Annotated in this window: 39 protein-coding genes and 1 pseudogene (1 of these 40 only partly in view); 12 read left to right on the top strand and 28 right to left on the bottom strand. The window is 65.8% G+C overall.

The genetic code is table 11. The annotated features are described in order from the left end of the window. Positions 1 to 20: 20 nt before the first annotated feature. Positions 21 to 1,340: an MFS transporter gene (locus N5C91_RS19860; RefSeq protein ID WP_279831437.1), complete on the bottom strand. Its 1,320-nt coding sequence runs from the start codon at positions 1,338 to 1,340 to the stop codon at positions 21 to 23. Positions 1,341 to 1,599: 259 nt separating this feature from the next. Here N5C91_RS19860 and N5C91_RS19855 point away from each other — a divergent pair, with 259 nt between their 5' ends. Next, positions 1,600 to 2,004, top strand: a complete 405-nt coding sequence (locus N5C91_RS19855; RefSeq protein WP_017521585.1) for an acyl-CoA thioesterase — start codon at positions 1,600 to 1,602, stop codon at positions 2,002 to 2,004. Positions 2,005 to 2,068: 64 nt separating this feature from the next. Here N5C91_RS19855 and betA read toward each other — a convergent pair whose 3' ends face one another. The 3 genes from betA to betI all read right to left on the bottom strand — a co-directional run bounded on the left by betA (position 2,069) and on the right by betI (position 5,992). Then, positions 2,069 to 3,751: a choline dehydrogenase gene (gene betA, locus N5C91_RS19850; RefSeq protein WP_279831435.1), complete on the bottom strand. Its 1,683-nt coding sequence runs from the start codon at positions 3,749 to 3,751 to the stop codon at positions 2,069 to 2,071. 128 nt (positions 3,752 to 3,879) lie between these two features. Next, a complete protein-coding gene (gene betB / locus N5C91_RS19845) occupies positions 3,880 to 5,352 on the bottom strand; it encodes a betaine-aldehyde dehydrogenase (protein WP_279831434.1) in 1,473 nt (490 codons plus the stop codon). A 46-nt stretch (positions 5,353 to 5,398) separates the two neighbouring features. Then, entirely contained in the window at positions 5,399 to 5,992 is a 594-nt protein-coding gene (gene betI / locus N5C91_RS19840; RefSeq protein ID WP_045214133.1) for a transcriptional regulator BetI, read from the bottom strand. Positions 5,993 to 6,475: 483 nt separating this feature from the next. Here betI and N5C91_RS19835 point away from each other — a divergent pair, with 483 nt between their 5' ends. Both N5C91_RS19835 and N5C91_RS19830 read left to right on the top strand, forming a co-directional pair. Then, positions 6,476 to 7,036: an HdeD family acid-resistance protein gene (locus N5C91_RS19835; RefSeq protein ID WP_279831429.1), complete on the top strand. Its 561-nt coding sequence runs from the start codon at positions 6,476 to 6,478 to the stop codon at positions 7,034 to 7,036. Next, the gene (locus tag N5C91_RS19830) at positions 7,029 to 7,199 is read left to right on the top strand and encodes a hypothetical protein (protein ID WP_236173775.1); all 171 of its coding nucleotides are present in this window, start codon (positions 7,029 to 7,031) and stop codon (positions 7,197 to 7,199) included. Before N5C91_RS19835 ends, N5C91_RS19830 begins: the two co-directional genes overlap by 8 nt. A gap of 1 nt (position 7,200) precedes the next feature. On the opposite strand, the pseudogene N5C91_RS19825 reads toward N5C91_RS19830, so the two are convergent. Both N5C91_RS19825 and N5C91_RS19820 read right to left on the bottom strand, forming a co-directional pair. Then, positions 7,201 to 8,411, bottom strand: a pseudogene (locus N5C91_RS19825) (YeeE/YedE family protein). Positions 8,412 to 8,605: 194 nt separating this feature from the next. Further along, a complete protein-coding gene (locus tag N5C91_RS19820; protein WP_236201992.1) occupies positions 8,606 to 10,060 on the bottom strand; it encodes a PLP-dependent aminotransferase family protein in 1,455 nt (484 codons plus the stop codon). A gap of 116 nt (positions 10,061 to 10,176) precedes the next feature. Between N5C91_RS19820 and N5C91_RS19815 the strand changes: the two genes are divergently transcribed. The 3 genes from N5C91_RS19815 (at position 10,177) to N5C91_RS19805 (ending at position 12,312) form a co-directional block, all read left to right on the top strand. Continuing rightward, entirely contained in the window at positions 10,177 to 10,626 is a 450-nt protein-coding gene (locus tag N5C91_RS19815; protein WP_279831426.1) for a GNAT family N-acetyltransferase, read from the top strand. A gap of 12 nt (positions 10,627 to 10,638) precedes the next feature. After that, positions 10,639 to 11,319 (top strand): GNAT family protein, encoded by a 681-nt coding sequence (locus tag N5C91_RS19810; protein WP_279831423.1) that lies wholly within the window; start codon positions 10,639 to 10,641, stop codon positions 11,317 to 11,319. Between the two features lie 81 nt (positions 11,320 to 11,400). Next, positions 11,401 to 12,312: a D-hexose-6-phosphate mutarotase gene (locus tag N5C91_RS19805; protein WP_279831422.1), complete on the top strand. Its 912-nt coding sequence runs from the start codon at positions 11,401 to 11,403 to the stop codon at positions 12,310 to 12,312. Between the two features lie 106 nt (positions 12,313 to 12,418). On the opposite strand, the gene N5C91_RS19800 is transcribed toward N5C91_RS19805, so the two are convergent. The 4 genes from N5C91_RS19800 to purE all read right to left on the bottom strand — a co-directional run bounded on the left by N5C91_RS19800 (position 12,419) and on the right by purE (position 15,073). Next, on the bottom strand, positions 12,419 to 12,961 hold the full coding sequence (locus tag N5C91_RS19800; RefSeq protein WP_236173767.1) for a DUF3299 domain-containing protein: 543 nt from the start codon (positions 12,959 to 12,961) through the stop codon (positions 12,419 to 12,421). Positions 12,962 to 13,045: 84 nt separating this feature from the next. After that, on the bottom strand, positions 13,046 to 13,291 hold the full coding sequence (locus N5C91_RS19795) for a GlsB/YeaQ/YmgE family stress response membrane protein (RefSeq protein ID WP_081519143.1): 246 nt from the start codon (positions 13,289 to 13,291) through the stop codon (positions 13,046 to 13,048). Between the two features lie 196 nt (positions 13,292 to 13,487). Then, on the bottom strand, positions 13,488 to 14,573 hold the full coding sequence (locus tag N5C91_RS19790; protein WP_279831421.1) for a 5-(carboxyamino)imidazole ribonucleotide synthase: 1,086 nt from the start codon (positions 14,571 to 14,573) through the stop codon (positions 13,488 to 13,490). A gap of 8 nt (positions 14,574 to 14,581) precedes the next feature. Further along, positions 14,582 to 15,073 carry a 5-(carboxyamino)imidazole ribonucleotide mutase gene (gene purE, locus N5C91_RS19785; RefSeq protein WP_024766741.1) on the bottom strand — a complete coding sequence of 164 codons (492 nt, stop codon included), beginning with the start codon at positions 15,071 to 15,073 and terminating at the stop codon, positions 14,582 to 14,584. A gap of 317 nt (positions 15,074 to 15,390) precedes the next feature. On the opposite strand from purE, the gene adhP reads away from it, so the two are divergent. After that, a complete protein-coding gene (gene adhP, locus N5C91_RS19780; RefSeq protein WP_279831420.1) occupies positions 15,391 to 16,425 on the top strand; it encodes an alcohol dehydrogenase AdhP in 1,035 nt (344 codons plus the stop codon). Positions 16,426 to 16,551: 126 nt separating this feature from the next. On the opposite strand, the gene N5C91_RS19775 is transcribed toward adhP, so the two are convergent. The 4 genes from N5C91_RS19775 to N5C91_RS19760 form a co-directional block, all read right to left on the bottom strand. Next, positions 16,552 to 18,978: a TonB-dependent receptor gene (locus N5C91_RS19775; protein ID WP_279831418.1), complete on the bottom strand. Its 2,427-nt coding sequence runs from the start codon at positions 18,976 to 18,978 to the stop codon at positions 16,552 to 16,554. 113 nt (positions 18,979 to 19,091) lie between these two features. Then, positions 19,092 to 20,096 carry a FecR family protein gene (locus N5C91_RS19770; RefSeq protein WP_279831417.1) on the bottom strand — a complete coding sequence of 335 codons (1,005 nt, stop codon included), beginning with the start codon at positions 20,094 to 20,096 and terminating at the stop codon, positions 19,092 to 19,094. Beyond that, a complete protein-coding gene (locus N5C91_RS19765; protein WP_279831416.1) occupies positions 20,093 to 20,680 on the bottom strand; it encodes a sigma-70 family RNA polymerase sigma factor in 588 nt (195 codons plus the stop codon). Before N5C91_RS19765 ends, N5C91_RS19770 begins: the two co-directional genes overlap by 4 nt. A gap of 113 nt (positions 20,681 to 20,793) precedes the next feature. Beyond that, positions 20,794 to 21,708 (bottom strand): LysR substrate-binding domain-containing protein, encoded by a 915-nt coding sequence (locus tag N5C91_RS19760; protein WP_024766745.1) that lies wholly within the window; start codon positions 21,706 to 21,708, stop codon positions 20,794 to 20,796. Between the two features lie 211 nt (positions 21,709 to 21,919). On the opposite strand from N5C91_RS19760, the gene N5C91_RS19755 reads away from it, so the two are divergent. Beyond that, on the top strand, positions 21,920 to 23,344 hold the full coding sequence (locus N5C91_RS19755) for an aspartate ammonia-lyase (RefSeq protein ID WP_045214106.1): 1,425 nt from the start codon (positions 21,920 to 21,922) through the stop codon (positions 23,342 to 23,344). A 734-nt stretch (positions 23,345 to 24,078) separates the two neighbouring features. On the opposite strand, the gene N5C91_RS19750 is transcribed toward N5C91_RS19755, so the two are convergent. From N5C91_RS19750 to gbcA, 9 genes are all read right to left on the bottom strand, one after another. Next, the gene (locus tag N5C91_RS19750) at positions 24,079 to 24,375 is read right to left on the bottom strand and encodes a cell division protein ZapA (protein ID WP_236173758.1); all 297 of its coding nucleotides are present in this window, start codon (positions 24,373 to 24,375) and stop codon (positions 24,079 to 24,081) included. Then, positions 24,372 to 24,602, bottom strand: a complete 231-nt coding sequence (locus N5C91_RS19745) for a hypothetical protein (protein WP_236173757.1) — start codon at positions 24,600 to 24,602, stop codon at positions 24,372 to 24,374. Before N5C91_RS19745 ends, N5C91_RS19750 begins: the two co-directional genes overlap by 4 nt. Before the next feature lie 256 nt (positions 24,603 to 24,858). Next, the gene (locus N5C91_RS19740) at positions 24,859 to 25,635 is read right to left on the bottom strand and encodes an electron transfer flavoprotein subunit beta (RefSeq protein ID WP_279831413.1); all 777 of its coding nucleotides are present in this window, start codon (positions 25,633 to 25,635) and stop codon (positions 24,859 to 24,861) included. 162 nt (positions 25,636 to 25,797) lie between these two features. Further along, the gene (locus N5C91_RS19735) at positions 25,798 to 27,033 is read right to left on the bottom strand and encodes an electron transfer flavoprotein subunit alpha/FixB family protein (RefSeq protein WP_279831411.1); all 1,236 of its coding nucleotides are present in this window, start codon (positions 27,031 to 27,033) and stop codon (positions 25,798 to 25,800) included. 115 nt (positions 27,034 to 27,148) lie between these two features. Then, on the bottom strand, positions 27,149 to 29,119 hold the full coding sequence (gene dgcB / locus N5C91_RS19730; RefSeq protein ID WP_279831442.1) for a dimethylglycine demethylation protein DgcB: 1,971 nt from the start codon (positions 29,117 to 29,119) through the stop codon (positions 27,149 to 27,151). Positions 29,120 to 29,246: 127 nt separating this feature from the next. After that, a complete protein-coding gene (dgcA, locus tag N5C91_RS19725) occupies positions 29,247 to 31,322 on the bottom strand; it encodes a dimethylglycine demethylation protein DgcA (RefSeq protein ID WP_236173751.1) in 2,076 nt (691 codons plus the stop codon). A 94-nt stretch (positions 31,323 to 31,416) separates the two neighbouring features. After that, a complete protein-coding gene (locus N5C91_RS19720; RefSeq protein ID WP_236173749.1) occupies positions 31,417 to 31,947 on the bottom strand; it encodes a DUF5943 domain-containing protein in 531 nt (176 codons plus the stop codon). 125 nt (positions 31,948 to 32,072) lie between these two features. Beyond that, the gene (locus N5C91_RS19715; protein ID WP_236173748.1) at positions 32,073 to 33,050 is read right to left on the bottom strand and encodes a dipeptidase; all 978 of its coding nucleotides are present in this window, start codon (positions 33,048 to 33,050) and stop codon (positions 32,073 to 32,075) included. 492 nt (positions 33,051 to 33,542) lie between these two features. Beyond that, positions 33,543 to 34,832 (bottom strand): glycine-betaine demethylase subunit GbcA, encoded by a 1,290-nt coding sequence (gene gbcA, locus N5C91_RS19710; protein WP_045214087.1) that lies wholly within the window; start codon positions 34,830 to 34,832, stop codon positions 33,543 to 33,545. A gap of 425 nt (positions 34,833 to 35,257) precedes the next feature. Between gbcA and gbcB the strand changes: the two genes are divergently transcribed. Continuing rightward, entirely contained in the window at positions 35,258 to 36,361 is a 1,104-nt protein-coding gene (gene gbcB / locus N5C91_RS19705) for a glycine-betaine demethylase subunit GbcB (RefSeq protein ID WP_236173744.1), read from the top strand. A 235-nt stretch (positions 36,362 to 36,596) separates the two neighbouring features. Here the strand turns inward: gbcB and fusA are convergent, their stop codons facing one another. After that, entirely contained in the window at positions 36,597 to 38,645 is a 2,049-nt protein-coding gene (fusA, locus tag N5C91_RS19700) for an elongation factor G (RefSeq protein ID WP_279831409.1), read from the bottom strand. A gap of 926 nt (positions 38,646 to 39,571) precedes the next feature. On the opposite strand from fusA, the gene N5C91_RS19695 reads away from it, so the two are divergent. After that, the gene (locus tag N5C91_RS19695; protein WP_226045662.1) at positions 39,572 to 39,889 is read left to right on the top strand and encodes a heavy metal-binding domain-containing protein; all 318 of its coding nucleotides are present in this window, start codon (positions 39,572 to 39,574) and stop codon (positions 39,887 to 39,889) included. A 362-nt stretch (positions 39,890 to 40,251) separates the two neighbouring features. On the opposite strand, the gene N5C91_RS19690 is transcribed toward N5C91_RS19695, so the two are convergent. From N5C91_RS19690 to N5C91_RS19675, 4 genes are all read right to left on the bottom strand, one after another. Next, positions 40,252 to 41,298, bottom strand: coding sequence for a low specificity L-threonine aldolase (locus N5C91_RS19690; protein WP_236173740.1), 1,047 nt, complete (start codon positions 41,296 to 41,298; stop codon positions 40,252 to 40,254). A gap of 77 nt (positions 41,299 to 41,375) precedes the next feature. Continuing rightward, the gene (locus N5C91_RS19685) at positions 41,376 to 41,804 is read right to left on the bottom strand and encodes a hypothetical protein (protein WP_279831406.1); all 429 of its coding nucleotides are present in this window, start codon (positions 41,802 to 41,804) and stop codon (positions 41,376 to 41,378) included. Between the two features lie 117 nt (positions 41,805 to 41,921). Continuing rightward, the gene (locus tag N5C91_RS19680; RefSeq protein WP_236173737.1) at positions 41,922 to 42,599 is read right to left on the bottom strand and encodes a hypothetical protein; all 678 of its coding nucleotides are present in this window, start codon (positions 42,597 to 42,599) and stop codon (positions 41,922 to 41,924) included. A 68-nt stretch (positions 42,600 to 42,667) separates the two neighbouring features. Continuing rightward, complete coding sequence (locus N5C91_RS19675; protein ID WP_236173736.1) at positions 42,668 to 43,192, bottom strand: hypothetical protein; 525 nt, start codon at positions 43,190 to 43,192, stop codon at positions 42,668 to 42,670. Between the two features lie 238 nt (positions 43,193 to 43,430). Between N5C91_RS19675 and glyA the strand changes: the two genes are divergently transcribed. Both glyA and N5C91_RS19665 read left to right on the top strand, forming a co-directional pair. Beyond that, positions 43,431 to 44,684 carry a serine hydroxymethyltransferase gene (gene glyA, locus N5C91_RS19670; protein WP_236173735.1) on the top strand — a complete coding sequence of 418 codons (1,254 nt, stop codon included), beginning with the start codon at positions 43,431 to 43,433 and terminating at the stop codon, positions 44,682 to 44,684. A gap of 173 nt (positions 44,685 to 44,857) precedes the next feature. Next, a protein-coding gene (locus tag N5C91_RS19665; RefSeq protein WP_045214067.1) for a sarcosine oxidase subunit beta crosses the window boundary here: on the top strand, positions 44,858 to 45,419 show its 5' portion. Its footprint extends 689 nt past the window's final position; only the first 562 of its 1,251 coding nucleotides appear in the window; it begins with the start codon at positions 44,858 to 44,860; the stop codon falls past the right edge of the window.

The following is a 45,419-nucleotide window of genomic DNA, read 5'->3' as shown; positions in this document are numbered from 1 at the left end:
GCAAAAAACTGTCCGCTCGATCAGCTTACCGTTATCCCCGGCCCTACCAGCCGGCGCTCCTGGCGCAGCAGATAGGCCCCCACCAGCAGCCCCACTACGCACAGGGCCACCACATAGTAGGCCGGGCCCAGCGGGTCTTCCTTCATAAGGAGCGCAACGACCATGGGTGTCAGCCCGCCGAAGATGGCGTAGGCCAGGTTGTAGGAGAAGGACAGCCCGGTGAAGCGCACCACCGCCGGGAAGGCGTTGACCATCACGTAAGGCACTGCGCCAATGACACCGACACACAGGCCGGTAATCGCATACAGCGGGAACAGCCAATCGGGGTGTGCCTTCAGGCTGGTATAGAAGGTCCAGGAGACGACACCCAGCAGGATGCTTCCCACTATAAAGGTGCGACCCGCGCCAAAGCGGTCGGCAAGGCGACCGGCCATGATGCAGCCGACACTCAGGCAGACGATGGCCAGGCTATTGGCCTTCAGCGAGGTCGCCGCGTCGAAGCCATAAACGGTCTGCAGTACCGAGGGGGTCATCAGGATCACCACCACGATGCCGGCGGACAGCACCCAGGTCAGCAGCATGGACAGCACCACCGCCGGACGATGCTCACGCACCACCACGCCCAGCGGCACTTCCTCGGCCAGTTGCTTGCGCAATTGCAGTTCGGCGAACACCGGCGTCTCGTGCAGCCAGCGGCGCAGGTAGACGGAGAACAGGCCGAAGATGCCGCCCAGCAGGAACGGGATACGCCAGGCGTAGCCCTGCACTTCCTCGGCGCTGTAGACACTGTTGATCAGGGTCGCCACCAGCGAACCGATGAGAATGCCCGCGGTCAGACCCGACGTCAGCGTGCCGCAGGCGTAGCCCACATGGCGATGCGGGACGTGCTCGGCGACGAACACCCAGGCCCCCGGCACTTCACCACCGATGGCCGCGCCCTGGATAACGCGCAGCAGCAGGAGCGCCAGCGGCGCCCAGATGCCGATCTGCGCGTAGGTCGGCAGCAGGCCCATGATCAGTGTCGGTACGGCCATCAGAAAGATGCTCAGGGTGAACATCTTCTTGCGCCCGAGCAGGTCACCGAAGTGCGCCATGACCACACCGCCCAGCGGGCGCGCCAGGTAACCGGCAGCGAACAGGCCGAAGGTCTGCAACTGGCGCAGCCAATCGGGCATGTCGGCGGGGAAGAACAGCTTGCCGACCACGGTGGCGAAGAACACGAAGATGATGAAGTCGTAGAACTCCAGGGCGCCGCCCAGGGCGGACAGCGAAAGAGTCTTGTAGTCGCTGCGGGTCAACGGACGTGACGCGGGCGCGGCAGGAGCGTTCACAGAAGGCATGGTGCTTGTTATCTCTGCAGGCAAGGAATCTGCGGCCGGCAGCCGCAGGTGCCGCACCATAGCAAATTGCGCGGAGGCGACACAGCGGCCGCGCCCGCTGGAATTTCTCGAATTCCGGCGGTCGTCGCGCCGGCCCTCCCTCTATATAATGCGGGCAGGCCGATCAAAAGCTGTCCCAAGGCCTTGCGCCGGCAGGTGTCTTGGGAGAGTTTTTCCATACCCTCACCATGAGTACGCCGGGGGCAAGAGGCCCTTACCTATGATCGAGCTCGAACAAGAAGATCCTATCCCGCAGGGCGACCTGGCCTTGCAGATCACCGCCCTGCCGCGCGAGACCAACGGCTTCGGCGATATCTTCGGTGGCTGGCTGGTGGCGCAGATGGATCTTGCCGGAACCGCCATGTCCAGCCGCATTGCCGGAGGCCGGGTGGCCACGGTAGCCATCGACCGCATGGCCTTCCTGGTCCCGGTCGCTGTCGGCGCGCAGCTCTCCTTCTATACGCAGACCCTGGAAGTAGGCCGCAGCTCGATCCGTATGCTGGTCGAAGTGTGGAGCGACGACCCGCTGTCCAGCGAATGGCGCAAGGTCACCGAGGCTGTATTCGTCTTCGTCGCCATCGACGGCAGCGGCCGTACCCGTCCGGTTCCTCCGCGTCGTGGCTGATAACTGAAAACGCCGGCTCTCTCGCCGGCGTTTTCGTCTCTGCCTTACGTCTGGTCTTTCAGCATCAGCGCTGCGGTTTTCCGCGCACCGGCGCGCCGTCAGCCTTGAAGTAGTCGGCGGTGCTGCGGGGCAGCGCCGGACGACCGCGGACCTTATCGGCGAGCTTCTCGGCCATCATGATGGTGGTGGCGTTGAGATTGCCGGTGATGATCAGCGGCATGATCGACGCATCGATGACTCGCAGCCCCTGCATGCCGTGCACGCGGCCCTCACCATCGACTACCGCCATGTCGTCGTCGCCCATCTTGCACGAGCACGACGGGTGGAACGCTGTTTCGGCGTGCTCGCGAACGAATGCGTCCAGGTCGGCATCACTCTGCTTGTCCAGCCCCGGGCTGATCTCGCGGCCACGGTAGGGGTCGAGCGCCGGCTGGTTCATGATCTCGCGGGTAATCCGGATGGCATCGCGGAACTCCTGCCAGTCCTGCTCGCAGGACATGTAGTTGAACAGGATGCTCGGGTGCTTGCGCGGGTCGCGGGAGGTCAGGTTGATCCGTCCCCGGCTGGGAGAGCGCATGGAGCCGACGTGGGCCTGGAAGCCATGCTCACTCACCGCGTTGCTGCCGTTGTAGTTAATCGCCACCGGCAGGAAGTGGTACTGGATGTTCGGCCACTCGAACTCCGGGCGACTGCGGATGAAACCACCGGCCTCGAACTGGTTGCTCGCGCCCAGGCCGGTGCCGAGGAACATCCACTCCGCGCCGATCTGCGGCTGGTTCCACCATTGCAACGCCGGGTACAGCGAGACGGGTTGCTTGCAGGCGTACTGCAGGTACATCTCCAGGTGATCCTGGAGGTTCTGCCCGACACCGGGCAGATCGTGCACCACCTCGATACCCAGGTCGCGCAGCAAAGCGGACGGACCGACGCCGGAGCGCTGCAACAGCTGCGGAGAAGCAATGGCACCGGAGCACACCAATACTTCGCGGCGTGCACGCACCTCGGTCAGCGCACTGTCATCGCCGTGCAGGTAGGTCGCACCGATGGCGCGCTTGCCGCTGAACAGGATGCGGTCGGTCAGCGCGTGGGTGACGATGGTCAGGTTCGGCCGCTCACGGGCCTGGTCGAGATAGCCACGGGCGGTACTGGCACGGCGACCTTGCGGCGTGACGGTGCGGTCCATCGGACCGAAGCCTTCCTGCTGGTAACCGTTGAGGTCCTCGGTACGCGGGTAACCGGCCTGCACGCCAGCCTCGACCATGGCGTGAAACAGCGGGTTGTTGCCGGCCTTGGGTGTGGTGACACTCACCGGGCCGCTGCCGCCGTGGTAGTCGTTGGGGCCGATGTCGCGAGTTTCAGCCTTGCGGAAGTACGGCAGGCAGTCGAGGTAAGTCCAGTCTTCCAGCCCCTTCTCCTGCGCCCAGCCGTCAAAGTCCATGGCGTTGCCGCGGATATAGCACATGCCGTTGATCAGCGACGAACCGCCCAGACCCTTGCCACGCCCGCACTCCATACGGCGGTTGTTCATGTGCGGTTCCGGGTCGGTCAGGTAGGCCCAGTTGTAGCGGCGGCCCTGCAGCGGGTAGGCCAGCGCGGCGGGCATCTGCGTGCGGAAGTCGGCGCGGTAGTCCGGGCCGCCGGCTTCGAGCAGCAGGACGCTGGCGTCGGCGTCCTCGGTCAGGCGCGTGGCCAGCACATTACCGGCCGATCCGGCGCCAATGATGATGTAGTCGTATTCCTGGGACATGCAGGCCTTCCTCTTTTTCAGGCACGACACCACCCGCGACGCGTGCGCGCCGGTGTCTGCGTGTTGGGAATGGCCGGTGGTCAGGGAGTCATGCCTGCGACCGGCCTTTCATGGCTCGATCGCGGCGATCAGAACACCGAGGTGTAGTCGCCCAGCTCTACCTGTACGGATTTGATGCGAGTGTAGTGAGCCAGGGTGGTCAGGCCGTTCTCACGACCGACACCCGATTGCTTGTATCCGCCAACCGGCATCTCGGCCGGCGACTCGCCCCAGGTGTTGATCCAGCAGATACCCGCTTCCAGGCGGTGGATCGCCCGGTGCGCGCGGGCCAGGTCCTGGGTGACGACGCCAGCGGCGAGGCCGTACTCGGTGTCGTTGGCGCGGCGGATGGCCTCGTCTTCGCTGTCGTAGACGAGGATGCTCATGACCGGCCCGAAGATTTCCTCGCGGACGATGGTCATGTCGTCACGGCAGTCAGTGAACACAGTCGGCGCGACGTACGCGCCCTGGCCGAACTCGCCATGGGTGACGCGCTCGCCACCGCACAGCAGGCGGGCCTTCTGCTCTTTGCCGGACTCTATATAGGAGAGCACGCTCTCCATGTGCGGGAAGCTCACCAGCGGGCCGAAGTTGGTGTTTTCGTCCTGCGGGTTGCCCAGGCGGATGCGCTTCACGCGCTCCAGCACCTTGGCTTCGAAGCGCGCCTGCAGGTTGCGCGGGATGAACACGCGGGTGCCGTTGGTGCAGACCTGGCCGGAGCTGAAGAAGTTGGCCATGACAGCGATATCAGCAGCACGGTCGAGGTTCGCGTCCTCGAAGATGATCAGCGGCGACTTGCCGCCCAGTTCCATGGTGACTTCCTTGAGCGAGGAACTGGAAGCGCTGGCCATGACCTTCTTGCCGGTGGCGGTGCCGCCGGTGAAGGAAATCTTCTCGATCAGCGGGTGCTCGGTCAGCCACTGGCCGACTTCGCGGCCGCTGCCGGTGAGGACGTTGAACACGCCATCGGGCAGGCCGGCCTCGGTGTAGATCTCGGCGAGCTTGAGCACGGACAGCGGAGTGACTTCGCTGGGCTTGAAGATCATCGCGTTGCCGGCAGCCAGGGCCGGCGCGGATTTCCACAGGGCGATCTGGATCGGGTAGTTCCAGGCGCCGATGCCGGCGACCACGCCCAGTGGCTCGCGGCGGGTGTAGACGAAACTGGTGTCGCGCAGCGGGATCTGCTCGCCTTCGATGGCGGGCACCAGGCCGGCGTAATACTCGAGCACGTCGGCGCCGGTGACGATGTCGACGAAGCGGGTTTCGGCCAGCGGCTTGCCGGTGTCGAGGGTTTCCAGCTCGGCGAGCTCGTCGTTGCGTTCGCGGAGGATGTCGACGGCGCGACGCAGGATGCGCGAGCGTTGCATGGCGGTCATCGCCGCCCAGACTTTCTGCCCTTGCACCGCGCTCTGCACGGCACGCTCGACGTCTTCCTTCGAGGCGCGTTGTACCTGGGCGAGGACTTCACCGTTGGCCGGATTGATGGTCTCGAAGGTGGCGCCGCTGGTGGCTTCCACGTAGCGACCGCCAATGTAGAGCTTCTGTACTTCGAATCGAGCCATGGTGCGGTGGTCCTCTCTTGTCGGTGTCAGCGCAAGGCTGCGCCCGCTATCCGGGGCGCTTGGCCAGTTGTTGGTCGAGGTAGTCGTAGGCAATCGCCAACGCCTGCTCGGTGTCGAAGGCGTCGCCCGAGAGCGCGCCCCGCAGCCAGAGGCCGTCGATCAGCGCGGCCAGCCCGCGGGCGGCGCTGCGTGCCTGGGCCAGCGGCAGTTCGCGGCGGAACTGGCTGCACAGGTTCGAATACAGCCGGTGGTCGTTGATCCGCTGCAGCCGGCGCAGCGCCGGCTGGTGCATGCTGGTTGCCCAGAAGGCCAGCCAGGTTTTCATCGCCGGACCGTTGACCTGACTGCTGTCGAAGTTGCCGGCGATGATGGCCCGCAGGTGCGAGCGCGGTTCATCGTTGCGCAAGGTAGCGCGGCGCTCGGCGACGGCCTTGCTCAATGCCGACATCAAATGTCGCATCGTCGCTTCCAGCAGTCCGTTCTTGTCCTGGAAGTAGTGGCTGATGATGCCGTTGGAGACCCCCGCCAGGCGGGCGATCAGGGCGATGCTGGCGTCGCTCATGCCCACCTGGTCCACCGCCTCGAGGGTCGCGTGGATCAGTTGGGAACGGCGAATCGGCTGCATACCGACCTTGGGCATTTTTCAATCTCCTCTTCGCCGGACATGCCTGTGCCGTACCGGCGATACTGTGGGCCAGTCTATTTGTTTTTTATTGAACGCTCAATCAATCAAGAATATGCTGCGTTGCATCAAGACCTCCAAAGCTCCCGCATGGCGGGGCCTATACCGTTCATCGCTGCGCCATATTCCCGCCGGCAAGGATCGCAGAATCCGCGCCGGATGTGTCGTAGCCGCTCTCCCCGGTGACGTCGCCTGACGGCACCCGCCCGTTGCGACGGGCCTTCCACAGCCCGGCCATGCGCCGGGCTTTCTTTTTTGGGTTCTCGTTGTAGGAGCGAGCTTGCTCGCGAATGGATTCATCGGCAGCACCAGCGTCGGGCGGTTCGCGAACAAGGACTGGGCGTCCTCCTCGCCCCTACAGATCACGGCGTGCCTTGGCGCAAGCGATCGAGAACGCGAGGGACTATGGTTTCAGCCACACCCCTCGCGAGGATCGCCGCCATGTCGCAACACCCGCTCTGGCAAGCCCTGGGCCGCCACTGGAAATGGATCGCCCTGCGGGGCGTCGCCGCGCTGCTGTTCGGCATCCTGGCGATGGTCTGGCCAGGCATTGTGCTGACCGTCATGGTGCTGTTCTTCGGCGCCTACGCCTTTATCGATGGCCTGTTCACCCTGATCGCCGCCGCGCAGATGCGCGAATCCGGCCGGCCACTGTGGCCGCTGGTGCTGGTGGGTTTGCTGGGAATCATCGCCGGACTGGTCGCCTTCTTCTGGCCACAACTCACGGCGCTGGGCCTGCTGATGCTGATCGCCGGCTGGGCACTGGTGATGGGCGTGCTGCAGATCATCGCCGCCATCCGCCTGCGCAAGGCACTGCAGAACGAATGGTGGCTGGGGCTTTCCGGCGCGGTATCGGTACTGTTCGGCGTACTGATGATTGGCAACCCCGGGGCCGGGGCGATCGCCGTGGCCTGGGTGATCGGCGCTTACTCGGTGTTCTTCGGCGTGCTGCTGATCCTGCTCGCCCTGCGCCTGCGCAAGACTTCCACCTTCAATGCCTGAGGAGCGGGACTGGTGCCTGCTGCGCCTGGATGACAATGGCAACCGCTTCGTCATGCGTCGCCAGCTGACCCGCGCCGAGGCCGAAGCCCTGGCGCGGGACTACCAGGCGCGCGGCCACAAGCAGAGCTACTGGGCGGAGCGCGAGACGCCCCGCCCGGCCTGACTCAGCAGCCGGTCAGGCGCTCTTCCACGCGCTCGGCGGGGAAGAAGATCGGCCGCAGGCGCACCCCACGGTATTGCCGAAGAACGCCGCCACCAGCCACAACCAGCCATGCAAGCTGCCGGAAGCGATACCGCTGAAGTACGCACCGATATTGCAGCCATAAGCCAGGCGCGCGCCGTAGCCCAGCAGCAGGCCACCGATCACCGCCGCGACCAGCGAGCGTGCCGGAATTTTCAGGCTCGGGGCGAAACGCCCGGCAAGGCCGGCAGCCAGCAGCGCGCCGATCATGATGCCGAAGTCCATCACGCTGGTGACGTCCTGCCACACTGGCGCTGCCAGTGCCTTGGCGTTGGCTTCGGCCTGCCAGAAGGCCCACTGGTCCACAGCGATGCCAAGACTCTCGAACGCCTTCGCGCCCCACAGGGCGAAAGCCGAGGTGACGCCCCAAGGACGCCCGGCCAGTGCCAGGGTGGCGAAGTTCAGCAGCGCCAGCGCGATGGCACCCCAAACCAGCGGCCAGGGGCCGCGCAGGAAACGACCTGCGCCGTGCTCGCCGTTGCTCGCGATCAGTTCCAGCACACCGTGACGGCGGCGCTCCAGTACCACGCTGATGGCGGCGATGGCGGCGAACAGCGCCAGGCTCAGCGCCAGCGCCGGGAACAGGCCGAGAGACTGGACGATGGAAGTCGGTGGCAGCGACGGCAGGGCGAACCACCAGCCGATGTGGTGAGTGGCGACCACCGAACCGATGATGAAGAACAGCAGCGTCACCAGCATTCGAGCGTTGCCGCCGCCCACGGTGAACAGCGTGCCGGAGGCGCAGCCACCGCCCAGTTGCATGCCGATGCCGAAGATGAAGGCGCCAACGATGACCGAAGTGCCAGCCGGAGAGACCAGACCTTTCACTGGCTCGCCAAACAAGGTGCCAGCCGCGAGCGCCGGGAAGAACAGCAGCACCGCGATCGCCAGCATCACCATCTGCGCACGCAGGCCGGCGCCCCGGCGCTCACGGATGAACACACGCCAGGCGGAGGTGAAGCCGAAGGCCGCGTGGTAGAGCGTCAGCCCCAGCGCGCCGCCGACCAGGAACAGCAGCGCCTGTCGCCCGCTGACCGCCTGGGCGAGGAACAACGCGCCGGCCAGTAGCAGGAGGAAGGCGATCCAGAGCGCGCTGGACTTGCGCTCGGGAACGGTGGACAGGGCTAGGCTCATGGCGACTCCAGGGATGCTTTTTCAAGAGGGGCAGCATTCTAGGGAGCGTAGTGCCTCGCGCCAACTTCGTAAGTCAGCTAAGGAAATAACCAGGCGTTAGGACACGACGCAGGGCGCATAACGCCTCAAGCGTTATCCGCCAATAACTCCGAGCCAGGGGCCGGATGGCAGATAACCGCTCACGCCTATCCGACCTACGCCCAGGCCTTGCGCAATGCCTTCAGCGCCTCGGCGATCCGCGCCTCCGGCACGGCCGCGAAGCCCAGCACCAGTCCGGCACGCTGATCCGCCGGCTCGGTCGACTCCGGCAGCCAGTAATCGCTCAGTGCATTCACCTCCACGCCCACGGCAGCGGCGCGACGCACCAACGCCTGTTCGCGCTCGCGGCTGTCGACCCTCACGCACAGATGCAGCCCCGCCTCCACCGCTGGCATCGGCGCACAACCGTCCACTTGCGGCCAGCCCCGCAGCAGCGCATCGCGACGACTACGGGCGGCACGGCGCATACGGCGGACGTGGCGCTGGAAATGCCCTTCGGCGATGAAGTCGGCCATCACCCGCTGGGTGCCGACTTCCGAATGGCGCACGTCCAGGGCACGGCGGCGCGCGAAAGCCTGCGCCAATGCCGGCGGGACAACGAGATAACCCAGGCGCAATGCCGGAAAGGCGATCTTGCAGAAGGTCCCGACGTAGAGCACACGGTCATGGCGGTCCAGCGCCGCCAACGGCATCAGCGGGGTGCCGCTGTAGCGGTACTCGCCGTCATAGTCGTCCTCGACGATCCAGCCATTGCTGCGCTCGGCCCACTCCAGCAATTCCAGGCGACGTGCCAGCGACAGGGTCACGCCGGTGGGGTACTGGTGCGAGGGCGTGACGTAGACCAGGCGGCAATCCGGCAACTGCCCCAGTTGCTCGGTGCGCAGGCCATCGGCATCCACCGCGATTCCATGCAACCGTGCGCCCGCCGTGGCGAAGGCATGGCCGGCGGCGCGATAACCGGGGTTCTCGATGGCAGCAACGTCACCGCTGGCCAGCAGCACCTGGGCGCACAGCGCAATGCCCTGCTGGGCGCCGCTGGTGATGATGATCTGCCCGGCGTCACAGTGCAGACCGCGCGTGCTGCGCAGGTAGGCGGCGACCAGCTCGCGCAGGCGCTGCTCGCCGGCCGGGTCGCCGTAGCCCAGGCAATCCAGCGGCGGATCGCGCCAGAAGCGTGCCTGCAGCCGCGCCCAGGTGTCGAAGGGAAACAGGTCGAAGGCCGGCACGCCCACACGGAAAGCGCGCGGCGCGCCGGTCGGCGGCATGGGCAAGTGATGCCGCGCCAGCCGCTCGAGGGACGGTGCGTCCGGATTGCGCGCCTCGCTGCGGATTGTCTCGACCGCAGGTTGCACGCGCTCGGCCACATAGGTGCCGTCGCCCGTACGGCCCTCGATGTAACCCTCGGCATAGAGTTGCTCGTAGGCGCGCACCACGGTGTTGCGCGAGACGCTCAGCGACGCCGCCAGGTCGCGGCTGGCCGGCAGCCGCGAGCGGGCTGCAAGGCGGCCATCGAGGATGCGCTCGCGCAGCGCCTGGAACAGTTGCAGGCCCAGCGGTTGCGCAGGATCGAGGCGAATGCCGGAAGGGTTGAACGGCAGCGGAACACTCATGGGACAGCTTCCAGGACAGCGAAAATGGTTCCTTTGATTTGACCATGAATGGCTCTTTAGCAGAACCAATTCCGCGCCTAGGCTGGAAGCACTCCAACGCACACAAGGTCGTCACCATGTCTTCCGCTGTCGAGATCCGCCCGATCACCGCCGATGATCACGCCGCCTGGCTGCCGCTCTGGCAGGGCTACCAGCGCTTCTACAAGACCACCATCGACGAGGCCACCACGGCCGTCATCTGGCAGCGATTCCTCGATGCCGCCGAGCCGATGCACGCCGCCCTCGCCTGGCGCGATGGCGTGGCGATCGGCATGGTGCATTTCATCTACCATCGCTCCTGCTGGACCCAGGGCGACTACGTCTACCTGCAGGACCTGTACGTCGCCGAAGGCCAGCGCAGTGGCGGCATCGGTGCGGCGCTGATCGAGCACGTCTACGCCGAAGCCCGCGCCAAGGGTGCCTCGCGGGTGCACTGGCTGACCCACGAGAGCAACACCGACGCCATGTTCCTCTATGACCGGATCGCCGACCGCTCCGGGTTCGTCCAGTACCGCAAGATCCTCTGAGCCGGAGCCCCCATGAACGACCAACCCCTGCTGAACTGGCGCCCCGCCGCCAGCCCCGAGCGCCGTACGCTGACCGGCCGCACCATCAACCTGGCGCCGCTGGACGTCGCCACCCACGGCGATGACCTGTGGCAAGCGCTGCAAGGCCCGGACTGCGACCCCGTGCTCTGGGACTACCTGCCCTATGGCCCCTTCGCCAAGCGCGCAGCGTTCGACGCGTGGCTGGCAGGCAATGCGGCAAGCAATGACCCGCTGTTCTTCGCCGTGGTCGATCGCACCAGCGGCCGCGCTGTCGGGCTGCTCAGCTACCTGCGGATATTCCCCAGGGACGGCAGCATCGAGATCGGTCATATCGCCTATGGGCGCGTCATGCAGCGCTCGCCGGCCTCCACCGAGGCGGTCTACCTGCTCGCCCGCTGGGCCTTCGAGATGGGCTACCGGCGCCTGGAGTGGAAGTGCAACGCGCTGAATGCCCGTTCCATGCGGGCCGCCGCGCGCCTGGGCTTCGTCTTCGAAGGCACCTTCCGCCAGGCCACCGTGGTGAAGGATCGCAACCGCGACACCGCCTGGTTCTCCATCATCGACAGCGAATGGCCGCGCTGCCAGCGCGCCTTCGAACGCTGGCTGGACGCTGCCAACCTCGACGCTGACGGGCAGCAGCGCGCTCGCCTGGAAGACCTGCGCCAGGGCTGATCTTTTCATTCTCCGGGAACTGCCCGCTGCGTAAAGGATCGGTGATACTGACTCTTTCGCAGCGCAGTCCCGGAGACCACCATGAGCAGCGACATCCAGACACCCCGCGTTGAACAGGTGCAGATCGACCAACTGCCCTGCTGGCGCATCCATACCGCCCATGGTGAAGCCCTGATCGCCCAGCAGGGCGCGCAACTGCTGAGTTATCAGCCCCACGAGCAGCCGCCGCTGGTGTGGCTGAGCGACACCGCCGAATACCACCACGGCCAGTCCCTGCGCGGCGGCGTACCGGTGTGCTGGCCGTGGTTCGGCAATCTGGAACGCAACCCGGTGGAAATCCGCACCGCCTACCAGGGCGACACGGCACCCGCCCATGGCCTGGTACGCGCGGTGGACTGGCAGCTGGACGATATCGCCGACGAACTGGGCCAGCTCTCCGTGCATTTCAGCTTCGACGCGCGTGACGGCCTGCCCGGCTGGCCGCACTCGGCGCGGCTGGAGCTGGTGATGCGCTTCGGCGAGCGCCTGACCCTGGAAATGACCACCCACAACCTGGGCAACGCACCGCTGCCGGTCAGCCAGGCGCTGCACACCTATTTCGCCGTGGCTGACGTGCGCCAGGCCAGCATCGACGGCCTGCAGGGCTGCCGCTACGTGGAGACGCTGGAGAACTGGGAGCTGCGTGAACAGCACGGGGTGGTGCGCATCGCCGGGGAAACCGACCGCATCTACCTGGACGTGGAGAAACCGCTGGTGATTCGTGATCCGGTGTGGGAGCGCGGCATCCACATCCAGGCCGGCGGCTCGCGTTCGGCGGTGGTGTGGAACCCGTGGATCGACAAGGCCGCGCGCCTGTCGCAATTCGCGGACGACGCCTGGCAGGACATGCTCTGTATCGAGACCGCGCGGGTCTGGGACGACGTGATGAGCGTGGCGCCCGGGCGCAGCGAAACAATGCGCGTGGAAATCTGGAGCGAACCGCTGCAGGGCTGATCACTCAGCGGTATGACAATACGTAGGAGCGGACTCTGTCCGCGATCGGTCCGCATCGCGCCGGACGCCAATCGCGGACGGAGTCCGCTCCTACGAGAGCAATACCTTACAGATCGCTCTCTTCCACCGGCCGTACCTTGGCGTCGTCGATGGCGTAGGCCGCATCGGCCAGGTCGTTGCTGACCTTTTCGACCTTCAGCGTGCCGCTGACCCAGATCGGGTTGTAGATATCGTCGATCCGAATGCCCTTGGGGTAGCGCACCAGCACGATCTGGTTCGGCGGCGGCGGCGGCACGTGGATGCAGGCCCCCGGGTAGGGCACCAGGAAGAATTCGGTAACGCGGCCCTTGGCGTCATTCTCCAGCGGCACCGGATAGCCGCCCAGGCGCAACGCCTTGCCGTTGAGCGCCGCCACCGTCTTGGTCGAATACATCACCTGCGGCAGCTTCTTGTCGGACTGCTTGAGCCCGCCCTTGTTGGTGAAGGTGCCGTTGGCCTCGGGGCCGCTGTGGGTGATTTCCGGCATGTTTTCCAGCGCCTTGCGGTCGCTCGGCGGCATCAGGGACAGCCAGTCGGTTTCGGGGAGCTCGGCGGCGGACGCCAGGGAGGTCAGCAGCATCAGGCTGCAGGCAAGCAATGTTCGACGCATCGTGGACTCGAAAGGCCCGGTCGGGCACAGGCGGGATATTCCTCCAGCACCCTCCCCCTGGCGGGAGAGGGCCGGAAATCACCGTCAATTCTTCTTGATCAGGCCGTAAATGACCAGCAGCACGATGGCGCCGATCACCGCGCCGATGAAGCCCGCCGCCTGGCCGGCCGCATAGATGCCCAGTGCCTGGCCGCCGTAGGTGGCCAGCAGCGAGCCGCCAATGCCGATCAGGATGGTCATGATCCAGCCCATGCTGTCATCGCCGGGCTTCAGAAAGCGTGCGATGAGTCCGACGATCAGGCCGATGACGATGGTTCCGATAAATCCCATGACAGTCCCTCCTTGTGGGTTGAGCGCGGTGGGTGCGCGCCTGTCATGGGACAGTGTAGGAAATGCCAGCGTTCCGTGTTTCGCCGCGATCCAGAGCGACCGCCGGTGTTTCGCCAGCCTTACAGCGTTGTGGAAAACCGACATGAAAAAAGCCGCGCCAGTGATTGACGCGGCTTCTTTCAGAGCATCGTAACGGTCAGCCCTTGGCGATCAACGCCTCGACCTCGGCAATGCGCGCCGTCAGGGTCGGCAGGTCGGCGCTGCGCAGGGTGGCATGGCCAACCTTGCGCCCGGCCTTGAAGGCCTTGCCGTAGTGGTGCAGATGGCAGTCGGCGATGTTCAGCACATCCGCCACCGGCGGGACTTCGCCGATGAAGTTGAGCATGGCGCTCTCGCCCACTTTCGCCGTCGAGCCCAGCGGCAAGCCGGCGATGGCGCGCACGTGGTTCTCGAACTGGCTGCACTCGGAGCCTTCGATGGTCCAGTGGCCGGAGTTGTGCACGCGCGGGGCGATCTCGTTGGCCTTCAGGCCGCCGTCGACCTCGAAGAACTCGAAAGCCATCACGCCCACATACTGCAGCTTGTCCAGCACGCGGCCGACGTAGTCTTCGGCCAACGCCTGCAGCGGGTGCTCGGTGCTCGCCACGGACAGGCGCAGGATGCCGTTCTCGTGGGTGTTGTGCACCAGCGGGTAGAAGCGCGTTTCGCCGTCGCGGGCACGCACCGACACCAGCGACACTTCGCCGGTGAAGGGCACGAAGCCTTCGAGGATGCAGGGCACGCTGCCCAGTTCGGCGAAGGCACCGGTGACGTCCTCGGGCTTGCGCAGGACCTTCTGGCCCTTGCCGTCATAGCCCAGGGTGCGGGTCTTCATCACCGCCGGCAGGCCGATGCTGGCCACCGCGGCATCGAGGTCGGCCTGGGACTGCACGTCGGCGAAGGCCGGGGTCGGAATCCCCAGGTCCTTGAACATGGACTTCTCGAACCAGCGGTCGCGGGCGATGCGCAGCGACTCGGCGTTCGGATAGACCGGCACGAACTGCGAGAGGAAGGCCACGGTCTCGGCCGGCACGCTCTCGAACTCGAAGGTCACCAGGTCGACCTGGTCGGCCAGTTGGCGCAGATGGTCCTGGTCGCTGTAGTCAGCGCGGATGTGCTCGCCCAGGGCTTGCGCGCAGGCGTCCGGCGCCGGGTCGAGGAAAGCGAAGTTCATGCCCAGCGGGGTGCCCGCCAGGGACAGCATGCGGCCCAGCTGGCCGCCACCGATGACACCGATCTTCATGGTCGTACTCAGGCCTCGCGCGGATCGGGATTGTCCAGCACCGTCTCGGTCTGGGTGGCGCGGAACTGCTTCAGCGCCTCGTGGTATTTGGGGTACTTGGCGCCCAGGATGCTGGCGGACAGCAGTGCGGCGTTGGTCGCGCCGGCCTTGCCGATGGCCAGGGTGGCGACCGGGACGCCCGCAGGCATCTGCACGATGGACAGCAGCGAATCGACGCCCGAGAGCATGGAGGATTGCACCGGCACGCCGAGGACCGGCAGGTGGGTCTTGGCGGCGCACATGCCCGGCAGGTGGGCGGCACCGCCGGCGCCGGCGATGATCACTTCGATGCCGCGGCCGTCGGCCTCTTCGGCGTACTGGAACAGCAGGTCCGGAGTACGGTGGGCGGAAACCACCTTCACTTCATACGGAATGCCGAGCTTGTCCAGCATGTCTGCGGTGTGGCTCAGGGTGCTCCAGTCGGATTTCGAACCCATGATCACGCCAACCAGTGCGCTCATCGTCGTGCCTCTCTCAAGTGCGCTCTTGGCGCGTCAGAAACCAACAAGCCACGACTCCGTGAGGGCGTGGCTTGTACGTGGCCAAACCGGCGGGCAGTGCCGGCTTGAAGGCGGCGCAGTATACCGCAAAGGGCACGCTGGCGTGCACTGCCCGTGACCGTTGGTCCCGATTTCGTCATTCCGGGGGGCGCAGGGGTGTTGGCGACTTCGGAAAAGCTTGCCACAGCTCAAGATGGCCTAGGCTCAGAGGCTCAGACTCGTCTGACCCGAGCCTGCCCGGACTGGGCAGGCACCTCATCCTTCAAGGAGCGAGCGCAATGTCCACGACCCTGCCCACGACCATGAAAGCCGCCGTCGTCCACGCCTTTGGCCAGCCGCTGCGGATCGAGGAAGTCAAAGTCCCGCTGCCCGGCCCCGGGCAGATCCTGGTGAAGATCGAGGCTTCCGGCGTCTGCCACACCGACCTGCACGCCGCCGAGGGCGACTGGCCGGTGAAACCCAGCCTGCCCTTCATCCCCGGCCACGAGGGCGTCGGCTTCGTCGCCGCGGTCGGCGCTGGCGTCACCCGCGTGAAGGAAGGCGACCGCGTCGGCGTGCCCTGGCTGTACACCGCCTGCGGTTGCTGCGAACACTGCCTGACCGGTTGGGAAACGCTCTGCGAGAGCCAGCAGAACACCGGTTACTCGGTGAACGGCGGCTACGCCGAATACGTACTGGCGGACCCGAACTACGTCGGCATCCTGCCCAAGGAAGTCAGCTTCCTCGAAATCGCGCCGATCCTCTGCGCGGGCGTCACCGTCTACAAGGGCCTGAAGGAAACCGGGGCACGCCCCGGCCAGTGGGTAGCGATTTCCGGCATCGGCGGCCTCGGCCATGTGGCCGTGCAGTACGCCAAGGCCATGGGCTTGCACGTGGTAGCGGTGGACGTGGATGACGCCAAGCTGGAGCTGGCCACGCGCCTGGGCGCCAGCCTGACCATCAACGCGAAGAAGGAGGATCCGGTCGAGGTGGTCCAGCGCGATATCGGCGGCGCCCACGGCGTGCTGGTCACGGCGGTGTCCAACAGCGCCTTCGGCCAGGGCATCGGCATGGCTCGCCGGGGCGGCAGCGTATCGCTGGTCGGTCTGCCACCGGGCGACTTCCCCACGCCGATCTTCGACGTGGTGCTCAAGGGCCTGCACATCACCGGCTCCATCGTCGGCACCCGCGCCGACCTGCAGGAAGCCCTGGACTTCGCTGGCGAAGGCCTGGTGAAAGCCACCGTCGCCTCCGGCAAGCTGGATGACATCAACAGCATCCTCGATCGCATGCGCGCCGGGCAGATCGAAGGGCGGATCGTCGTCAAGATGTAAGCGCCGTTCCAAACACCAAGCTCTGCGTAGGATGGCTTGGAGCGCAGCGATACCCATCGATCGCGATGCAGACAGCATGGGTATCGCTGCGCTCCACCCATCCTACAAAAGCATCCGGCCTCGGCCTCAGAACTCCACAGTGGTCGAGATCTCGAACTGCCGTGGCTCGCCGACTGCGACGTAGAGGTTGTTCGCCGCCGACGGGTAGTAGGTGCGGTCGAACAGGTTCTTCACGTTGAACTGGAAGCCGACGTTATGGCCACCCAGTTTCGTGTCATAGCTGGCGAAGGCATCGGTCACGGTGTAGGACGGCAATTCGAAGGAATTGGACGGATCGCCCGCACGCTTGCCGACGTAGCGCGGCCCACCGCCCAGGCGCAGGTTGTCGCCGCCGAAGATCGAACCAGCGTCGTAAACCGCCGCCAGCGAAGCGGTCTGCTTGGCCACGTTCTGCAGGCGGTTGCCTTCCAGCACCGGGTCTTCGGTCACTTCGGCATCCAGCCAGGCGTAGCTGCCGATCAGGCTCCACTGCTCGGTCAATTGACCAGTGACGTCCAGCTCCGCACCGTAGGAACGCACCTTGCCGGCGGTACTGACGCGGCTGTCGCCGTTGCTGTCGAGCTGGGTGACCATCACGTTGCGCTTGCGAATGTCGAAGAAGGCCAGGTTGGCGGTGACGCGGCCGGGGATGTCGAGCTTGCCGCCAATCTCCCAGGAGGTCGCCTCTTCCGGCTGGATCGCCGAGTCGATCACCTCGCCCGTGGACAGCGGCGCGATGGTGGAGTTGGGCTTGAACGACTGGGTGTAGCTGCCATACAGCGACATCTCGTCGTTGATCTTGTAGATCACCCCGGCGCGCGGTACCCACTTCTGTCCGCTGATATCGGTGTTGGCCTTGAACGGCCGGCCGCGCCCGGCGTACTGGTCGTACATCTGGTAGCGCCCGCCGGCGACCAGGATCCAGTGTTCGTCCAGGTGCCAGGAATCCTGCAGGAATAACGAGTCGCTGCGCAGCTTGTCGGTCTGGTCGCTGTCGCCGGGGCTGACCGCGGTGGCCGGAGAAATCTGCCCGTACACCGGATCGAGGTAGTTGAAGGTGGTGTTCTTGGTGTCGCGGATCAGGTCGGCGCGGTAGATCTTGCGCTTCTCGCTGTCGATGCCGAAGGTCACTTCATGACGGAAGCCGCCCAGTTGCAGGTCGCCGTTCAGCCCGGCGGTGGCGAAGCTGTCGCTGCTCACCGCGCCGCGGGTGGCGTCGGTGCGGCGGGTCAGGGTGCCGTTGCTGTTGACCTTGGTGACGCGGGCCTGGTTGTCATCATAGGTCTCGCGGGTCCAGCCGTAGGCGAAATGCGCCTTCCAGGCATCGTCGATGCGGTGCTCGACGTCCAGGCGGGTCAGGTCGGAGCGGCCTTCGGTGATGTTGAAGGGCTCGTCCAGGCGGCGCGTGCGCGGAATATCCAGCGGCTTGTTGGTGCGCGGGTCGATGGCGGTGCCACGGTCGAACGGCGTCTTGAACTCGCGGTGCTCGTAGCTGAGGTTCACCGTGGTGTCCTCGCCGAACCAGGCCAGCGACGGCGCGACGAGGGTCTCGCGCTGCTGGCCGAAATTGCGCCAGTAGTTCTCGTCCTGGTGATCGACGATCAGCCGGTAGGCCAGGTTGGTCTCGCCCAGTGGGCCGGTGGTATCGATCTGCGCGCCGCTGCCCTGCTTGCCGTGGGCGTAGGTCGAGCCGCGCAGGGTGACGGCGTTGTACTGCTGCAGCTGCGGCTTCTTGCTCACCACGTTGACGATGCCGCCCGGGTCCTGGATGCCGTACAGCAGCGAGGCCGGACCCTTGAGCACTTCGACGTGGTCGGCGGTGGCGGTGAGGTTGCGGCCCAGCACCGAGGGCAGGCCGTCACGCATGATCGAGCCGTCGCGGTTATCGCCGAAGCCGCGCTTCATCACCGCGTCCTGGGTACCGCCGAGGGTGTTGGCCTGGGTGATACCGCTGATGTTGCCAAGGGCGTCGTCGAGGTTGCGCGGCTTCTGGTCGCGCAGCGCCTGGGCCGGGACCGTGACGATGCTTTGCGGAGTTTCCAGCACCGGCGTGTCGGTGCGGCCGATGGAAGCCACCGGAGCCGGTTGGTAACTGGTCGACGCCGCCTGGCCGGTGACGGTGGTTTCGGTCAGGCTCAGGGTGTCGGCCGGCACGCGCTCCAGGGTCAGGGTGCGGCCATCGAGGGCGCGGAAGCGGTAACCGGAGCCCGCAAGCAGGCGATTCAGCGCGTCGTTGGCGCTTAGCTGGCCGGCAACCGCCGGGGCACCGAGGTCATAGGGCGCCTCGTCGGTGTAGACCACGCTCAGGCCGGTCACCCGACTGAACTCGCTGAGCGCCTGGGGCAACGGCTGTGAGGCGATGGCGAAACCGAAGCGCGCCTGCAGGGCAGCGCCGTCAGCGGCATTCTCGGCCCGCGCAGAGGGAGCCTGCACGGTGACCAGGGCAGCGCCGAGCACGACGGCGGTCAGGGGCTTAAGGGACAATTCGGAAACAGCGCGGCGCAGCGGGATCATCGGGGCTCTCTTGCTCGAAGGTCGGACTACACATGCGAATAAATCGCATTCATGACCACTACACGGAGCAGCCGCCGCAGTACCTCACCCCTTTTTCGAAAAAATCTTCGCCCTCAGCGAATCAGCACGAAGCGACCGAGCAGAGGCTGCTGATGGAAGCCCACCACTGCCTGCAGGGAATCCAGCGCCGCCTGTGGATCGGCGCTGCGGAAACTGCCGCTGACCCGGCGCTGCGCCAGCTCGCTGTCCAGCAGCACGATGCGCCCAGGGTAGTATGCGCCCAGGCGCTCCAGCACCTCGCCCAGCGGCGCGCGGTAGAAGGTCAGCCAGCCCTGGCGCCAGGCCAGCGCGGCCTGGGCATCGGCGGGCTGCGCCTCACCGAGCCTCGTGCCATTGATGCTGACCCGTTCGCCAGCGCCCAGCACCACTTCCGGCATGCCGACGGCATGGCTGCCACGCACCGAAACGCGGCCTTCGGCGACGGTGACGCCGGTCTCCTCGCCCACGCGGCGGACTTCGAACTCGGTGCCGAGCACCCGCGCCTCGCCCTCGCCGGCACGCACCACGAAGGGTTTGGGCAGGTGCTTCACGGCGAAGGAAGCGGCGCCGCGCAGCAACTCGACGCGACGTTGCTCGCCGTCCAATGAAACGGCAACAGCGCTGTCGGCATCCAGGGTCAGGCGCGAGCCGTCGTCCAGGGTGATCTCGCGCACTTCGCCCGGTGCGCTGACGTAGTCGGCGGCAAGGTCCGTCAGCCAATTGTCCGGCTTCCACCAGCCGCCGGCCCAGAGCATCAGCAGCAGGCAGGCGGCGCTGGCCAGCGGGTAGGCCCAGCGCCTGTGATTGCTCTGCGCGCGGTGCGGTGCCGGGCGCTCCATTGCGGCGAGATAGGCGCCCAACGCATCCCCCTCCGCCGCCGCCAACCGTTGCGCCGGCAGGGCACTGGCCTCCCAGAGCGCATCGATTTCGGCGTAGGCGCGGGCATGTTGCGGATCAGCCGACAGCCACGCCCGGAAGGCCCCCAGCCACGCGTCGCCGCCGGCGTCGTTCAGGCGCAGCAGCCACTGGCGCGCCTGACGCTGGGCGTCCTCGGGCGAGGTGGCGATTTCGGGCTTCATCGGTCGGCGGCTCCACGGCGATCTGCCGGCGCGGCGGGCTCAAGGCTCGCCTTGCAGGCATCGAGGGCGCGCATCATATGTTTTTCCACGGCGCTCTGGGAAAGCCCCATGGCCGTGGCGATCTCGCCATAGGTGCGGCCGTGCACGCGGCTGAGCAGGAAGATATGGCGGGTGCGTTCGGGCAACTGGCGCAGGGCGTCTTCGATGAGGTCCAGCTCGGCGCCGGCCTGGACCGCCTGCTCGGGCGAAGGTTGCGCATCGTCTTCATCGGGAAGCAGCGCACTCAGGGTCCGCCCGCGCGAATCTTCGCCGCGCAGGTGATCGATAGCCAGGTTGCGCGCACTGCGCAGCAGGTAGCTGCCGAGCTCTTCCACCGGTGCCTGCGGGCGCTTCCAGAAGCGCAGGAACAGGTCCTGCACCAGGTCCGCCGCCGTGGCCCGGCAGCCGACGCGACGTCGTACCAAGGCTTCCATGCGCGAACGCTGGGAAAGGAACACCCGCAGGAAATCCTCGCGCGGCAATGCCTCGGCGGGCGCCGGGGCGTCCGCGGCGCGGGAGTCGGCCGGGCGGTCGGAATGGGACATCGGGGCTGCAGGCTCGCCAGCGGTCCGCACCGAAGCCGGTGCGAGGGGAAGACCCTGGAAAGCCGCAAATGATAATGCTTATCAAATAAACGGAATAGCCCCGGCTGTCTGCCTCAAGGCGTCTCGTCCAGCCCCAGGCCGCCTTCGAGCTTGCGCCAGAGCAGACGAATCTGCGCCTTGCGCACCAGGGCGCAACGGTACAGACGGATTTCCTGCGGGACGATCCAGTGCGGACCGCCGCACAGCGCCAGTTCGCCGCGCGCCAGCTCCGACTCCATGCTCAGGCGCGGCACCCAGGCCACGCCCATGCCTTGCAGCGCCATGCTTTTCAGGCTGTCGGCCATCGCCGTTTCATAGACAGTGGTGTAGCGCAGGTTGCGCTGGCGCAGCAGCAGGTTGACCCCGCGACCGAGGAAGGCACCGGCACTGTAGGCCAGCAACGGCACGCTCTGGCCGCTGTCGAGATCGAAGAGCGGCACGCCAGCGGAGTTCACCGCGCACACCGGCAGCATCTCGGTACGCCCCAGGTGCAGCGAGGGGAACACTTCCGGGTCCATCTGCAACGCGGCATCCGGATCATAGAAGGCCATCATCAGGTCGCAGCCGCCTTCGCGCAGCAGGTGCACCGCCTCGCCGACGTTGGTCGCCACCAGGCGGCTGGCGATGTTCAGGCCTTCCGAGCGCAGCCGGGAAATCCACGCGGGGAAGAAGCCCAGCGCCAGCGAGTGCGCGGCGGCGAACTGCAGCACCTCGCCCTGCCCGCCTTCCAGGTGGTGCAGGTGGCGCACCACCTGGCCGAGCTGCTCGACCACTGCGCGAGCGGTGACCAGGAACAGTTGGCCCGCTTCGGTCAGCTCGATGGGCGTGCGCTGGCGGTTCACCAGGGTCAGGCCGAGGGCGTCCTCCAGGCTGCGGATACGCCGGCTGAAGGCCGGCTGGGTGACGAAGCGCTTTTCAGCGGCCTGGGAAAAACTGCGGGTGGTGGCCAGGGTGCTGAAGTCTTCCAGCCATTTGGTCTCGAGGTTCACGTCAACTCCAACGCGTTCACACGTTGATCGATTGGTCAGGAGCCGGGCGCGCGTAGCACAGTCACACGCTCGCCGTCATCAATTCGTCACAGGGTACATTATGCCGTTCGTGCATGAGGCAGCCTTTAACAGCATTGGCCGACGAAAGGCGAAATCCCTAGTCTACCGGGCATCGCGGCACTGGCCGTGTTTCCCTGAGACAATCCCCGTCATGTCCCCTGTTGCATCGTTCCGCATCGAGAAAGACCTCCTCGGCACCCTCGAAGTACCTTCTGACGCCTACTTCGGCATCCAGACCCTGCGCGCTGTGAACAACTTCCGCCTCTCGGGCGTGCCGCTGTCGCACTACCCGAAACTGGTCGTAGGCCTGGCGATGGTCAAACAGGCGGCTGCCGATGCCAACCACCAGCTTGGCCATCTGTCGAACGAGAAGCACGCTGCCATCAGCGAAGCCTGTGCCCGCCTGATCCGCGGTGACTTCCACGACCAGTTCGTGGTGGACATGATCCAGGGTGGCGCCGGTACTTCCACCAACATGAACGCGAACGAAGTGATCGCGAACATCGCACTGGAAGCCATGGGCCACACCAAGGGTGAGTACAAGTACCTGCACCCGAACAACGACGTGAACATGGCGCAGTCGACCAACGACGCGTACCCGACCGCCATCCGCCTGGGTCTGCTGCTCGGCCACGACACCCTGCTGGCCAGCCTCGACAGCCTGATCCAGGCCTTCGCCGCCAAGGGCGTCGAGTTCGCCGGCGTACTGAAGATGGGCCGTACCCAGCTGCAGGACGCGGTACCGATGACCCTCGGCCAGGAATTCCACGCCTTCGCCACCACCCTGGGCGAAGACCTCGACCGCCTGCGTCGCCTGGCGCCGGAACTGCTGACCGAAGTGAACCTCGGCGGCACCGCGATCGGCACCGGTATCAACGCCGACCCCGGCTACCAGAAGCTGGCCGTCGAGCGCCTGGCGGAAATCAGCGGCCACCCGGTCGTCCCGGCTGCCGACCTGATCGAAGCCACCTCCGACATGGGCGCCTTCGTGCTGTTCTCCGGCATGCTCAAACGCACTGCGGTCAAGCTGTCGAAGATCTGCAACGACCTGCGCCTGCTGTCCAGCGGCCCGCGTACCGGCATCAACGAGATCAACCTGCCGCCGCGCCAGCCGGGCAGCTCGATCATGCCGGGCAAGGTCAACCCGGTGATCCCGGAGGCGGTGAACATGTGCGCCTTCGAAATCATGGGCAACGACCTGGCGCTGACCATCGCGGCCGAAGGCGGCCAGCTGCAGCTGAACGTGATGGAACCGCTGATCGCCTACAAGATCTTCGACTCGATCCGCCTGCTCCAGCGCGCCATGGACATGCTGCGCGAGCATTGCATCACCGGCATCACCGCCAACGTCGAGCGCTGCCACCAGTTGGTGGAGCACAGCATCGGCCTGGTCACCGCGCTGAACCCGTACATCGGCTACGAGAACTCCACCCGCATCGCCAAGACTGCGCTGGAAACCGGCCGTGGCGTACTGGAGCTGGTTCGCGAGGAGAAGCTGCTGGACGAAGCCACCCTGGCCGACATCCTGCTGCCGGAAAACATGATCGCCCCGCGCCTGATTCCGCTGCGCGCCTGATCATCCGCCCGGCGCGAGCCGGGCACGTCTCACCGGTTGAGGGGGAGTATTCCTCCCTCACCTTTCAGGGATTGGTTACCCCCAGTCCCTTCTTTTATACCCGGCGCCGCGGGTTTACCCGAGGTGCCACGTCTCACCGGTTGAGGGGCCTCTTGGCCCACTCTCCTTTAGAAGGGACACCGCTTACCCCGGTGTCCCTATTTTTTTGCCTGAAATCCGGGCACGGCGGAAAACATGGCGGACGGAAGTCCGCACCTGCGCAGGTTCAGGTTTCGCAGGAGCAACTGTCTTCTCTGGATAGTCCGTCGCTGCGTCTTCCCCTTCACCCGCAGGGAAAGGGCAGTCCGAGCCGACTGACGCAAAGGTTTCATCCTGCACCGGCCGGTCCCCTCTCCCCTTCGGAGAGGGCCAGGGTGAGGGATGGCCCAAGCGCGGAGGCATCTCCCAGGAGCGGACTCCTCCCGCGACTGGCATGAGTCGCACGGGACCGTAGGGCGCATATCCGCTTGCGGTGATCCGCCAGTTCCGTGCCAGGCACAGTGGCGGATAACGCTGCGCATTATTCGCCCTACAAAACACGTTCCTGGAATTCCAGTCGGGGCGGGGTGGCTTCTGTAGGAGCGAGGGGGACGCCATCGTCATTGCTCGCGAACATGATCTCCCTCCCGGCAATATCGGCGCAGGAGGGGTTCGCGAGCAAGCTCGCTCCTGCAAAAAGCAGGCGGTGCGGTCGATCAATCCTGCCGTTGCAGGTGATCGAGAATCCGGCGGTTGAGGGCGGCGATACGCTCGACGGCGTCCGCCTCGTCGCACTCCTCCTCCTGGCCGCCGAGCTGGCGGGCGCAGAGGTTGAGCGCGGAGAGCACCATCAGCTCATTGCTGGTGACGTAGGGGAATTTCTTCTTGCTGGCGGTGATTTCCGCCTGCAACAGCGCGGCCGCGTCCTGCAGCCGGCGCTCTTCACCGGCCGGCGCCCGGACGCTGTATTCGCGTCCGAGGATGCGCAGGACGCGGACGCCGTCGCCACTCATGCGCTGGCGCGGCTGTCGCTGACGCGGCGGATCAGCGCCTGCAGGCGGGTGGCTGTGGCGTTGTGCTTCTCTTCCTGCTCCATCAGGGACAGCTGCAGGCTGTCGTTTTCCTCACGGGCCTTGAGTAGCTCTTCACGCACAGCGGCGTTGTCCTGCACCAGCACTTCATTCTGCTGCAGCAGTTCGGCGACCAGCTGTTCAAGTTGTTCGAGGGTGGAATCAAGCATGGGAGCCTCCGCAAAGCCTTTCAAAGGGTGCGGAGGATAAAGAAAGGGGCGCGGCGGGGCCAGCAAAAACGCGGGTCTTCTGACAAGCCGTATACCGTCAATTCAATGGCTTACGAGATAATTCTCGTGTCATTTCAATAATTTCCGGCCACCAGCGGAGTTTTGACCAGCCAATCGCGGACAAAGTCCGCTCCTACGGCAAATTCCGAGCGTAGGAGCGGACTCCGTCCGCGATCGGTTCCGGGCCGCTCCCTGTTCAAACGCGAATCACGCCTTCCTCGCGCAGCAGCTTGAAGATCGCCTCCGCACCTGCCTCGGGCGAGACGTCCTTGAGCACCTGCCCGGTACCGCCGGAAGCCTTGGCGGTAGCGGCCTTCATGCGTTCGGCGCCGGTCTTCGCCTTGATCACCTTCAGCCGCTTGGGACGCGGGCGCGCCGGTTGCAGATTGCCTTCGGCGAGCAGCGGGTCGTCCACCACCTCCACTTCGTGGGCTTCCAGGTAGCCGCGGCGGGCCGGGCCAAAAGCGCTCTGCCGGGCCACCGGCGCCGCATTGTCGACGCTGGCGACGAAGGGCAGGCGCACCTTCAAACGACGGCGCTGGCCGCGCGGCAATGCCTGCAGGACCTGGGCGCTGCCGCCTTCGACCTTCTCCACTTCCGCCAGGCCGACCACCAGCGGCCAGCCGAGACGCTCGGCGAGCAGGAAGGGCAACATGCCGGAGCCTTCACCGGTTTCCGCCTGGGTGCCAGTGAGCACCAGTTGCACATCGCTGTCGCCCAGGTAGGCGGCCAGGGCTGGCAGGGCGTCGGCGCCAGCGGGCTGCTCCAGCACCGCCAACTCATCCAGGCCCATGCCGAGGTAACCGCGCAACGCTTCTTCCCCGGCGTCGCCGGCATGCACCACGCGCAGGCGCTTCCCGGCGAGGCCCAAGCCCAGTTCCACCGCGCGGGCATCCTGGTCGGCGCGCCGCGCACGGCCGGAGGCGGGATGGGCGCCGATGGAGACCAGGGCAACGATGTTCAGGTCGTTCATGCTGCAATCTCGACGTAGGGCGAATAGCGCGCAGCGTTATCCGCCGATTTGGCCGTGATGGCGGATAAAGCCTTCGGCTTTATCCGCCCTACGAACGCGATATGGTCCAGCGCCACACACCGCTCTTGCCTGAAGCTTATGGCTTGGGGCTTGTCGCTGCTCTTATGCCGCATCGCGCGCCGCTCCGTTGCGATGGGCTTCGGCCAGGGCCATCAGCGCCTTGAGGATCGCCGTGGAATCACCGATCACCGAGAGATCGGCGCGCTTGATCATGTCGCAGCCCGGGTCCATGTTGATCGCCACCACCTTGTCGCAGGAGCCGATGCCCTGCAGGTGCTGGATCGCGCCGGAAATGCCGACGGCGAGATAGACCCGCGCGGTGACCCAGGTGCCGGTGGCGCCAACCTGGCGCGCACGCGGCATGTGGCCGTCGTCGACCGCCACGCGGGACGCGCCTTCGGTGGCGCCGAGGGCGACGGCGGCGCGGTGGAACAGCGCCCAGTCCTTCACGCCGTTGCCGCCGGAGAGGATGAACTCCGCCTCGGCCATGGGAATCTGCGCCGGGTCCACCGCCACCGGGCCGAGGTCCTCGATGCGCGGCAGGTTGCGCGCAACGCTGCTTTCCAGTTCCACGGCACGAGCCTCGTGGCGCGTCTCACTGACCGGCTCGGCGCACTCGGCGGCGGCCAGGATCAGGCGCGGCAGCTCGCGGTGCAGGTCCTGCTGGCCGGTACCGGCACGGCCGACGCAACGTTCGCCCTCGGCCTGCCAGACGCGGGTGGCCGGGCGTTCGCCCAGGCTCGCGGCCAAGCGGCGGCCCAGTTCGCCGCCACCGCTGCGGCTGTCAGGCAGCAACCAGTGGCGCGGGGTGAACTGGCTGTTGGCCGAGCGCAGCGCCAGCACCCGTTGCTCCGGGGCATAGCCTTCGTATTCGTTGCCTTCGATCTGCAGCAGGCGGTCCACGCCGGCGGCGTCGAAGGCGCTTTCCTTGTGCTCGCCGAACACCACGGCCAGCACCGCTCCGTCGCTGCCGGCGAGCTTGCGGGCCAGGCCCAGCAGGTCGCGGTCGTGGCTGGAGAGGCGGCCGCCGACCATGTCCGGCACCACGGCGATCAGGAAGGCCGGCTGCTCGATGGTCACCAGCGGCAGCTGCACCACTTCCGGCGCGCTGCTGCGCTTGCCGCCTGCCGTGCCTTGCTGGCCACCGGAGCGGTCGATGCGCTTGACGCCATTGGGGCCGATGAAGCCGACGGCGTGGGGATTCTTGCGCACCACACCGTTCGGGCCCATCCAGCGGGTTTCGCCGCCCTGTGCCGATTGCATGGCCGCGTGCAGCGGATGCAGGCGATTGCGGGCGATCCACTCGGCGCGTGGGTCGCGGCGGAGGATGTCGCTCATGCTCGATGCTCCAGGCTGGTGTAGGGCGAATAACGCGCAGCGTTATCCGCCGAAGCGGCCGACGCGGCGGATAAAGCCTTCGGCTTCATGCGCCCTACGGGGCTAGGCAGGACGTTCACAGGTGCACCTCCACCGCTTCTTCACGGCGCGCCAGCGAGGGCTTTTTTGCCGGCACCTCGGTGGCCTCGATGAGGACCTCGGCAACCAGTTCGGCGATGTCCTTGATCTCCGGGCGCGGCGCGACCACGCCTTCGAGCATGGCGGTGCATTGCGGGCAGCCCACGGCCACCAGCTCGGCGCCGGTTTCCTTGATGTCGACCATGCGCATGTCGGGAATCCGCTGCTTGCCGGGGATGTCGGTGATCGGCGCGCCGCCGCCACCGCCGCAGCAGCGCGAACGGAAGCCGGAACGTTGCATCTCCTTGACCTCGATGCCGATGGCCTTGAGCACGGCGCGCGGGGCTTCGTACTCGCCGTTGTAGCGACCGAGGTAGCACGGGTCGTGGTAGGTCACGCTGGCGGCCTTGCTCTGGCCGAGGTTCAGCGCGCCCTTCTGCACCAGTTCATCGATGAAGGTCGTGTGGTGCAGCACCTGGTAGTTGCCGCCCAGCGCGCCGTATTCGTTCTTCAGTACGTGGAAGCTGTGCGGGTCGCAGCTGACGATGCGCTTGAAGCGGTACTTGGCCAGAGTGGCGATGTTGCGTTGGGCCAGGGTCTGGAAGGTCGCTTCGTCGCCCAGTCGGCGGGCCACATCGCCGCTGTCGCGCTCCTCCAGGCCGAGCACGGCGAAGTCGACATTGGCGGCCTTGAGAATCTTCACGAAGGCACGCAGGGTGCGCTGGTTGCGCATGTCGAAGGCGCCGTCGCCGACCCAGAACAGCACATCGGCCTGCTGCTTGTCGGCCAGCAGCGGCAGGTTCAGGTCCGCCGCCCAGTTCAGCCGCCCGCCGGGAGCGAAGCCGCCGGGGTTGTCGGTGGCGATAAGGTTTTCCAGCACCTCGGCCCCCTTGTTCGGGGTCGCGCCCTTTTCCAGGGTGAGGTGGCGGCGCATGTCGACGATGGCGTCGACGTGCTCGATCATCATCGGGCACTCCTCGACGCAGGCGCGGCAGGTGGTGCAGGACCAGAGGGTCTCGGCATCCACCAGTGCCTTGCCGTCCAGCGCGACGATCGGCTGGTGCGGGCCGCCGCTGTGTTCGCCCAGTGGTTTGCCGGGATACGGGCTGCCGGCGAAGTTGGCGTCACTGCCACCGGCCAGGCCGATGACCATGTCCTGGATGAGCTTCTTCGGGTTCAGCGGCTGGCCGGCGGCGAAGGCCGGGCACATGGCTTCGCACTTGCCGCACTGCACGCAGGCGTCGAAGCCGAGCAACTGGTTCCAGGTGAAATCGGTGGGTTTCTCGACGCCCAGCGGCGCCATCGGGTCCTGCAGGTCCAGCGGCTTGAGGCCGGTGGAGCGGCCACCGCCGAAGCGCTCCGAACGGCGGTGCCAGGCCAGGTGCAGGGCACCGGCGAAGGCGTGCTTCATCGGCCCGCCCCAGGTCATGCCGAAGAACAGCTCGGACACGCCCCAGGCCACGCCGACGGCAAGGATCGCCGCGAGAAACCAGCCGCCGAAGCCTTCCGGCAGGATGCCGGCCACCGGCAGGGTGGCGATGAAGAAGCTCGCCGAGAACATCAGCAGGCTTTTCGGCAGGCGCATCCACGGGCCTTTCGACAGGCGCGACGGCGGGTCGAGGCGGCGCTTGGCGACGAACAGCGCACCGCAGAACATCAGCGCGGTGGCCGCCAGCAGGGCGAATCCGAGGATGCGACTGTGCAGGCCAAAACCATGCACGAGGATGGCCAGCAGCGCGGCCAGCACGAAGCCGCCGGCGGTGGCCACGTGGGTCTTCGACATGTACTTGTCGCGCTCGACCACGTGGTGCAGGTCCACCAGGTAACGGCGCGGCATCTTCAGCAGGCCGCCGATCCAGTCGACCTGCGCGGGCCGGCCACGGCGCCACATCGCGAAGCGCTTCACGGCACCCAGCACGGCGAGGCCGAGGGCGGCGAAGAGCAGGATGGGGAGGATGATATTGAGCATTGTCATTGGTCTCCTCGCAGGGACCGGAGTCGGTGCGGGACGACCGTAGGATGGGTGGAGCGCAGCGATACCCATGCTGCCTCGACTATCGATGGGTATCGCAGGCTCCACCCATCCTACGGGGGCGTTAGAAGTCCTTGCACAGTCGCAGCGCGTCGTAGATCGCCGCATGGGTGTTGCGCTGGGCCACGCAGTCGCCGATGCGGAACAGCAGGTAACCGTCGCCCCCGCTGTTGTCATCAAGAGCACTGAGGCACGGCTGCGGCTTGATCGCGAACAGTGCCTCGACGTCGATCTGGCCCTTGTTGCGCGAGCCCTGCTTGAGCGCGTAGTACAGGCTCTCGTCCGGGCGCACGCCGTTCTCGACGACGATCTGGTCGACCACTCGCTCCTCTTTCGCGCCGGTGTATTCGTTTTCCAGCACCGCTACCAGCTTGTCGCCCTCGCGGTAGACCTTCTCCAGCATCAGGTCGCCGGTCATGATCACTTCCTTGGGGTACATGCTGCGGTAGTAGGTCGGGAACGTGGTGCCGCCGATGGCGACGCCGGGCTTGATGTCGTCGGTGACGATCTCGACCTGGGCGCCCTTGTCGGCAAGGAAGTCCGCCACCGACATGCCGCTGAACTCGCAGATGGTGTCGTAGACCAGCACGTTCTTGCCCGGCGCGACCTTGCCGTCGAGCACGTCCCAGCTGCTGACCACCAGCCCGTCGGCGGCGCCCCAGTGTTCGTTCTGCTCGAGGAACGGATGGCCGCCGTTGGCCAGCACCACCACGTCGGGGCGCAGGTCCATGATGGTGTCGGCATCCGCGCCAGTGCCCAGGCGCAGGTCGACGTTCAGCCGCGCCAGCTCCAGCTGGTACCAGCGGGTGATGCCGGCGATCTGGTCGCGCTGCGGGGCCTTGGAGGCAGTGGTGATCTGCCCGCCAAGCTGGTCCTTCTTCTCGAACAGGGTGACGTCGTGGCCGCGTTCGGCAGCGACGCGTGCGGCTTCCATGCCGGCCGGACCACCGCCGACAACCACCACCTTGCGCTTCACGCCTGTGGTCTTCTCGATGATGTGCGGCACGCCCATGTATTCACGGGAGGTGGCGGCGTTCTGGATGCACAGCACGTCCAGGCCCTGGTACTGGCGGTCGATGCAGTAGTTGGCGCCGACGCACTGCTTGATCTGGTCGATCTGGCCCATCTTGATCTTGGCGATCAGGTGCGGGTCGGCGATGTGCGCGCGGGTCATGCCGACCATGTCCACGTAGCCGCCTTCGAGGATGCGCGTGGCCTGGTTCGGGTCCTTGATGTTCTGCGCGTGCAGCACCGGTACGTTGACCACTTCCTTGATGCCGGCCGCCAGGTGCAGGAACGGCTCCGGCGGGTAGGTCATGTTCGGAATGACGTTGGCCAGGGTGTTGTGGGTGTCGCAACCCGAGCCGACCACGCCGATGAAGTCGATCATGCCGGTGTCGCTGTAGTACTTGGCGATCTGCTTCATGTCGTCGTGGGTGAGGCCGTCCGGGTGGAACTCGTCACCGCAGATGCGCATGCCGACGCAGAAGTCGTCGCCCACCTCGGCACGCACGGCCTTGAGCACTTCCAGGCCGAACTTCATGCGGCCCTCGAAGCTGCCGCCCCATTCGTCGGTGCGCTTGTTGACCCGCGGGCTCCAGAACTGGTCGATCATGTGCTGGTGCACCGCGGACAGCTCGACGCCGTCCAGCCCACCGGCCTTGGCGCGGCGCGCGGCTTGCGCGTAGTTGCCGATCACCCGCCAGATCTCTTCCGGCTCGATGGTCTTGCAGGTGGCGCGGTGCACCGGTTCGCGGATACCCGAGGGCGACATCAGGGTCGGCCAGTTGAAACCGTCCCAGCGCGAGCGGCGGCCCATGTGGGTAATCTGGATCATGATCTTGGCGCCATGCTTGTGCATGGCATCGGCGAGGTTCTGGAAGTGCGGGATGATGCGGTCGGTGGAGAGGTTCACCGAACTCCACCATTCCTGCGGGCTGTCGATGGCGACCACGGAGGAACCGCCGCAGATGGCCAGGCCGATACCGCCCTTGGCCTTCTCCTCGTAGTACTTCACGTAGCGCTCGGTGGTCATGCCGCCGTCGGTGGCATACACCTCGGCGTGAGCGGTGGAGAGCACGCGGTTGCGGATGGTCAGCTTGCCGATCTGGATCGGCTGGAACATAGACTCGAAAGCCATTGCGGCATCCTCACGGGATCAGAGGTTTCTTGTTGTCTGGCGGCTACGCAAGCCACTGTTCGCGAGCAAGCTCGCTCCTACAAGGAGCGCAGGGTCAGAGAGGTTTGACGACGAACAGGCCATCGTCGTGGCCTTCCTCGGCGCCGCTGTAGACCTGCTCGGCCACGGTGCGGATGGCGCTGCCGCGGGCCTGGAGAATCTGGTCCATGGCGCCGGCGAACCAGCCGGTGAACATGTAGTCGACCTTGCGGTTGACCTTGCCGTAGACGTAGACGAAGGCCGAGTGCTTCAGGCGCACCTGGGCAGTGCCGGCGTCGAGGTCGATCTGCTCGATCTGGAACAGCCCCCAGCCACGCTGGGACAGGCGCTTCATGTAGTGCTCGAAGACTTCCACGCCGACCAGCCCGTGGCACTCGGCTTCCTTCTCGCACCAGTGCCAGGCGGACTTGTAGCCGGCCTTGTAGAGGATTTCGGCATAACGCTCGGCGCCCAGCTCTTCCTCGATGCCCATATGGTTGTTGACGAAGAAATGCCGCGGCACGTAGAGCATCGGCAGGGCATCGGTGGTCCAGACGCCGGTTTCGCTGTCGACTTCGATGGGCAGTTCGGGGGCATGTTTGGCCATGGGGTTTCGCTCCAATTCTTTTGGCTCCCTCTCCCTTGGGGAGAGGGTTGGGGTGAGGAGTTCACGGGTGAGCGCCGGCAGCCCTCACCCCTGCCCTCTCCCAGAGGGAGAGGGGGAAAGGCGGCTTATTCGCCCCAGACGTCCTTCAGGACGCGCACCCAGTTCTCGCCCATGACCTTGCGCACCACGCGCTCGGGCATGCCGCGCTTGAGCAGGGTCTCGGTGAGGTTGGGGAATTCGCCCACGGTGCGGATGCCCAGCGGGTTGACGATCTTGCCGAAGTTGGTGAGGCGGCGGGCGTAACCCTTGTCGTGGGTCAGCCACTCGAAGAAGTCCTGGCCGTGGCCCTGGGTGAAGTCGGTGCCGATGCCGATGGCGTCCTCGCCGACGAGGTTCATCACGTACTCGATGGCTTCGGCGTAGTCGTCGATGGTCGAGTCGATGCCCTTGGCGAGGAACGGCGCGAACATGGTCACGCCGACGAAGCCGCCGTGGTCGGCGATGAACTTCAGCTCGGCGTCGGACTTGTTGCGCGGATGTTCCTTGAGGCCCGACGGCAGGCAGTGGGAATAGGTGACGGGCTTCTTCGACTCGAGGATGACTTCCTCGGAGGTCTTCGAGCCGACGTGGGACAGGTCGCACATGATGCCCACGCGGTTCATCTCCGCGACGATCTCGCGGCCGAAGCCGGAGAGGCCGCCGTCGCGCTCGTAGCAGCCGGTGCCGACCAGGTTCTGGGTGTTGTAGCACATCTGCACGATGCCCACGCCCAGCTGCTTGAACACCTCCACATAGCCGATCTGGTCCTCGAACGCATGGGCGTTCTGGAAGCCGAAGAGGATGCCGGTCTTGCCCTGCTCCTTGGCCTTGCGGATGTCGGCCGTGGTGCGCACCGGGATGACCAGGTCGCCGTTCTCGCGGATCAGCTTCTGGCTGGCAACGATGTTGTTCACCGTGGCCTGGAAGCCTTCCCATACGGAGACGGTGCAGTTCGCGGCGGTCAGGCCGCCCTTGCGCATGTCTTCGAACAGCTCGCGGTTCCACTTGGCGATGATCAGGCCATCGATGACGATGCTGTCGGCGTGAAGTTCGGCTGGGCTCATCTTGGCGTCTCTCTATTCAGGCAAGGCTTGTCAGGCTTGGCGCGCCGGGACTTGTGCCGACGCTTTGCAGGCAGGATATCCCTGCCCCCGGAGGCGACCCGGTTCGAAAACGACCAGGGTCGACCCGAAAGCGTCAACCTCACGACATGGGCGACAGCGTTTGCGTCGTGCAGGGGAATGCGTGCCGTGCAAAGGCTCGGAAGCCGCGGATTACAGATAAGGAGGTGGTTCAGAGCCGAGACGTAGGATGGCGTGGAGCGCAGCGATACCCATCAATTTGCGATCGCAGGCCGCGCCGATGGGTATCGCTGCGCTCCACCCATCCTACAAAGAGCACAGCGACGGAGATCAGCGCTTGCGCCAGCAGGCGAAGAGGTTCCACGCCACCAGGCCGGTGACGAAGGCGGAGCTGCTGTAGAAGAGCATGGCGTCCACGTGGCTTCCTCGGTAACGACAGCGCCCCCGCTAACGGGGGCGCCGATGGGGCGGGGCCTACTTCTCGGCGACCAGGCGCGCGTGGGCGGATTCCTCGCCCAGGTTGTTGAGCATCCGCTCGCTGTACCAGTCGAGGAAGTTGATTACGCCGAACTCGTAGGTCTTCGAGTACGGCCCCGGCTGGTAGGCGGTGGAGTTGATACCACGCTGGTTCTCCTCGGCCAGGCGGCGGTCCTGGTCGTTGGTGGCGTCCCAGACTTCGCGCAGGCGCGCCACGTCGTAGTCGACGCCTTCCACCGCATCCTTGTGCACCAGCCACTTGGTGGTGACCACGGTTTCCTGCGCGCTGATCGGCCACACGGTGAAGACGATCAGGTGGTCGCCCATGCAGTGGTTCCAAGAATGCGGCAGGTGCAGGATGCGCATCGAGCCCAGGTCCGGGTTCTGGATGCGGCCCATGAGCTTCTTGCTGCCCTGCTTGCCATCCATGGTCATGGACACGGTGCCCTGCAGCAGCGGCATGCGCACGATGCGGTTGCGCAGGCCGAAGCTGGCGTGGGCGTAGGGGATCTTCTCGGCATCCCAGGCAGTGGTACAGGCCGCGACCTGGTCCTTGAACGCCTGGCTGGCGCGCGGGTCGGTAACGTCGTCCCACTCCAGCAGGGTGTTCAGCAGCTCCGGGTGCGAGCCGTTGCAGTGGTAGCACTCGCGGTTGTTTTCCAGCACCAGCTTCCAGTTGGCCTTTTCCCGCAGCGTGGTCTGCACCGCCACCTTGGTGTTCTCCATGTCGTACGGCTCCATGTAGTGCTCGAGCGTACGCAGGAAGTCGTCGATGGCCGGCGGGTTCTCCGACAGCGAGATGAAGATGTAGCCGCCGGCGGTCTTCACGTTCACCGGCTTCAAGCTGTAGTCCTTCATGTCGAAGTCCGCGCCCATCTCGGTGCCGGCGAACAGCAGACGGCCGTCCAGCTCGTAGGTCCACTGGTGGTAAGGGCAGACCAGCTTGGCGACCTTGCCCTTGTCGCTCACGCAGAGGCGCGAGCCGCGGTGGCGGCAGACGTTGTGGAAGGCGTGGATCTTGCCCTCGGCGCCGCGCAGCACGATCACCGGGTTGTCGCCGATCTGCAGGGTGAGGAAGTTGCCCTTGGCGGGAATCTCGCAGGTCATCCCGGCGATCAGCCATTCCTTGTGGAAGATCTCCTGCATGTCCAGCTGGAACAGGCGCTCGTCGTTGTAGAAGGGCTGCGGCAGCGAGAAGCTGTGGTCGCGAGTGCGCAGCATCTCGGCGGTGGCCTTGCGGGCCGGTTCCAGCGGATCGCCCAGACTCAGGGTAGTGGTGACGTCCATTGCTAGGTCCTCATGCCGCAGCCTGTTTGGCTGCCGGCGGAAATAAGTGGCTGATACGGTTTGCCACGCAGGGCATTTGCGGCAGGTGTCAGGCGCGCCGAGTGCGCCGTTTCCCGCCGTCGCGCTCAACCTGGGGGTTGCTCGGCATGGAGCTGAGTGTGGGGCCGCGACCCGGGAATACCCTTATCCATGGGCGACACGGCCAGATCATTTCCCGACGCGCAACGGCACGTGCCAGGCGGCAGGTCGCGATAAGCATGCAAATGTCGCTGGCAGGTAAATGCAGCGGGCATCCTCGTGCACACAATCCGCCCCATCAGGCATGCCGACAGGCCCCGTGCTTTCTATGTCCACGCGACGCAGACAAGCAGGCCCCGGCGCTGCCCCATCAGGCCCAGCACGGCCCGCGTGCGCGGAGAAACAGCATGTCGACGAACACCTTCCTCAACCCGGTCAACACCCAGACCTGGGCCAACGGCCGCCACCTGGTGCGCTGCGTGAAAGCCATCCAGGAAACCTGGGATGTGCGCACCTTCTGCTTCATGGCCGACGCGCCGATCATGTTCTTCTTCAAGCCGGGGCAGTTCGTCACCCTGGAGCTGGAGATCGACGGCCAGCCGATCATGCGTTCCTACACCATCTCCAGCTCGCCCTCGGTGCCCTACAGCTTCTCCATCACCATCAAGCGCGTACCCGGCGGCAAGGTGTCGAACTGGCTGCACGACAACCTCAAGGAGGGCGACCAGATCCCGGTGCACGGGCCGGTGGGCAACTTCAACGCCATCGACTTCCCGGCCGAGAAGGTACTGTTCCTCTCCGGTGGCGTCGGCATCACCCCGGTGATGTCGATGTCGCGCTGGTTCTTCGACACCAACGCCAACGTCGACATGGTCTTCGTGCACAGCGCGCGCACGCCCAAGGACATCATCTATCACCGCGAGCTGGAGCACATGAACTCGCGGATCAACAACTTCAAGCTGTACCTGGTCTGCGAGAAGTACGAGATGGGCGAATCCTGGGCTGGCTACCGGGGCTTCCTGAACAAGCCCATGTTGCAGCTGATGGCCCCGGACTACCTCGAACGCGAGGTCTTCTGCTGCGGCCCGACGCCCTACATGCACGCGGTCAAGCGCCTGCTCGAAGCCGAAGGCTACGACATGTCGCGCTACCACGAGGAAGCCTTCGGCCCGACCCCGCCGGAAGTCCGCGCCGACGTGAAGGAACTGGCCGCCGAGGCCGCCGAAGCGCCTGCCGTGCCGCTGGCCGAGCAGAACCTCGTGGAGTTCTGCGAAACCGGCAAGAGCATCCGCGTGGCGCCGGGCGAGACTGTCCACGCCGCCGCCGCCCAGCTCGGCCTGCACATTCCCAAGGCCTGCGGCATGGGCATCTGCGGCACCTGCAAGGTGATGAAGCGTTCCGGCGAGGTGGAGATGGAGCACAACGGCGGGATCACTGACGAAGACGTCGCCGAAGGCTACATCCTGTCCTGCTGCAGCGTGCCCAAGGGCGACGTGGTGATCGAGTACTGATCACAGGCTGCCCCCATCCGCCCCACACGTTACCCACTGAGTTATCCACAGGCCGGAGGTATCCCGACACCAGGTCGGAGACACCTCCGGCCGAACCGCCTGGCCGCCTCGATCCCACCTGCAACCCGCATGCCACGTGGCTTTCAGCAGACTTGCAGGACTGCTGTGGAGACGCGCGAAAGCGCACAGGCATGGGCCTTTGCGGCACCTGCCTGCGACAACTATCCACATTCGCTCAGTCTTCTTCCGGGGTTGCCTTGTAGCCACTGGACAGGCGCTGCTGCACGTCCTGTGGGACGGCGCTGTAATGGCTGGAGGAAAGGTTGTAGAGCCCCTGGCCGGCGGTGATGGATTTCAGCCGGTTGGCATAGCCGTCCAGCTCCGCCAGCGGAACCTGTCCGCGCACCAACGCCACGCTGGTGGATAACGACTCGGTACCCAGCACCTGGCCCCGGCGGCCAGTGAGATCGGCGGTGATGTCGCCCAGATGCGCCTCGGGAGTGGTCACCTCGATCTGCATCACCGGCTCCAGCACGACGCCACCGGCGTTGCGCAGGGCATCGAGCATGGCCTTGCGCCCGGCGGCCTGGAAGGCGATGTCCTTGGAATCCACCGAGTGGCTCTTGCCGTCGAACACCGTGACCTTGACGTCTTCCACCGGGAAGCCGGCCAGCGGCCCGGCCGTCAGCGCCGAGCGCACCCCCTTTTCCACCGAGGGGATGAAGTTGCCGGGAATCACCCCGCCCTTGATCGCATCGACGAAAGCGAAACCCTCACCACGCGGCAGCGGCTCGACGCGCAGGTACACCTCGCCGAACTGCCCCGCTCCGCCCGTCTGCTTCTTGTGCCGGCTGTGGCCCTCCGCCACGCGGCTGGCGGTCTCGCGGTAGGGCACGGCGGGCGCGCGGGTGTGCACCTCCAGCTTGTATTGTCCAGCCATGCGTTCCAGCAGGTAGCGCAGGTGCATCTCGCCCATACCGCGCAGTACGGTCTGCTGGGTCGAGGCGTTGTAGTCCAGGCGCACGCACGGGTCCTCGGCCTGCAGGCGCTGGAGGATTTCCGCCAGGCGCTGCTCGTCGCCGCGGCGGCTCGCCTCGATGGCCAGGCCCTGCATCGGCTCGGGGAATTCCAGCGGCTTCAGATGGATATGGTCCTCATCGTGGGAGTCGTGCAGCACCACCCCGTACTCCAGTTCGTCGACCTTGGTCAGCGCGCCGAAGTCTCCGGGGATCAGCCACGGCGCCTCCTCATGCTTCTTTCCCTGCAGGCGCAACAGGTGGCCGACCTTGAACGGCTTGCGTCCGTCGCCGGCGAACAGCTGCATTTCCCGGCGGATCGTGCCCTGGTGCACGCGGAACACGGCCAGGCGGCCGACGAAGGGGTCGATCACCACCTTGAACACGTGGGCCAGCACATGGGCCTTGGGGTCCGGCTGACAGGTCACCGGGTGTTCCCTGCCCTTGTCGTCGGTGCGCAGGAACAGCGGCGGATTGCCCTCGCAGGGATTGGGCGCGAGGCGCGCAAGAATATCGGCCAGCTCGGGTACACCGGCACCGCTGCGTGCGGAAACGAAGCACAGGGGAATCAGGTGCCCTTCGCGCAGCGCGCGCTCGAAGGGTTCGTGCAGCGCCTCGGGCGCCACCTCGCCCTCCTCCAGGTAATGCGCCATCAGCGCCTCATCCACTTCCACCACCTGGTCCACCAGCGCCTGGTGCGCCTCGGCCACGGAGGAGAAGTCAGCCTCGCCGTCGGGATTGAAGAAGCAGTCCACCACCCGTGCACCGCCCCCGGCGGGCAGATTGAGCGGCAGTACTTCCTTGCCGAACGACTCGCGCAAACCCGCCAGCAGGGCCGGCAGGTCAACGCGTTCGGCATCGATCTTGTTCACCACCAGCATCCGGCACAGGCCGCGTTCGCCCGCCCAGTCCATCATCCGCCGCGTGGACAGTTCGATGCCGTTCTGCGCGTTCACCACCACCAGCGCGGTTTCCACCGCGGCCAGCGCCGGCAACGCGTGGCCGATGAAGTCGGGATAACCGGGGGTGTCGACCAGACGGATGTGCGCGCCCGCGTGCTCGAAGTGCGCCAGTGCGGCGGCCAGGGAGTGGTGGTATTCGCGCTCCATGGGGTCGGAGTCGCAGAGGGTGTCGCCGCGCTCCAGCGAGCCCATGCTGGGGATTGCTCCGGCGTGCTGCAGCAGCGCCTCGGCAAGCAGGGTCTTGCCGCTGTCACCATGACCGACCAGGGCCACGGTGCGGATCTGTTCCACCGAGTAACTGGACATGCTGAATCTCCCGCCCCCAGGGTTTCTGCCCGCCGTGGGTAAATTATAGGCAGCCTCCCCTCGCGGCCCTGGACAAATATTGATCAACCTCACGGGAGCCAGAGGGAGCGGGGCTCGCAGCAATCCATCCACAACCCGCCCACAAGTTCCTGGCAGAACGCTGCACAGCCGATGTGGAAAACTCGTCGGGAAATCCGCTGCAAGCCAGTAACGACGCCACTCTCGCCATTTGATCAAAAAACGTACTGAGACAAGAACAGCGCGCCGTGCGCGGCCTGCAGCGATCTGGGTACAGCTTGTCCACAGCTTCCTCGAGATTCGCCCCACAGCCATTGTGGAAAGTTTTACGTAGGCCCCGCCATTGGGGAAAAGTCGCTGTGGATCAGCTGCTTGCGCCTCTTGCTGGTCAAATCTTGAGCAAGGCCGTGAAACCCACGGCAGGCGTGGCACCGACGATGTTTTCCACAGGAGGCGCACAAGTGGGTCAACACAAACCGGGGATAGCGGAGGAAAGATCGTGCACAGACCCTTTGCCAAAATCGATACACAGGCTCCCAAGTGATTGAAAAGAAGGGTTTGATCAGAAAACAGCCAGATCCAGGCAAGCCAGGCGCCATCAGCTGCGCAGGCTCCTCCCAACAGGTTTTCCACAGGTTGGGCAAGTGTGCCTCCACAGCAGCTGTGGAGATCTCCTCGACATTCAGCATTCCGCCTGAAAGCCCCGTATGGCGGGCACTTGGTAGAGATCCGCAGAGATTTTTACGCCTTCACGAAAGTGCCATGGGAGCGTCATTTTCCACCAGGTTGTCCACAGCTTTATCACAAGCTTTCCCCGGTACCTTCGGCAAACGCTGAAACACAGCCGTCGCGGCCTTCCGTGGGGTGCGGGGCTATGCTGGATTTCCCCCAGCAGAGGAGCCAGTCCCATGATCCTGACCACCACACCCACCATCGAGGGCAAGACCATCCAGGAATACCGCGGCATCGTGGTCGGCGAGGCGATCCTCGGCGCCAACGTGTTCCGCGACCTGTTCGCCGGCCTGCGCGACATCATCGGCGGCCGCTCCGGAGCGTACGAGAAGGAGTTGGGGCGGGCGCGGGAGATCGCCTTCGAGGAGTTGCAGGAGCGCGCGCAGGAGCTGGGCGCCAACGCCGTGGTCGGCATCGACCTGGATTACGAGGTGGTGGGCCAGAACGGCAGCATGCTGATGGTCAGCGTGAGCGGGACGGCGGTGAAGATATAGAAACCCTGCTTGTTCTCCGGGAGGCCCGAGCCATTGCCTCCCCCAGCCCTCTCCCTCAGGGAGAGGGGGCGATCCGTGCCGGCTGAGACCACCGTCTCATCCTGTGCCAATCGCTGTGGGGAGTAAGACCCCTTGTAGGAGCGAGCTTGCTCGCGAACCGCAGTCCGCCTGATTCCACGGTGTGAAGCGAAGCTACGGATGTTCGCGAGCAAGCTCGCTCCTACCATAAGGCGCGCGTCGCTCAAATATTGACCGGACCTGTGCAAGCCACGCCACCCGTGGCCTGCAATCATTCATCCACAGGTTGGCGACAGGTTGCCCGTGCAACCGTCCCCAGCGCCTGGGGACAACTCAGGCGCGTTTCAGCCGGCCGCCATGACCTTGCGAATGTCGGCAGCCAGTTCCTCGACCCGCTCGATCTCGGTATCCCACGAGCACATGAAGCGCGCGCCGCCGGCGCCGATGAAGGTGTAGAAGCGCCAGCCGAGCTGGCGCAAGGCTTCCAGCGCGGGTTCGGACATCTGCAGGAACACGCCGTTGGCTTCCACCGGGAACATCAGTTGCACCCCCGGCACATCGGCGACACGCTCGGCGAGCAGTTGTGCACAGCGGTTGGCATGGCTGGCGTAGTGCATCCAGGCGTCGTCCTGCAGCACACCCACCCAGGGCGCGGCGAGGAAGCGCATCTTCGAGGCCAGTTGGCCAGCCTGCTTGCAGCGGTAGTCGAAGCCTTCGGCCAGCTCGCGGTTGAAGAACAGGATGGCCTCGCCCACCGCCATGCCGTTCTTGGTACCGCCGAAGCACAGCACCTCGACGCCGGCCTTCCAGGTCAGCTCGGCCGGCGTGGCGCCGAGGAAGGCGCAGGCGTTGGAGAAGCGCGCGCCGTCCATGTGCAGGTGCAGGCCCAGTTCGCGACAGGTGGCGCTGAGCGCCTGCAGCTCGTCCGGGCGGTAGACGGTGCCGACCTCGGTGGCCTGGGTGATGGTGACCACGCGCGGCTTGGGATAGTGGATGTCCTGGCGCTTGAGAGCGATCTCGCGGATCGCTTCCGGGGTCAGCTTGCCCTGGGCGTCGGTGCGCGCCAGCAGCAGCTTGGAGCCGTTGGAGAAGAACTCCGGCGCGCCGCACTCGTCGGTCTCGACGTGGGCGGTCTCGGCGCAGATCACGCTGTGGTAGCTCTGGCACAGCGCCGCCAGGGCCAGGGAGTTGGCGGCGGTGCCGTTGAAGGCGAAGAACACTTCGCAGTCGGTCTCGAACAGCTCGCGGAAGTAGTCGGAGGCGCGGGCGGTCCACTGGTCGTCGCCATAGGCTCGTTCGTGGCCGCGGTTGGCCTCGGCCATGGCTGCCCAGGCTTCGGGGCAGATGCCGGAATAGTTGTCGCTGGCGAACTGTTGGGTGTTGTCGGTCATGGGGGTGCCTCGGCACTGCGCATAAAGTCAGTCAGCAGCGTAGCGAAAACCCCGTCCCTCGTGCAGCCCGCCAAGGCCTACCGGCGTTGCTGCAGGTAAGCCGAGACGAATTGAGCGGGATCCTGCGCCGTCGAAAGTGCCTGGTCGTAGCAGACCCGGCGCCCAACGCGCTCACCGGGGAGCATGACTTCGCCGCAGTCGCCGCGCAGCACCAGGGCAATCGGCTCCTCGCGCTGGGAATGCAGCTTGAACAGCGACTCGTCCAGCAGGCTCAGCCCATCCATTCGGTGAATGCGCATGTTCCAGGCGTGATCGACCCCGCCGACGCGCAGCAGATACATGTTGGCCCGGCGCGGCCCGATCTGCTCGAGCCAGACCTTGAGCCCATCGGTACCGCTGTAAGCCTTGATTTCGTGGACCGGCTGCGCAGGCATCTGCACCGCGTGCGCGGAGAGCGACAGCAGTGCCGCCAGGAATAGCGGCAGGCCTCGTGCTTTGAAATTCATGGTCCTCCACCTCTTCCTGACGTTGGGTGATAAGCAACGCCGGAGATTTTCCTCAGATATAGGAGAGGTGGAGAATCAGAACTTTGGACGCCTAAATGTCAGATATCTCTCCATCTGTCACGGCAGCTTGGTCAGCGCCATCTGCTCGGAGATCGGCACGAACAGCTCGCGCAGGGACTGGGCGGTGCCGCCGTTGGGCTTGTCCGGCGAGGTCATGTTGAGCACGTAGCGGCCCTTGATCAGGCCGGTCAGGCTGGACTCGCCGGCCTTGTCGTCCGGGCCCGGCACGCTGATCGCCAGCGGGTCGCCCATGCGCGTGCTGTCGATCAGCGGCAGGTACTGCTCGCCGCCGAACTGCGCGGCAGTGCCGTTCTGCAGCGCGGCCTGGCGCGCCTGGTTGAGCAGCGAGACGTTCTTCGCGGTGGTGTCGCGCAGCTTGGCCTGGGCGGCCAGATACTGCTTGGCGGCCTCGCCCTGCTGGTCGGTGCCCGGCGCCGGCAGGCCGGTGTCGGTCAGGGTCACGACCAGGTGCTGGCTGCCGTCGGCCTTGCCATAGACGATGGTAGCGTCGTCGTAGCCGCACTCGCGGGAGAGGTAGGGGTAGCCGTAGATGGCCTTGGCCGGCGGCAGGGCCTTTTCCAGTACATGGCCGGTGCAGCTGTCGCCGGCCGGCGTGGCTGCGGCGGTGCCGGCGGCTGCGGGCGCTTCGGCCTTGGCAGGTTTGCTGTCGTCACCACAGCCCTGCAGCGTCGCGGTGAGCAGCAGGGCGGAAAGCAGAGTCAGGGAGCGGTTCATGGCGTCCTCGCATATCGTGAGGGGCGCAGTTTAGTCCCTTGGCCGAGCGGTTCCTATCGGCAGCTGCATTACGCTGGATCGCAGCGCCAGCGACCGAGGGTCTTGTCGTAGATGGCGTCGATCACTGCCAGCCGGTCGCCGCGTGGCGCCAGGCAGAAGGTCCGCATGAACGTCGCCCGTGCGCCATCGCCGGCACTGTCACGGCCGTTGAGCGTGACGTGGTACAGCCCGGGAACCAGCGATTGCGCGGGACGCGTTTGCTTGAAGCCGGGAATGGCCTGTCCGTAGGCGAAGCAGGTGTCGCTGCGCAGCGGCGTGCCGACTGTCGGGTCTTCGGCGCCCGCCGCCCACAACGTCTCGTAGGGGTCGCGATAGACCTCGATGTAGCTCACGGCGACCTGCCGCTGGTCGACGTCCAGCAGGCGGTTGAAGAACATCCCGGGCGACTTGAACGCCTTGCCGCCGAAGCACAGGGTGTCGCCGCGTTGCCACACCTGTGCGTCGCCGTCGAACAACCGCGACATGCCCCAGGCCGATAGCGTCGAGATCAGCAGGGCAAGACACAGCGAAACGGATAGAAGGCAGCGATTCATCGCCTGGGCTCCACAGGCCACGCCGTCCTGGCGCGGGGATGTCGCATTCTGACCTGGGACAGGGGCCAATTCCACGCACCGGGTCGCTTCTGCGCCTGTCGCGGCATGTCGCAAACGCACCTAGCCGCGGCGTGCGTAGGCATCTGGTCCGGCAGGGCCAGTCATACCATCGCTGCCATGGGGGCCACTCGGCCCCGTACCGGCCATGGCGCTTCCGGGCGCCGCAGGGAGACCAGCGATGTTCAGCAAGCACGACCAGATCCAGGGCTATGACGACGAACTGCTCGCGGCGATGGATGCCGAGGAGGCCCGCCAGGAGGACCACCTCGAGCTGATCGCCTCGGAGAACTACACCAGCAAGCGCGTCATGCAGGCCCAGGGCAGCGGGCTGACCAACAAGTACGCCGAAGGCTACCCGGGCAAGCGCTACTACGGTGGCTGCGAGCATGTGGATAAGGTCGAGCAGCTGGCCATCGACCGCGCCAAGCAGTTGTTCGGCGCCGACTACGCCAACGTCCAGCCGCACTCCGGTTCCTCGGCCAACTCCGCCGTATACCTCGCGCTGATCAACGCCGGCGACACCATCCTGGGCATGAGCCTGGCCCACGGCGGCCACCTGACCCACGGCGCCAAGGTGTCGTCCTCGGGCAAGCTGTACAACGCGGTGCAGTACGGCCTCAACACCGACACCGGGCTGATCGACTACGACGAAGTCGAGCGCCTGGCCGTGGAGCACAAGCCGAAGATGATCGTCGCCGGCTTCTCCGCCTACTCCAAGACGCTGGACTTCCCGCGCTTCCGCGCCATCGCCGACAAGGTCGGGGCGCTGCTGTTCGTCGACATGGCCCACGTTGCCGGCCTGGTGGCTGCCGGCCTGTACCCGAACCCGCTGCCCTATGCCGACGTGGTCACCACCACCACCCACAAGACCCTGCGCGGCCCGCGCGGCGGCCTGATCCTGGCGAAATCCAACGAAGAGATCGAGAAGAAGCTCAACTCCGCCGTCTTCCCCGGCGCCCAGGGCGGCCCGCTGATGCACGTGATCGCCGCCAAGGCGGTGTGCTTCAAGGAAGCGCTGGAGCCCGGTTTCAAGGACTACCAGGCCCAGGTGATCAGGAACGCCCAGGCCATGGCCAAGGTATTCATCGAGCGTGGCTACGACGTGGTGTCCGGCGGCACCGACAACCACCTGATGCTGATCAGCCTGGTGAAGCAGGGTCTCACCGGCAAGGAAGCCGACGCCGCCCTCGGCCGCGTCGGCATCACGGTGAACAAGAACGCCGTGCCGAACGACCCGCAGAGCCCGTTCGTCACCTCCGGCATCCGCATCGGTACGCCGGCCGTCACCACCCGTGGCCTGAAGGAAGAACAGTGCCGCGAGCTGGCCGGCTGGATCAGCGACGTGCTGGACCACCTGGGCGACGCCGACGTCGAGGCCAAGGTGGCGACCCAGGTCGCCGGGCTGTGCGCGGACTTCCCGGTCTACCGTTGAGATTCCCCAAGGCTCTTCTGTAGGAGCGAGCTTGTGACCCACAGGGATGTGGGAAATGCCGTTATCCGTAGGGAACGGATTCGGCCTCGCGAACAGCCCCGCTGCGAGGCCATTCGCGAGCAAGCTCGCTCCTACAGGGGCGGCACGGCGACTAGAGATTTCAGGAGCACCCCATGCAACGCTACTCCGGCTTCGGCCTGTTCAAGCACTCCCTGAGCCACCACGAGAACTGGCAGCGCATGTGGCGCACGCCCACGCCCAAGCCGGTGTATGACGTGGTCATCGTCGGCGGCGGCGGGCACGGCCTGGCCACTGCCTACTACCTGGCCAAGGAGCACGGCATCACCAACGTCGCGGTGATCGAGAAGGGCTGGCTGGGCGGCGGCAACACCGCGCGCAACACCACCATCGTGCGTTCCAACTACCTGTGGGACGAGTCGGCACTGCTCTATGAACACGCCATGAAGCTGTGGGAAGGCCTGTCCCAGGACCTGAACTACAACGTCATGTTCTCCCAGCGCGGGGTCTACAACCTCTGCCACACCCTGCAGGACATGCGCGACGGCGAACGCCGCGTCAGTGCCAACCGCCTCAACGGCGTGGACGGCGAGCTGCTCAACGCCCAGCAGGTAGCCGAAGAGATTCCCTACCTGAACTGCACCAAAAGCGCCCGCTACCCGGTCATGGGCTCCACTGTGCAACGTCGCGGCGGCGTGGCTCGTCACGACGCCGTGG

Source organism: Pseudomonas sp. GD03903, from assembly GCF_029840045.1.
Lineage (GTDB): Bacteria > Pseudomonadota > Gammaproteobacteria > Pseudomonadales > Pseudomonadaceae > Pseudomonas > Pseudomonas pseudonitroreducens.
The sequence above is the reverse complement of the archived record's forward strand: the minus strand, read 5'-3'. Positions and strand labels throughout refer to the sequence as shown.

Coding starts and splice junctions, on each gene's coding strand:
- N5C91_RS19860 (WP_279831437.1), bottom strand. CDS start 1,340: ATGCCTTCTGTGAACGCTCCTGCCGCGCCCGCGTCACGTCCGTTGACC.
- N5C91_RS19855 (WP_017521585.1), top strand. CDS start 1,600: ATGATCGAGCTCGAACAAGAAGATCCTATCCCGCAGGGCGACCTGGCC.
- betA (WP_279831435.1), bottom strand. CDS start 3,751: ATGTCCCAGGAATACGACTACATCATCATTGGCGCCGGATCGGCCGGT.
- betB (WP_279831434.1), bottom strand. CDS start 5,352: ATGGCTCGATTCGAAGTACAGAAGCTCTACATTGGCGGTCGCTACGTG.
- betI (WP_045214133.1), bottom strand. CDS start 5,992: ATGCCCAAGGTCGGTATGCAGCCGATTCGCCGTTCCCAACTGATCCAC.
- N5C91_RS19835 (WP_279831429.1), top strand. CDS start 6,476: ATGTCGCAACACCCGCTCTGGCAAGCCCTGGGCCGCCACTGGAAATGG.
- N5C91_RS19830 (WP_236173775.1), top strand. CDS start 7,029: ATGCCTGAGGAGCGGGACTGGTGCCTGCTGCGCCTGGATGACAATGGC.
- N5C91_RS19820 (WP_236201992.1), bottom strand. CDS start 10,060: ATGAGTGTTCCGCTGCCGTTCAACCCTTCCGGCATTCGCCTCGATCCT.
- N5C91_RS19815 (WP_279831426.1), top strand. CDS start 10,177: ATGTCTTCCGCTGTCGAGATCCGCCCGATCACCGCCGATGATCACGCC.
- N5C91_RS19810 (WP_279831423.1), top strand. CDS start 10,639: ATGAACGACCAACCCCTGCTGAACTGGCGCCCCGCCGCCAGCCCCGAG.
- N5C91_RS19805 (WP_279831422.1), top strand. CDS start 11,401: ATGAGCAGCGACATCCAGACACCCCGCGTTGAACAGGTGCAGATCGAC.
- N5C91_RS19800 (WP_236173767.1), bottom strand. CDS start 12,961: ATGCGTCGAACATTGCTTGCCTGCAGCCTGATGCTGCTGACCTCCCTG.
- N5C91_RS19795 (WP_081519143.1), bottom strand. CDS start 13,291: ATGGGATTTATCGGAACCATCGTCATCGGCCTGATCGTCGGACTCATC.
- N5C91_RS19790 (WP_279831421.1), bottom strand. CDS start 14,573: ATGAAGATCGGTGTCATCGGTGGCGGCCAGCTGGGCCGCATGCTGTCC.
- purE (WP_024766741.1), bottom strand. CDS start 15,073: ATGAGCGCACTGGTTGGCGTGATCATGGGTTCGAAATCCGACTGGAGC.
- adhP (WP_279831420.1), top strand. CDS start 15,391: ATGTCCACGACCCTGCCCACGACCATGAAAGCCGCCGTCGTCCACGCC.
- N5C91_RS19775 (WP_279831418.1), bottom strand. CDS start 18,978: ATGATCCCGCTGCGCCGCGCTGTTTCCGAATTGTCCCTTAAGCCCCTG.
- N5C91_RS19770 (WP_279831417.1), bottom strand. CDS start 20,096: ATGAAGCCCGAAATCGCCACCTCGCCCGAGGACGCCCAGCGTCAGGCG.
- N5C91_RS19765 (WP_279831416.1), bottom strand. CDS start 20,680: ATGTCCCATTCCGACCGCCCGGCCGACTCCCGCGCCGCGGACGCCCCG.
- N5C91_RS19755 (WP_045214106.1), top strand. CDS start 21,920: ATGTCCCCTGTTGCATCGTTCCGCATCGAGAAAGACCTCCTCGGCACC.
- N5C91_RS19750 (WP_236173758.1), bottom strand. CDS start 24,375: ATGAGTGGCGACGGCGTCCGCGTCCTGCGCATCCTCGGACGCGAATAC.
- N5C91_RS19745 (WP_236173757.1), bottom strand. CDS start 24,602: ATGCTTGATTCCACCCTCGAACAACTTGAACAGCTGGTCGCCGAACTG.
- N5C91_RS19740 (WP_279831413.1), bottom strand. CDS start 25,635: ATGAACGACCTGAACATCGTTGCCCTGGTCTCCATCGGCGCCCATCCC.
- N5C91_RS19735 (WP_279831411.1), bottom strand. CDS start 27,033: ATGAGCGACATCCTCCGCCGCGACCCACGCGCCGAGTGGATCGCCCGC.
- dgcB (WP_279831442.1), bottom strand. CDS start 29,119: ATGCTCAATATCATCCTCCCCATCCTGCTCTTCGCCGCCCTCGGCCTC.
- dgcA (WP_236173751.1), bottom strand. CDS start 31,322: ATGGCTTTCGAGTCTATGTTCCAGCCGATCCAGATCGGCAAGCTGACC.
- N5C91_RS19720 (WP_236173749.1), bottom strand. CDS start 31,947: ATGGCCAAACATGCCCCCGAACTGCCCATCGAAGTCGACAGCGAAACC.
- N5C91_RS19715 (WP_236173748.1), bottom strand. CDS start 33,050: ATGAGCCCAGCCGAACTTCACGCCGACAGCATCGTCATCGATGGCCTG.
- gbcA (WP_045214087.1), bottom strand. CDS start 34,832: ATGGACGTCACCACTACCCTGAGTCTGGGCGATCCGCTGGAACCGGCC.
- gbcB (WP_236173744.1), top strand. CDS start 35,258: ATGTCGACGAACACCTTCCTCAACCCGGTCAACACCCAGACCTGGGCC.
- fusA (WP_279831409.1), bottom strand. CDS start 38,645: ATGTCCAGTTACTCGGTGGAACAGATCCGCACCGTGGCCCTGGTCGGT.
- N5C91_RS19695 (WP_226045662.1), top strand. CDS start 39,572: ATGATCCTGACCACCACACCCACCATCGAGGGCAAGACCATCCAGGAA.
- N5C91_RS19690 (WP_236173740.1), bottom strand. CDS start 41,298: ATGACCGACAACACCCAACAGTTCGCCAGCGACAACTATTCCGGCATC.
- N5C91_RS19685 (WP_279831406.1), bottom strand. CDS start 41,804: ATGAATTTCAAAGCACGAGGCCTGCCGCTATTCCTGGCGGCACTGCTG.
- N5C91_RS19680 (WP_236173737.1), bottom strand. CDS start 42,599: ATGAACCGCTCCCTGACTCTGCTTTCCGCCCTGCTGCTCACCGCGACG.
- N5C91_RS19675 (WP_236173736.1), bottom strand. CDS start 43,192: ATGAATCGCTGCCTTCTATCCGTTTCGCTGTGTCTTGCCCTGCTGATC.
- glyA (WP_236173735.1), top strand. CDS start 43,431: ATGTTCAGCAAGCACGACCAGATCCAGGGCTATGACGACGAACTGCTC.